The following is a 57,671-nucleotide window of genomic DNA, read 5'->3' on the forward strand; positions in this document are numbered from 1 at the left end:
GTCAGTTATCCGCAGCAGCCCATAATGTGAAGGAATGCGACCAGATTGGCTGAAGGCCAGGGTTTCTGACCACATTCCTCCGCATTATTTCAGAGCGTGTCGAGCCAGGCGAGAACGCTCGCATCGCGCTTCCACGAGGGCTGATGGCCGGGTGTTTCGGGAGCGCTGACCTGCTCCAATGCCTTGCGCTTCGTTTCAAGGTTGGCTCTGGCATAGTGGTTCGTGGTATCGAGGCTCACATGACCGAGCCAGCTACGGATAACCGTGACGTCGATGCCCGCCGATATGAGGTGCACAGCGGTTGCGTGCCGGAAGGCGTGAGGTGTCACATGCTTGTCGCGTAGTGTTGGCGTGGTCTCGGCCGCCGCCCTCACATAGGCGGCAAGTTTGAACCGGACCCCCGACGCGCTGAGCGGTTCGCCATAGCGGTTGACGAACAGTTGCTGGTCTGGCGCCCGCGGTTGACGTTCGAGCAGCTTCTTCAACAACATTACGGTTTCCGGCCAGAGTGGGCAGATACGTTCTTTTCGACCCTTACCGGTCAGCCGCACGCAGCTTGGACTTTCGAACCGGATCGCATCGGGGCACAGGTCGAGCGCTTCCTGTATTCGCGCGCCGCTGTTGTAGAGCAACGAGAGCAAAGCGTGATCGCGCATCCCTTCGAGTGTCGAACGATCAGGCTGAGCCAGGATCGCCGTCACTTCGATGGGGTCCAGATAACAGGGTTCCGACACCGGTCCGCGCTTTATTGGGATGTTGAGGATTTCGACGCACTGCGCGATCAATCCGGGATCCCTGGTCGCAACGAAGTTGAAGAAGCTGCGTATCGCTGCAAGCCGGCAGTTGCGCGTGCCGATCGTGCCGCCGCGTTCGTGTTCGGCGTGACCGAGGAACGCGATGACCTCTCCAGCGGTCAGATCGATCAGCGTGATCATCGCCACCTTCTTGCCTGAGCGCTGTGCAACGAACCGGAGGAAGAGCCGCCAGGCATCGCGATACGAACGCACCGTATGGATGGAGGCGTTGCGCTGTTCGGCCAGCCATTCGTAGAAGAACGCGCGCAGCAGGTGTGGGAACCGATTGTTCTTGGTCATGCCCGTACCTCCGGCCCGATATTGAGGCATGGCGCGCCAAGCACGCGGAACCGCTCATTGGCTTGATGCAGAAGGTCCTGCGTAACGGTGATGTAGACTAGGGTCGAGTTGATGTCCCGGTGGCCAAGATAGGTAGCGAGGAACGGGAGACGATCCTGAGGGTTGATCCCCGCCTTGTACCATTCGAGGATCCGGTTCACGACCATCGAGTGCCTCAGGTCGTGCAGGCGAGGCCCTGTTCGTCCCTGAGGCGGTTTCAACCCGGCCCGGCGTATGACGTCGACGAGCAACCAGGCGACTGTTTCTTTAGTGTAGCGGTCACCACGCTGCTCGTGCCAGAACAGGCCGGAGCGCGGATCATGAGATCCATCGGCGCGGCGTCGCGCGTCGATATATGCTCGAAGCTCCGCCATCACGCTGTCGGGAAGTGGCAGTATCCTGGTCTTGTAGAACTTGGTCTGGCGGATCGTGATCGTGCCGCTCTGGAAGTCAACGTCACCAAGATCGAGGCGGGCCAGTTCGCTTCGCCGCAGCCCCGCGCAATAGGCGACCAGCAGCATCGTGTAGATGCTCAATGGCCGAAGCGGCGCCCGTGGCGAGGGGTAAGAACGGGCGATATCGAGCATACGCCTCACGTCGGCCGGGGTGTAAATATGCGGTTTGCGCCATTGCTTGGCCACTTCCTTTTCCGGGCGTGGGTCGGGTCGGCGGGGTGGGATTGATGGATCCTGGTGGCGGAGGATTCTCGCAAGGACCCGCTTCAGCATTTCGCACTCGTTCGGATGATTGCGCGTTGTTTTTGCCGCAGACCAGTACTGGAGCATCACCGCGATTGGCTGCCCCTGAAGCGCAGGGTTCAACTGCAGGAACCGGTCGAACCGCGAGAGCCACACCGTTTGAGAGGTGTATTTGTAACCGCGGTTGCGCATCAGCGTGACGTGATCGGCCATCATTTCGCCGAGCACACTGCCGAATGACCTGGGCTGGTATAGTTCGGCAAGCGCGCTATCCGGATCGCGGGAGGCCAGCGCCCGCCACACCGGCATGCACTGCTTGATATTGCAAGCTTCACGCAGCACGGCGACGGGATTGCGTTCGATCGCTCCGGTTTCCTCAAGGTGATCGAGGAACCGATCGATAATCCGGGTGCGGTGCAGCCGTGTCGTCGAGGCCCACCGGCCCGACGATACCTGCAACCATGCCACCAGCATGTCTTTGTCGAGTTTGGCGTGAAGTTCGGCGACATCCTGGAAGATGTTGAGCGCCTGCCTGTAGTAAATGCGGCTATTCGTGGTGCGCAGGTTGAGGCTTGCAATGTAGCGCGCGATCAACTGGCGCTTAGGGTCGGGCCACATCGTCATGAACGCACCTCCTGTCCCGGCACGTCGAGCGCGATGGCCCGGAGATCCTCGGTGGCAAGCTTCAGATAGGGAGCCGTGGATTCGGCAGAGCGATGCCCGAGCAGGTCGCCGATCACTTTCTGGGGCACAGCGGCGCGCAGCATTTCGACTGCACGTGCGTGGCGGAAGATATGGGAACCGCTCTTGCCAGCCGGCTTAATTCCGGCATCCTCAAGTCGCCGCCGCACCATGCTGGCCAGCAAGCCGAGCTTGCGATAGGGCGCACGTGTGCGGACGAAGATTTCTCGGGCATCGGTCACAGGCCGCCCCGCCTGCAGATAAGCGAGCACCGCTTCACCTACCGGCGCCATCAAGGGAAGGAATGAGTATGCCCGGGTCTTGGTGTGCCTGATGCGGATGGCTTCCGTACGCCAGTCGATGTCCTCGATCCGTAAATTGCAGATTTCGCCCGATCTCAGGCCATAGGTCGCAAGCAGTTGCAGGATGGCAAGATCGCGCAGCCCCACCGGCGTCTTGTCCTCCCCCGAGACCTGCAGAACCGCAGCGACCTGATCCGGCGTAAGGATCGAAGGCACTCCCTCATAGGCATAGAGCAAGGGGGCGACGACGTGCGGCGACAAGTCGATCGCAGTGCGCCCCGTCCGATGGAGATAGCGCAGCATCGAACGAAGTCGCTCCGCCACATCCTTCACCGACTTGCGCGTCTGGTGACGGCTGCGCGTGTCCATGTAGCAGTCGATGTCGCCCACGGTCATTGTCATCAGACTGTCGGGGCCGTGTCGATCGAGCTGCCAGGCCAGAAAGTTCCGGCCCTCCCACATCAACGCGTCGATGCTGGCCGCAGCAAGACCTCGTTCCTCGCGCAGCCAGGTCTCGTATTCCTCACAGATCGCAAAGCGCAGTGCGTCGGCAGCGCAGGTCGCTTTCGGCGCGGATGGCCACTGCCCCTGTGCGAGTCGCAGCAATGCATGGATTCCAGAACGCGGAATCGAGTGCCAGTTCTTCCCCGGTGAACAGCCACGGCGTTCGCGGAACATCGCAATCGCATATTGCAGGTACTGAGCCACCAGATCTTCCGACACATCCATGATTGGAAGGTCACGCTGGGCAAGATAGTCGAGAAACCCACGTGCGTACGCGCAGTAGTTCCCGATCACTACAGGGCTGTATCGTTGCTCGGTCAGCAAAATCCTGAGCTTGGAGATAGGTTCGTAATCGGCATTCAACATTATTTTTTCCTTTGCTGGTCAAAATGACAGCAAAGGTTCGACCGAAAATAATGCTGAGCAAATCCCGTCTACGAAAGCTGGATCCCGCGGATTTCAAGCGTTGTAGCCGCGTTCCTTCACATTATGGGCTGCTGCGGATAACTGACGGTGCTCAGCGGCGACAAGCGCGCGATCTTCACAGCCGCTTCACAGGCGCAGCGTGCCGTCGATTACCTGCACCATTTGCAACCACGGTTCGCAGACGAGGGGGCGGCGTGAGCCGCCCTTTCACGCCTGAGGATGCCGAATGGAAAGCAGGACTCCGCCCAATCCGAGCGGGGTCCTTCCCATTTGTCAGGCGAAGTGAGAAATTGACCCCCTAACGAAATGAAGAACTGCCCCCTCGTTTCACAACGAGGAGAGATGGATGACGAGCTTGATTTCAGCGCATCCTGCATTGTCGCGGACAATGCAGGGCGAAGATATGCTTCAGGCAGATGAGGTGGTGGCCATGTTGCGGCTGCACGAGCTTGGCTGGGGTGCCAAGCGTTTATCGAAAGAGTTTGGCTGCGCTCGCAACACTGTCCGCCGATATCTGCGAGAGGGTGGAGCCACGCCATTCAAAAAGCCGGTTCGCCGCACTGCTTTCGATGGCTTGGATGATTGGCTCCGCGAACGCTTCTTCCGGCATGACGGCAATGCCGATGTGATCCGGCAGGAGTTGGCCAGCGAGCATGGAATTATCATCGGGTTGCGCTCTGTAGAGCTTCGGGTCCGGGAATGGCGGCGCGAACTCAAAGCGCAGAAGCGGGCAACAGTCCGGTTCGAGACACCGCCAGGCCGCCAATTACAGATTGATTTTGGGCAGACGCGTGTCTGGATTGGCGACGAACGAATCCGGGTAAACGTCTTTGTCGCCACGCTGAGCTATTCCCGACGCATCCATATACGTGCCTCACCGCGAGAAGGACAGACCGATTGGTTCGAGGGCATGGAAGGCGCGTTTCTTCGGTTTGGCGGCGTTCCCAATGAGGTTCTACTGGATAATGCGAAGGCGCTTGTCGAGCATCACGACGCGGTCAGTCGGGAGGTTCGCTTCAATGCACGGCTATGGGCATTTGCGCGCTACTGGGGCTTCGTGCCACGCGCTTGCGCTCCATACCGGGCCCGGACAAAGGGAAAGGACGAGCGCGGGGTCGGCTACGTCAAGAAGAACGCCATCGCAGGTCGCCGGTTTGAGAGCTGGGCGTCCTTCGAGGCACATTTGGATCGTTGGATACGTGAAGTCGCCGATCAGCGCGACCACGGCACGACTGGTGAGCCTCCAATTGAGCGCTTCGCCGGCGAGGTCGATGCCCTGCGGCCGTTGTCAGGCCGTGCACCATTTGGACAGCTGCGCGATCTCGTGCGCAAGGTGCAGGCGGACTGCGCCATCGATCTCGACACGAACAGTTATTCCGTACCCTGGCGTCTCATCGGCGAAAGCGTCCAGGTCGTTGTGCTGGCGGGTCGTGTCATCGTCCGCCACGCCGGCCATGTCGTAGCTGATCATGCTCTCTGCCAGGGACGGCGACAACGGATCGTGGACCGGGTCCACTTTGTCGGCGTTGCGGGTACCGAAGGGTTGGTCCGTTCCGCTCCAGTCGAGACGGCTCCAGCAGCCCTGCTGCGACCGCTTGCGGAATACGAGGCTGTGGTTGGAGGTGGCTGGTGATGACAACCGTGGATAATGATTTACTCATCGCGACGCTCGATCGCCTGAAGCTGACAGCAATCCGTGATCAACTCGACAGCCTGCTGGATGAGGCCGCCCGCTCGAAAATGACACTGCGCGAGGCACTGGCGTTCCTGGTGTCGCGCGAGATTGCCCGGCGCGACGAGCGGCGTATCTCCATGTCGAGCAAACTGGCGCAGTTCCCCTTCGTACGTGAACTCGACGGCTTTGACTTCGAGGCACAGCCATCGGTGGATCGCGGACAGATCAGAGAATTGGCGACCTGCCGCTGGATCGCTCACGGCGACACTGTCCTATTCCTGGGGCCACCTGGAACAGGGAAAACTCATCTTGCCGTCAGTCTCGGCCGCGAAGCGATCCGCCAAAATTACAATGTCCAGTTCGTGACGGCAGCAACCCTTGTCGCCATGTTGGCCAAGGCTCACAACGACGGAACCTTAGACAAGCAGTTGACGATCCTGTCACGGCCGAAATTGCTCATCATCGATGAACTCGGATATCTGCCCTTCGAAGCGAACGCGGCCCACCTGTTCTTCCAACTGGTCTCTCGCCGCTACGAGAAGGGATCGATCCTGATTACCTCAAATCGATCGGTCGGAGAGTGGGGAAGCGTCTTTGGAGACCCAGTCGTCGCCACCGCGATATTGGATCGCCTGCTGCACCATTCGACAGTGATCACCATCCGAGGTGATAGCTACAGGCTTCGCGAAAAGCGCCGTTCCGGCCTTCTGCAGAAGGCCGGAACGGCGCTCGAGACAAACGAAACAGCAAATCAATGAAGGGGTCAGTTCTTCGTTTCGCCTACGGGGTCAAATCTTCACTTCGCTTGACACCATTTACTTGTTCAGTGCGTTCTTTGGTCAGCGCAAGATTTCCAGGACTTCTGATTAAATTCGCGGGCGATGACCGCTGCTCGCGGCTTGGCCAAGATACTGACGTCTCGGACTTGGAGTGTAATGAAGAAAACGGCACGCCGGAGAGCGCCACCTCATCTCAGCTTTGCTGCTTTTCGAACAGTCCCGCAAATTCAGGGTCCGCGTAGTATCTGAGCTTTCCGGCAGCGATCGGCCGTTGTCCGGCGATGAACAGGATCTCGACACTGGCGGGCAGGTTGCGGACCTCATCGGGTGTCAGAAGCGGGCGGGCGACATGCTGCTCGGCAAATGAGAGACCGGTCTTTTCGGAATCGAGTGCGCGCGCAAGTGTATTGAACACGACAGTCTCCTCACCGAGCAGATCGGAGACCAGCCGGGCACTGTCATGATCATTGACCCCGAAGACCTGCAACACGCCGGCATTCGATAAGAACGTGCCGGCGCGCTGGCCATAGGTGGCGCGTAGCTGATGAATGTCCTGGACGATTGGCCAGAGCTGCACGCCGTACCCCGCCACCAGCCCCATGGCCCGTTCGATCGGTGCCAGATGGCCAAGGGCTGCAAACTCATCGAGAAGATATAGGACGGGTCGTGCCGACGAACGTGGCGCCGATGAAACTGACGCCGATGAACGTGACGAAGGTGGCGTGCGCGCCATCTCGATCAGGCTCTGGGAGATCAACAGGCGCAGCCAGCGCGAATAGGCCGCAAGCCTGTCCGGCGGCAACACCAGAAAGACGGTCGCCTTTTCTGCCTTCAGATCGCCAAACCGGAAGTCCGAGCGCGATAGCACGTTGGTCATGCGCGGGCTGTCGAGGAAATGCGTGTGCCGCTGGGCGGCCGAAAGCACGCCGCTTGCCTCACGATCGGACTTGCCTAGATGCCGATTTGCCGCACGCGCGATCAGTCCATTGACCGCATCACTGTCCTGCATCTCGTCGAGCAGGATGCGGAACGCTTCTGGCGCCAGCGTCAGCATGTGCCTCAGCATCGTCAGCGTGCGCCTGTCGTCGGGCTGGGTTGCAACGACATGGAGGAGCAGTCCCGCAATCAGGGCCTTGGCTTCCTCGTTCCAGTGAGCATCGCCCGCAAGGCCTGGCTCGTCGAATACGAGCGCATCGGCAAGCGTGGCCGCGTCCTCGGCGACATCGATACCGTCGGGGTCAAAGCCGCTGAGAGGATTGAAGGCAGCCGATGGCTTGCCGGTAATGCCGAACGGATCGAGGATATGAACCGGTCCGAAGCGGAGCCGTGCATCGCCCGCTACCCTTGCATTCTCGCCTTTCGGATCGACGCAGATGATCGAACGATCTGCCGTCAACAGGTTCGGGATGATCGTCCCGACACCTTTGCCGCTGCGGGTCGGTGCCATCGTGATGAGATGCGCCGGTCCGTCATAGCGAAGAAGCCGGCCCGAGCCAGGCGCGCGGCCGATCAGCAGGCCGTCAGGTGATTGCGTCAGCGGTTTGATTTCCGTTTTGCTGGCCAGGCGCGCCGAGCCATGCGTGTCGACAATTGCCATTCCAAAATGCGTGATCAGGGGAGCCGACAGCATCCGCATGAGCAACGCCAGAGCAAACAGGAAAAACACGCAGTTGCCGACAAGGACGAGGATGCCTCCTTCGCTGCTGCCGGGAAGGCGCCAGGTCAGATAGTCGATCCCGATTGAAACGATCAGGATGATCGATACATAGCTCATCGCATGCATGGCGAACGACTTCGCGTACCGGAACGGAAACGTGATCATTGCAACGATCGCCCATAACGGGTCGCGCGCCGCCATGCGCATCATGTTTGCCACAGCGCGTTTGACGAGAGCAAACTGGGTCATTGGCCTACCTCACTGTCAACGGTCTGGGTGCCCGAGGTCGGCGTCTGCACCGTTAGCAGGTCGTCAAACAGTTGCCGGTCGGCGTCCCGGACCAGGAACTTCGGCAGTTCGGATCTGAGCCACGTGGCGAGCCCTTCCGATATCTGCACATCACGGTTGGTCAGCCGATGCAGGATGAGGGCGCCGATCAGCACCTTGCGCCGGGTGTCTATGCTGCGCTCCTGTTTGCTGAGGCGGATCTGCAGTGTCTTTCGCCGCGCTTCCAGCTGCGCCAGCCGTTCGCCGATCGATTTGCGTGCCACGTTGCTGTCTCCCCTTTGAACTGTTGCTGAAGCGCATGTCCGGCCAGGTGTCGTCCGCGATGAATGCGCGGCCATGAGGCTCATCGAACCGGTGGGCTCGGGCAACTCGCAAATCTGCGGGTAGATGCATGCAGCAGGCTACCGTGACACTGGTCGCGGGCATCGCCTGCATGCTCCCACCAGGGCCGGAGGAGGCAAGCCGACGAGGGCACAAGGGCGCACTTACGAGTTGCGGGGCAACTCAGTGCGCGGGCCGGCAGACCCCGCGGGAAAAGGAGGACTATGGCGATCTACCATCTCAGCATGAAGGCTATCGCTCGCAGTGGCGGGCGCAGTGCTGTCGCCTCCGCCGCCTATCGTGCTGCGGCGCGGCTCACCAATGAGCGCGACGGGATGACCCATGACTTCACCAACAAAAAGGGTGTGGAGCATGCCGAGATCGTATTGCCCGCTGAAGTGTCGGCTGATTGGGCAATGAAGCGATCGGTCTTGTGGAACGCAGCCGAGCGTGCGGAGAAGCGAAACGACGCGCGTATCGCCCGGGAATTCGAGATCGCGCTGCCGCACGAGCTCAATCCAGATCAGCGCTTGGCTTTGACCCGTGCGCTCGCCCAGCATCTCGCCAATCGCTATGGCGCGGCCGTCGATTTCGCAATCCATCAGCCCGACGTCAAAAGCGATCTGCGCAACTGCCACGCGCATCTGATGATGACGACCCGAGAGGTGAAAGAGTGTGGCCTTGGCGATAAGACGCTGCTTGAGCGAGAGAACCGATGGCTTCTCGCCAACCATATGCTCCCGTCGCAGTTGCAGCTGCAGGAGCTCCGGCAAGCCTGGGAGCACCTCGCCAATCGGCATCTTGCGAAAGCAAGCGTCGATGTTCGCATTGACCACCGCTCGCACCTGGAGGCTGGGCTGACGATCGAGCCGACCGAACATGTCGGTGTTCACGCGACCCAGATAGATCGCCAAGGTGGGCAAGTCTCGCGTGCCCGCATCGCTCCGCAATCGGCCGATCGAAATGCAGAAACCATTCGCCGGCGTCCCGAAGAGATTCTGAAGCTTATCACCAACGAGAAGAGTGTCTTCAACCGTTACGACATTGCCAGGGCCCTGCACCGCTACATCAATGATGATCCGCAGACATTCCAGAATGCCTTTGCATCAGTCATGTCGTCCAAGGCACTGGTCGAACTGAAACCTGAAACAGCGGATCGCGGCGGCAGCGGAGAGGCACGCTATTCGACGATGGAGATGGTTGCGGTCGAGGGTGCGATGGCAACCTCGGTGGTGGCCATGAAAGGACGTCAAAAGCACTGGGTCTCGAAGCGGCACGTTGAAAAAGCGATTTTCGATCAGGACCGGCTGATCAAGGCGAGCGGTGCATCATCGGGGCAGGGCCTGTCGGGCGAACAGCGTCGTGCGATCGAACATGTCACCGCGCCTGGTCAGATCGCAGTGGTGCTCGGCATGGCCGGTGCTGGCAAGAGCACGATGCTGGCAGCCGCTCGGCAGGCCTGGGAGGCTCAGGGCTATCGTGTTCACGGGGCAGCGCTTGCCGGCAAGGCGGCGGAAGGATTGGAGGAATCGTCAGGCATAGTGAGCCGTACTCTTGCGTCCTGGGAATACAGTTGGCAGGCCGGTCGCAGTCGCCCCAAATCGAGGGATGTGTTCGTCATCGACGAAGCCGGAATGATTGGAAGCCGGCAGCTTGCGCGCTTCGTCGAGGAGATCAGAGAGGCTGGAGCAAAACTCGTCCTTGTCGGAGACCATGAACAGCTCCAGGCGATTGGAGCAGGAGCGCCGTTTCGAGCAATCGCAAAAGTGGTTGGACATGCGCAGCTTTCTGAAGTTCGCAGGCAAAGATCGGATTGGCAAAAGCGGGCCTCAATCGACTTTGCCTCTCACCGGACCGCTGCTGGGCTGTCAGCCTACAACGCACACGGAAATCTTCATCTCAAGGCAAGCCGCGAGGATGCTTTGAAGGCGATCATTGCGGATTATGTTGCTGACCGATCGGCAAACCCTGATGCTACACGCATTGCGATGGCGCACAGTCGCAAGGACGTGGCTTCGATCAATGCTGGAATACGGGCAGCATTACAGGAGCGTGGTGGCCTTGCGAAAGGCGCTAAAGGATCGGACGTTCAGGGTCATGAACTCACTTACCGGACGAACAACGGGATACGCGCCTTCGCCCGGTGCGATCGGATCGTTTTTCTGGAAAATGATCGCGACCTCGGCGTCAAGAACGGCATGTTGGGTGAAGTGATATCTGTCGCGCCGGACGCAATACAAGTCCGGCTTGATGGAAGCGCACAGGCGGCAAATGGCCAACGCTGCGTGACCATGCTGGTGAATAGTTATCAGGCGTTTGATCACGGCTACGCGACAACAATCCACAAGACCCAAGGGTCGACGGTGGATTGCAGTTTCGTTCTGGCATCGAGGACCATGGACCGACATCTGGCCTACGTCGCAATGACCCGTCATCGTGAGAAAGCGCAGCTTTATGCGGGGTTGGACGAGTTCAAGACGGTGCGGTCCTTGAGTGAGACACTCAGCAGGTCAGGGGCCAAGGAGACCACGCTCGACTATGCCCCATCGGTTGCCGGCCGACGCGGCATAGGTGATCACCATGGCAAGGGCGGTGAGGCCGAGAAGGAGGAGCGGTCCGTTCCGGCTGGGCACACTGTCGCGCCCACGCACGAAACGCCGTCGCTGAGTGGTCATAAAGTGTGTGAAGGCGGCGTCCGCCCTGAGAGGCTTGACCACGGTCATGATCGTCCGGTGCTAATCCCGGCAATCGCGAAGTATGAGAACAGCGTGGATGACGTCGCACGCTTGAAAGCGATGCCGGTATTTGAACGCGATTGGGAATCCGCGAAGTTGCTTGCCCGACGGATATACTCCAACGCACATGCCGTCATTGACGGGTTGCGGGGCCGCATTGTCGAAGGAAACGTAGACCCTGCTGAACTCGGGAAACAGCTTCGCTCCACACCGGAGACAGTCGGCACTCTCGTCGGAAGGACAGGAACATTCGGAGAGAACGCCGAGCGCCGACAGGCACTTGCCCTAGTCAACGCGCTTGCGTTTCGTGTCGAACAATCCGGAAAGACTTGGCAACGCCGTTTTGAGGCGGAATGCAGTTCCGAGCAATGGAGGCGAGAAAAGCAGGATGTGATCGACGTGCCTGGTCTCAGCAACCATGCCGAGGCGCTGCTTCGGAAGCTCGATGATTTGCCTTACGCGGAAAAGGGGGCGTTCGTTGCACAGCTAAAGGTAACGATCGAGGGCTCCAAGGCGCTCGACGAGGCAAGTGAGACGGCGAGTGCGATCGAAAAACGCTTCGGTCGCGCCAATCCGTCGGATCTTGCGGAGCAGCTGAGGCGGGCTGGGCTCAATCAGACTGGCGATATCGAGCGCATCCGCGACGTCGTGCGCCTCGCCGATCGTAGCCATCGGGCCGAACTCACTCAGCAGAGTGAGATGAAGCGCTCGCTTTCACGGAGGAAGGGGTTGCGATTGGGGATGTAGCGTCGACAATGCCGAACGCGCTGGCTGTCACCAGATGTTCATGGCGGAAGGCAAAAACTCGACTTGTGCGCCGTTCAGCAATGTGCAGACTTCATGTGGGTGGGGGACGGGAACGCGTGTCGGAGAAGGTGTTCGTAAGTGCGCAAGAAGTCGCTGATAGAGCGGGGGTTTCACGATCCGCTGTGTCGCGGACGTTTACGCCAGGTGCCAGCGTCTCACCCGAGACCCGGCGACGGGTGCTCGAGGCAGCCGAAACGCTCGGCTATCACGTAAATGCTCTTGCCCGCGGTCTCATGCGCAATGAAAGCGGCATTGTTTGCCTCATCGTGTCCGACGTGGCGACACCCAATCGTTCTGCTTTGCTACGCGAACTGACAATGTTGTTGCAGAATGCCGGCAAGGTGGCGATGTTGATCAACACGGACCGCTCGGACGGCAGCGTGGACCAAGCCCTTCGCCAAGCGATCCGCTATCGAGCAGATGCTTCGATCATCCTGTCCGGAATGCCGGACAAATCCATCGCACAACTCTGTCTGCGAAGCGGACAGCGGCTTGTCCTCATCAATCGCGATGACGAACAGCCCGGTCCATTGCGGATCAATCTTGATGATCGCGAGGCGGCCGGTCAGGTGGTGACGGCCTTCGTCAGAGCTGGATGCCGGAAGCTGGCTTTTGCCAACTCGGAAGCCGGAACACCAAGCTTGATGGCTCGTGAGCGGGGATTCGTCGCGGCGGCGAGTGCGCTCGGAATGGAGGTTTCTGTCGAGCGTCATGGGTGGACGGGTTACGATGCGGGAAAACTCCTCGCACAGCGAATGTTGACGCGCCCGGAGCGCCCGGATGCCGTCTTCTGCGCGACCGACCTCCTCGCATGCGGGTTCATGGACGCCGCCCGCCACCAGTTTTCGATATCGGTGCCAGACCAGCTGTGCATTGCAGGCTTTGACAACATCGAGCAGGCCTCATGGTCCTCGTATGACCTGACGACCTTCGCCCAGCCGGTTTCAGCGATAGCTTCCAAGGCGATCGACTGGCTCTCGCATTCGCAGCCGGACAATGATGGCGCCGTCCACGAGCAGTCGATCAGACTTCATGCCGAACTGGTTTGGCGCGGCTCGATTCGAGGCGGCTAAGTCGATCTGCCCGGCCGCGTTATTTCCATTCCCAGAACAGAGCAGATGCAAAAGGTCTGCGCAGCACCAAACTGTCCGTTCGAGCCGTCTGCTCGTAGGATGTGGCTTCCGCCTCCCCATTTAATCCGACAAAGTGCATCCGGGTGGACGCTGTCTTTGGTTGTCCCTTCCGACGGTAGTCAAAATGCACCGCACAGGTCGGGTACTGCCAATTATCGGTTAGAAGCTCGGCGAACTGTTTGGCATTCTGCTCGCGCCCCTGTCCGGTGAAGGCCAGAAACTGGCCGAGATTGAAGAACCCGCTGAACAGCGCATAGGCGCTTTCCTGCTGCATCCGGACAGCTTGCCCCGTCGTAAAGTCGCGTCGATAGGAGAGGCCTTCCGTTTGCCCCTTCGCTTTTTTTGCGGAGTAGCTGACAAGGTTCTTTTGGGCCAGCAGTTCCATCGTCAACGCGTAGCTCTGATAGCTCTCCGCGTTGGTGTGCAGGTCATCGATCCTGGCTTTCAGGTCAACGATGTAGTCTCGATACAATGCGGCGGCCATCTCAACTGCTCCGGTGACGGTGGAGCGCGCTTGCTATCAGATTGTGCGGCGTGGCCAAACCGATATCGCGCCTCCCAAGCCGTTCCTGCGGAAAAATCGTATCAGATGTGCAGCGCGTGCCCCAACGCCTTCAGTGCTGCTTCCTGCACGGCCTCGCTCCGTGTCGGATGCGCGTGGATTGTGCCCGCGAGGTCCTCCAGCCGTGCGCCCATCTCGATTGCCAGCGCAAAGCTCGCCGACAGTTCTGAGACACCCGCACCGACGGCCTGCAGACCAAGAAGGAGACCGGTATCCGCACGCGCCACGACCCGCACGAAGCCTTCCTCAGACACCATCGTCATTGCGCGGCCGTTTGCGCTGAACGGGAATTGACCGACCCGGATCGCGTAGCCTTGGGCGCGCGCCTCCTCCGGCGAAAGTCCTGCCGTTACGATTTCCGGATCGGTAAAGCAGATCGCCGGGATGCAACGCTTGTCCCAGGCACGCTGCTTGCCGGCAACGATCTCCGCAACCATTTCTCCCTGCGCCATGGCGCGATGGGCCAGCATTGGCTCGCCGGTAATATCACCGATCGCATAGACGCCCCGCATCGAGGTGCGGCAGCGATCGTCGATACGCAGATATGGTCCTGTACGATCGAGATCGAGCTCTTCGATACCCGATCCCGATACTTTGGGGCGGCGACCCACGGCCACCAGCACGCGGTCGGCGGGAAGCAGTTGTTGCTGGCCGTCCGACGTCTCGACGGCCAGCGCATTGCCGTCGTCCGAAAGGCCCTTCGCTTTTGCGCCTGTCAGGACCCGAAGGCCAAGTTCGCCAAGCCGTCGTGCAACCGGCCGCACGAGATCGGCATCATATTGCGGCAGTATCTGCTCCATCGCCTCGACGACCGTTACCTCCGACCCCAGCTTCGCAAATGCCGTACCGAGTTCGAGGCCGATATAGCCACCACCCACGACGACAAGTTTCTTCGGCAATTCGGCCAGCGAGAGCGCCTCCGTGGACGAGATGACCCGACCCCTGAACGGCAGGGCTGCGAGTTCCACAGGTTCGGAACCCGTAGCAATCACCACCGTCTCGGCACGAACGACCTGCGTGCCGACCTCGGTTTCGACCTCCACGGTTTTGCCGTCGCGGAAGGCCGCGCGGCCGTGAACGATTTTGACCCTGGCCTTCTGCAGCAGGGCGGAGACGCCTCCATTCAGTCTACCGACGATCCCATCCTTCCAGGCGATGGTTCTTGCAAGGTCGATCGAAGCAGCCTCGACACGAATGCCCATTGCGTTCTTGCCAGCAAGCATCTGTCTTGTGGCTCCGAACTCCTCGGCCGCATGGATGAGCGCCTTTGACGGAATACATCCGACATTCAGGCAGGTGCCGCCGGGCTTGCCCGCCTCGACGATGACGGTATCGAGGCCGAGTTGTCCGGCCCTGATGGCGCAGACATAGCCGCCCGGCCCGGCGCCGATGACGAGAAGCTTGCAGACGATCTCTTTCATGGATGTTAGCCTTCGATGAAGATAAGGGCGGGCGTCTCGAGAAGGACCCGAACACGTTGGACGAAGGTGGCGGCATCCCATCCGTCGATGATGCGGTGGTCGAAACTCGAGGAGAGATTCATCATCTTGCGCGGCACGAATTGGGTGCCGTCCCAGGCCGGGCGCACAGCGATCTTGTTCACGCCAACGATCGCGACTTCCGGGTGGTTGATGACAGGCGTCGAGACGATGCCGCCAAGCGCCCCAAGCGAGCTGATGGTGATGGTCGAACCGCTTAATTCATCGCGGGTCGCGGTGCCCGCGCGCGCAGCATCCGCCAGGCGGCCCATTTCGGTCGCGCAATCCCAGATGCCACGCGCCTCCGCGTTCTTGACAACAGGGACGACAAGCCCGGCGGGCGTCTGCGCGGCAATGCCGATATGGACACCGCCATGCCGGGTGAGGATGCCCTTGTCGTCGTCGAAGGTCGCGTTCACGTTCGGTTGTTCGGCGACAGCCCTCACGATTGCCCGCATCAGGAACGGCAGGACAGTGAGCTTCGGCTGTTCCGGCTTGCGGTCGCGGTTCATGGTGGCCCGCAATTCCTCCAGCGCCGTCATGTCGACTTCCTCGACATAGGTGATGTGGGGAATGCGAGAGGTCGATAACGACATCTTTTCGGCGATGCGGCGCCTGAGGCCGGTGAGCTTGATCTCCTCGGTCGACGTCCGTTTGGCGATCGTTACCGGTTGGGACGGCACTTCGCCGCGCGCGATAAATAGCTCGACATCCTCGCGAAGAATGCGGCCGGCGGGTCCCGATCCCTTGAGTTGGCGCAGGTCAACGCCGCTTTCCCTTGCAAAGAGCCGCACGGATGGTGATGCCAGCGGCTTTTCTGTCGGCGCCGGAGCCTCGGGGCGAAGCACAATCGCGGCCTTGGTGACCGGCCGGGTGTCCGGATCGACGGCAGGGGGTGGACTGTCGGCAGCTTTCGCCGGTGCCTCGGCAGGAGGTGCCTTCACGTCGCCCGTCGTCTCGCCATCGCCAGTCTCGATCCTGACAAGCGGGGCCTTGACGGCGATCTTGTCGCCAACTTCAGCGCCCAACCAGACGACGGTCCCCGTAACGGGCGAAGGGATCTCGACCGTCGCCTTGTCGGTCATGACGGCGGCGATGACCATATCCTCCTTGACCGGGTCGCCCGCCTTGACGTGCCATTCAACAAGCTCGGCTTCCGCCACACCTTCGCCGACATCGGGCATCTTGATCGTGAATTCGCCCATGTGTCAGGCCTCCATGACTTCGGCAAGCGCCCGTCCAACCCGTCCGGGGCCGGGGAAGTAGTCCCATTCCTGCGCATGCGGATAGGGCGTATCCCAGCCGGCAACGCGCATGACCGGCGCTTCGAGATGGTAGAAGCAGTGCTCCTGCACGAGAGATGCGATCTCTGCGCCAAACCCTGACGTCAGGGTCGCCTCATGGACGACGACGCAGCGCCCGGTCTTGTTGACGGACTGCACGATGCTATCGAGGTCGAGCGGCAAGAGGCTGCGCAGATCGATCACCTCGGCATCGATGCCCGTGTCTTCGGCGGCGGCAAGCGCCACGTGCACCATCGTGCCGTAGGCGATGACCGTCACGGCTGAGCCCGAGCGCCGGATGTCGGCCTTGCCGATCGGGATCGAGTAATGGCCCTCGGGCACCTCTCCGAGGTCGTGCTTCGACCATGGCGTGACCGGACGCTCGTGGTGGCCATCAAATGGCCCGTTGTAGAGCCGCTTCGGTTCCAGGAACATCACCGGATCCGGATCCTCGATCGAGGAAATGAGCAGCCCCTTCGCGTCATAGGGATTGGAGGGTACGACGACCTTCAAGCCGCAGACATGTGTGAACAATGCTTCCGGGCTCTGGCTGTGAGTCTGGCCGCCGAAAATGCCGCCGCCAGTGGGCATTCGCAACACGATCGGACATGTGAAATCGCCGTTTGAGCGATAGCGGATGCGAGCGGCCTCCTGGGTGATCTGATCGTAGGCCGGATACATGTAGTCCGCGAACTGGATCTCGACACAGGGCTTGAGACCATAGGCCGCCATGCCGATCGCGGTGCCGACAATGCCGGACTCGCTGATCGGCGTGTCGAAGCATCTTGTCTTGCCGTACTTCGCCTGCAGTCCTTGGGTACAACGAAACACGCCGCCGAAATATCCGACGTCCTCGCCGAACACCACCACGTTGTCGTCGCGGGCCATCGAAACGTCCATGGCGCTGCGCACCGCTTCAATCATCGTCATCCTGGCCATGTCAGAAACCTGCCTTCTGCCGCTGGCGACGAATGTGTGGCGGCATTTCCGCGTAGACGCCTTCGAAGATGTCTCGCACCGAGGGCTTGCCCCCTGCATGCAGCGTGCCGTGGTGCTCGGCCTGCTTCTGGGCTTCAATCACCTCATCCATGATTTCCGCTTCGGCCTGGACATGCCGCTCTTCCGACCATGCGCCCCTGATGATCAGGTGCTTTTTCAAGCGCAGCACCGGATCGCCCAGTGGCCAGGCTTCGGACTCCGTCTTTGGCCGATAGGCGCTCGGATCATCAGAAGTCGAATGGGCGCCAACGCGGTAGGTGACATATTCGATCAGGGTAGGTCCGAGGTTTCGCCGTGCCCGCTCGGTTGCCCAACGTGCGACGGCGTAGACCGCGAGATAGTCGTTGCCATCGACGCGCAGGGCCGGAATGCCGAAACCAAGTCCGCGCGCTGCAAACGTGCCGGAGCCGCCGCGGGCGATCCCCTGGAATGTCGAAATCGCCCACTGATTGTTGACGATATTGAGGATGACCGGGGCTTTGTAGGTAGAGGCAAACACGAGAGCGGAATGAAAATCAGACTCCGCCGTCGAGCCGTCACCGATCCAGGCAGCCGCGATCCTGCTGTCGTTCTTGATGGCCGACGCCATGGCCCAGCCGACCGCCTGGACATATTGGGTGGCGAGGTTGCCCGAGATGGTGAAAAAGCCGTGTTCCTTCGACGAATACATGATCGGCAGCTGGCGCCCTCGCAACGGATCGCTTTCGTTCGAGAAGATCTGGTTCATCATCTCGACCATCGGATAATCGTCGGCGATCAGGAGACCTGCCTGGCGGTAGGTCGGGAAGTTCATGTCGCCCTTGCGAAGCGCCTTACGGAAGGCGCAACTGACGGCTTCCTCGCCGAGATGCTGCATGTAGAAGGACGTCTTGCCCTGTCGCTGTGCCATGAGCATGCGAGCATCGAAAGCGCGAAGCTTCATCATGTTGCGCAGGCCGATCAGCAACTCTTCGTCGGAGAGCATGCCCGACCATGGGCCGACAGCCTCTCCCTCGCGGTTGAGGACACGAATGATCGAGTAGGCGAGGTCGCGGATCTCTTCCGGCGCAACGTCGACCTCGGGGCGCGGCACCACGCCTGCCTTGGCTATCTTCACGTTGGAGAAGTCGGGTAGGCCGCCCGGCCGGACGGCAGGTTCCGGCACATGAAGGCTCAGTTGAGCTGTGTCCGTCATATCGTAATTTCCCTCCCAACTGCGGTGCTCGCTTCTCTCCTCAAAGAGGAACGCCGCAGTTCTTGTTCTTATAGATTGCGCGCGATCACCATTCTCTGCACGTCGCTTGTGCCTTCATAAATCTGGCAGATGCGCACATCCCGATAGATGCGCTCGACCGGATAGTCCGCCATATAACCGTAGCCCCCATGGATTTGGATCGCATCCGAACAGACCCGTTCTGCCATCTCGGACGCGAAGAGCTTGGCCATCGATGCTTCGGAGAGGCACGGCAGGCCATTGTCGCGCAGTGCCGCAGCGTGAAAGACGAGTTGGCGCGCTGCTTCGATCTGGGTCGCCATATCGGCGAGGCGAAAGGCGACCGCCTGGTGCTCTATGATCGCCTTGCCGAAAGCCGTGCGTTCGCGTGCATAGTCGCGCGCTGCCTCAAAAGCGGCGCGTGCCATGCCGACAGCCTGAGCGCCGATGCCGATGCGACCGCCTTCGAGATTTGCCAGCGCGATCCGGTAGCCTTCGCCCTCCGCACCCAACCGCAATTCGGCCGGGATGCGCATGCTGCTGAAGGCGATCTGACAGGTGTCGGTCGAATGCAGGCCAAGCTTTTCCTCGACGCGGACGACTTCGTAGCCCGGCGTGTCGGTCGGTACGATGAAGGCGGTAATCCCCTTCTTGCCGGCATCCGGATCGGTCACCGCAAAAACGATGATCATCTGACCGTTCTTGCCCGACGTGATGAATTGCTTGGCGCCGTCGAGCACGTAGTGATCGCCATCGAGGCGCGCGCGGCTGCGCAGGTTGGACGCTTCCGAACCTGCTTGCGGCTCCGTCAGCGCAAAGCCGCCAATCCATTCGCCGCTGGCAAGCTTCGGCAGGAAACGCTGCTTTTGCTCCTCGGTGCCGAACTTCAGGATCGGCACGCATGCGACCGAACTGTGGACGCTCATGATGGTCGAGCATGGCCCGTCGCCTGCAGCGATCTCCTCGAGAGCTGCTGCATAAGCGAGCGTTCCGGTATTGGAGCCGCCATATTCCTCGGGAACCAGCATGCCAAGCAGACCGAGTTCGCCCATCTCGCTCAGCTCTTCGCGCGGAAACCTGTGTTCCCGGTCACGTGCTGCCGCACCAGGGGCAAGTTGCTCGCGGGCAAAATCGCGTGCCAGATCGCGAATTTGCTGCTGGAGATCGGAAAGAACCATGCTTGCCTCCTTGCTGTCCGCTCTAGTGCCGCTCGATGGCCACGGCGGTCGCTTCGCCGCCGCCAATGCACAGAGCTGCCATCCCGCGCTTCAGGTCGTAGCGTTTGAGGGCGGCAAGCAACGTGACCAGGATACGCGCGCCGGATGCGCCGATCGGGTGGCCAAGAGCGCAGGCTCCGCCGTGCACGTTAACCTTTTCCTCTGGTAGCCTGAGGTCGCGCATCGCAGCCATGGCGACAACCGCAAAGGCCTCGTTAATCTCGAAGAGATCGACGGTCTCGAGCGGCCAGCCGGTGCGATCGGAGAGCTTCTGCAAGGCGCCGATCGGAGCCGTAGCAAAGAGATTGGGCGCCTGCGAGTGTGTGGCGTGTCCAGTAATGGTCGCGAGCGGTGCCAGTCCTTTGCGCTCGGCCTCGGAACGACGCATCAGCACGAGGGCGGCCGCACCGTCGGAAATCGAGCTGGAATTGGCAGCTGTCACGGTCCCGCCGTCACGAAAGGCAGGCTTGAGGAGCGGGATCTTGTCGATCTTCGCCTTGCCCGGCTGCTCGTCCCGGCTGACCGTTTGTTCGCTCTTTCCCGCAGCGATCGTGACTGGCGTGATCTCGGCCTCGAAGCAGCCGGTGTGGATCGCCTCTTGCGCTCGGGTCAATGATGTCACCGCATAATGGTCCTGCGCCTCGCGCGTGAACTGGTAAGCTTCGGCGCAATCCTCGGCGAAGGTGCCCATCAAACGTCCCTTGTCATAAGCATCCTCCAGCCCGTCGAGGAACATATGATCGATGACGCGTCCGTGGCCGAGCCTGTAACCGCCACGGGCACGATCGAGAAGATAGGGCGCGTTGGTCATGCTTTCCATGCCGCCGGCGACGCCGATCGTGGCGCTGCCCGCTGCCAGGAGATCATGTGTCAACATGACGGCTTTCATGCCGGAGCCACACATCTTGTTGACGGTGGTTGCACCGGTCGAGAAAGGCAGGCCCGCGCCGATCGCCGCCTGCCGGGCAGGCGCCTGGCCGAGGCCGGCCGGGAGCACGCAGCCGAAGACGACCTCGTCGACGGCATCCAGCTCCACACGGCTTCGTAGAAGTGCCGCGCGGATCGCGGTGGCACCGAGGTCGGGCGCCGTTGCCCCTTTGAGTTCGCCTTGGAAGCCGCCGATCGGCGTGCGCGCCGTTCCGACAATGACGACAGGGTCCTGCAAAGCCATGTTCAAGTCTCCGGGTCAAAACGCGCTAGCGCGCGCTCATGCGCAATGCGCCGTCGAGGCGAATGACCTCGCCGTTCAGCATGCTGTTTTCACATATATGGCGCACCAGCGCCGCAAATTCCGCAGGCCTTCCGAGGCGCGGCGGGAAGGGCACGCTCTTGCCGAGCGCTTCCTGCACCTCATGTGGCATGCCGGCCATCATCGGCGTCTCGAAGATGCCCGGGGCGATCGACACGACCCGAATTCCATGGCGGGCAAGCTCGCGTGCAATCGGAAGCGTCATCGAGGCAATGCCACCCTTGGACGCAGCGTATGCGGCCTGTCCAACCTGTCCATCGAAGGCCGCGATCGATGCGGTGTTGACGATGACGCCGCGCTCCCCCTCAGCGTCCGGGTCCTGCTGCTGCATGGCAGATGCCGCCAATCGGATCATATTGAACGTGCCAACGAGGTTGATGGTGATCGTGCGCACGAAGCTGTCGAGGTCGTGGGGGCCGTTGCGACCGATGATCTTCTCGCCCGGCGCCACGCCGGCGCAGTTCACCAGCCCGCTCAGGCCGCCAAAGGCCTCCATCGCGGCGGCTACGACAGCTGCACCATCCCCGGCGCTTGTCACATCGGCCCTGATGTATCTTGCGTTCACCCCGAGTTCCGCGGCGATCGCTTCGCCGGCAGTCTCGTTGAGGTCGGCGATGATGACGCGCGCGCCGTTCTCAGCCAGCATGCGCGCCGTGGCAGCGCCCAGGCCAGAACCTCCACCGGTAACGATAAAGCTTCCTTCACGGATCAGCATCGGTTTGCTCCCATCACCTTGCGATCGTCTGCCCGGACTGTGACACCTCCCCGGCCCAGCCCAAGCTGACGGATTCTATTCCGTCGCCATATTGCAAGCGATGACAAAAATGCTGCATTGTTTCGGACAGTTTTGCCATAGGTGGAGGAGCTGGTGGCTGACATTGAGAGACGCATGATCGCGCGTGGCTTCGTCGAGGAGGCGCTTGACAGCTTGCGCCGAACAGGGCGGCCGACAGCGCCAATTCTATTGTCGCTGGGGCTGCCCGAGGTTATCGATGAGCCCGTATCCGCCGAGAGCTATGGCGCTCTCTGGCTTGCGATTGCCAAGGAGCTCGATGACGAGTTTTTCGGGATGGGCGGGCGTCCGATGCGCAGCGGCAGCTTTACGCTGCTTTGCCATTGTGTCCTGCACGCGCCGACGCTCGGCCATGCGCTGCGACGGGCACTGCGTTTCCTCGACGTGGTGCTGGACGATCCGCGTGGCAAGCTTGTTGTCAGAGACGGGCTTGCCCAGATCGAACTAACGGATGCCTGTGAAGCACGGTCGGCCTTCGCCTATCGCACCTACTGGATCCTTATCCATGGGATAACCTGCTGGCTGGTCGGCAGACGCATTCCGATTCGGCTTGTCGATTTCCGTTGCGCCGAGCCGACGCAGGGGGCTGACTATCGGCTCTTCTTCGGAGCGCCCGTCAGGTTTGGACAACCAACCAGTCGCCTCGGTTTCGACAGCGCAATGCTGGATTTGCCGGTCACCCGCACGGAACAGGCGCTGAAGCAGTTTCTGCGGGGCGCACCGGCCAATATCCTCGTGCGCTATCGCTACGATGCGGGGCTCGCCTCCAGCGTCAGGCGGCGCTTGGACAAGGTGCCTCCGGCCGCATGGAAGACATTCTCGGATCTCGCTGTTGAAATGCGGATACCGCCCTCAACCTTGCGTCACCGCTTGCGTGACGAAGGCCAGAGTTACGCCGGCATCAAGGATGACATACGCCGCGATCTTGCCGTCGATCTGCTGCTCAACACGTCGAAGACAACAGGTGATATCGCCGCCCAGCTTGGCTATTCGGAGCCCAGCGCCTTCTTCCGAGCCTTCCGCAAATGGATGTCGAAAAGCCCCGACGCGTTCCGGCGCGAGGGCAGTGGCGCGGCCGGGCAGGACGGGCAGCTCGCGGATGATGCGTCACGTCTCCCGGATCGAGCCCTGAACTTTTCAAAGTCCGTCACTCGGCGCATGAAAATAACCGGCTGACGATGGTATTTAAACGGCGCACCATTGCCGTGCCGAGTACGAGGGGGCGTCGTCAGGGGAGGGCAGCCAGGGATATGGCGGCAGCGAGCATTGCGGACTATCATGTTCCTCCGTGCATCGGTGCTTCGGATGCCGGAACGTGTGCCATCGAGCGCATGCGTGTTCTTGAAAGGAAAGGTTGATCGGTATGCCTGCCGCTCGCGAGGATTTGCGGGACTTTTTGCGCGGAGAACCGGATTGCATACTCGTCGAAGTGACGGGAGCGGTAGGCTCGACGCCGCGCGATACCGATGCCTGGATGCTGGTGTCCAAGAGCCGTTCCTTTTCAACGATCGGCGGCGGCCAACTGGAATATATGGCGATCGACCAGGCACGACGGGCACTCCGCCAGTCCCAGTCGGTAGCGACGATGAGCATTCCTCTCGGGCCTGAGATCGGTCAATGCTGCGGTGGTCGCGTTGGCCTTTCCTTCACCGCGGTCACAAGCGAACTGGCCGATGAGTTGATTGCTCGGGCCGATGACGAGATTGCCCAACGGCCCCATGTCTATGTCTTTGGAGCCGGTCACGTTGGCGACGCATTGGCCCTTGCGCTGTCACTGGCGCCATTGCGCACAATACTGGTCGATACCCGTGAAGACGAGCTTGCCGCCTCGCGTGCTTCGGGGGTCGAAACGTGCCTGACCGCAATGCCCGAGGCGATCGTGCGCAATGCACCGGCAGGAAGCGCGTTTGTCATCCTCACCCACGATCACGCGCTCGACTTTTTGATTGCCATGGAAGCACTGCGTCGGGACGATGCCGCCTATGTCGGGATGATCGGCTCGAAGACGAAGCGTGCGACCTTCAGGAATTGGTTATCACGCGAAGTGGGCAGGCCAGAGCTTCTTGATCGCCTCGTCTGCCCGATCGGCGGCACCGCCATAAAAGATAAGCGCCCCGCTGTCATCGCAATGCTGGCGGCTGCCGAGATTATGGTGGCGGTGCTATCTTTCGGCGCGGGGGCCATTAGCGGAAAGCACAAGCTCAAGGCTGACGAATGACCTTTCGACTCCCGCTCCCTCGAGGGAGCCGTCGGGTTCCTGACCGACCGTGATTTGTTACGATGTCACGATCGGTGGCTATCCGATGCCAAAGGGAGCTCTTGACAGAGGCGTATGAATTTCGCGCCTTCGATGCAATGTTGTTCTGCCTCGCGCGGCAAGCAGCCTATCCATTTCATGCCGGGAGCTGCCGAAACTGGTCAGCAGCCGCCGCGCTTCTCCCTTGTCGAGGCAATACTGTCTCTGCAACATGGCCGGTGAATACGATATCTCGCGTAACTCTTCTCTCATGACGTCTCCTTTCAACTAGGAAACAATCGCGGGCGCTCGGTCGTTCCTTCACTGCTTGAGACCGCGTGTAAGATTGGGCGAGGTCGAGGGCTACGGCCTGACGGCTAAGCCGACTTCGGTCGATGGGTCGGACGGACCGTGTGGCGTTCGATCCGCCCCGCGACTGAAAAGATCAGCACCTCGACGTCCATGTCGATCCTGTCGCCATCCATGAGCCTGACCACGTCGTCGATACCCGTGGTCGGGTGGCCATCGATCGCAAGCAGATAGTCACCTTCCCGAAGCCCGGCTCGCGCTGCGGGACTGTCAATTTCGACCCGGCGCAGTCGCACTGCCGTTGTCTGGACAAGCCCGGCTTCCAGGGCCACGCGGCGTTGCAGTTCCACGGTATCCGCCGCGATGCCGATGTAGGCGCGCCTCACATGGCCGAACCTCAAGAGTTCCGACACAACATGCTTGGCGGTGTTGGACGCGACGGAGAAGGCGATGCTTTGCGCACCTTGGATCACGGCCGTGTTGACGCCAATGACCTCGCCTGCCGAGGACACCAGCGGGCCTCCGGAATTTCCCGGATTGAGCGCCGCATCGGTCTGGATGATATCATCCATCAAGCGTCCGCTGGCGGCGCGCATCGATCGGCCGAGCGCGGATACGATGCCAGCCGTCACCGTCCACTCGAAACCGAGAGGATTGCCAATTGCGATTGCGATGTGGCCGCGCTTCAAGCTCTTAGAGTCCCCAAGCTTGGCCCAGGCGCCCGGCCAGTCGTTCGCTCGAATGAGAGCGAGGTCGCTGTCCGGATCCCGGCCCAGCACCTTGCCCTCGATCACAGCGCCATCTGGCGTTTTGATGCGAACGGTCTTTGCATCGTCGACGACATGGTTGTTCGTCACGACAAGACCATCGGGAGAGATCGCGAAGCCGGAACCGTGCCCGGTGCGGCCGCCCACCCTTTCAATGCGACTGACGGCGGGGCCGACGAGGTCGACCGCGTTCGATACAGAATGAGAATAGGCATCCAACAGGCTAGCGTCCTGAGACGGTTGGATGTCACGATCCAGGAATCCCATGAAAACTCCTCCGACGCGCAAGCGTCGCTTTGAGGAACGGCAGCGGCTGCAAAGGCGAGGGGCTGTCGGTTCGACAGGTTGAAATAGTGTCTATTCAGATGAGATTGCGCGCAACTTAAATCAAGGGGCGCCCAAGCTACTGTAGCGAGCACGTTCAGAGACGCCGGCATTGCGCCGACCCATCACTGAAATTTGACCCAGCGGATGCAAGGCAACGTCGCCTGCATATCAAGCTGTGCTACATTTTTGACTGCTTGGATAAAGGGATTGGAGTGCCATGTTTGCGACGCTCGCGATGCTGATCAGCCTCTCCGGTGCAACCCCCGTTGTGGCGGAACCCGGGGGAGGCGAGGTTGACGTGAAACTCGTCCTTGCTGTCGATACCTCTCGATCCATGGATCAGGAAGAGGCTCGCATCCAGCGCGAAGGCTATGTCGAGGCGCTCAAGCACAGAGAATTCATCGACGCGGTGACCGGGGGCCTCACAGGCCGCATTGCGATCAGTTACTTCGAATGGGCGGGCTATGTGGTGCCGGATTCCGTCATCGATTGGCATGTGATCGCGACGGAGCAGGACGCGATCGCCTTTGCCAACAAGCTCGAGCAGCGGCCGATCGCTACGCAGCGCCGCACGTCGATCTCCACCGCGATTGCGCAAGGGGCTGCGATGATCGTCTCCAGCCCCTACACCGGTATGCGACAGGTGATCGACGTCTCGGGAGACGGTACGAACAATTCCGGCAGTCCGGTTGCGCCAACGCGCGACAAGGCAGTGGAGACGGGCATGGTCATCAATGGACTTGCGCTCATGCTGCGCCCGTCCGGGGCTCCAGCCGGTCTCGACAGGTATTATGCGGATTGCGTGATCGGCGGCCCCGGTTCTTTCGTCTTGCCGGTCTACAAGATCGAGGATTTCGCCGTCGCGGTGCGGCGGAAACTTGTTCTTGAGGTCAGTGGTCTTCCTCCACCGCCGGCGACACAGCGGATCGCCGGCCAACCCGCGACCGACTGCATGATCGGCGAGCGGCAATGGCAGGACATGTTCGAGCGCTGATCGCGAGCCGGCTGCCGCCCGCTCAGCCCCTCAAAGTGTCGCGCAGCACATCGAAGACGCGGGCATCCAACGTCTGGGAAACATTGAAGCGCATAAAGTTCTGGGCTGACTGTGAAAGGCTGAACGCGTTTCCTGGGGCGAAGACAATTTTCCGTTCCAGGGCAGCGCGTGCAACATCGGCAGCGTTGACGTCTCCGGGCAACCGGCACCAAAGAAACATGCCTGCCGAGGGTTCCAGCCAGGGAACGATGCCGAGGTTCTTCAGCTTCGCCGAGACGTTAAACATCGCCTCCGAGAGCCGGCTGCGCAGAGCCTCGACATGCTTGCGGTAGCTGCCATCGCTGAGGACCTTATAAACAAGTTCGGACGAAAGCCGCCCGCCGCCGAATGTGGTGGCGATCTTGAGGTCGATCAGTGCGTCGACCCATTCCGGCTTTGCGGCGATGAAACCGCAGCGGGCCGAGGCCGACAGGGTTTTGGAGAAGCTTCCGATATGGATGACCCTGTCCAGGCCATCAAACGCCGCAAGACGGGGCGCCGGCGTGTGCTCGAAATCGGCGAAAATATCGTCCTCGACGATGGTGAGCTCGAATTGATCAGCGATCTTCAAGACCTTGTGGGCCGCAACAGGAGAAAGCGTCGCGCCTGTCGGGTTGTGGATTGCCGAGTTGGTGATGTAGAGGCGTGGTCGATGTTCAGCAACAACCTGGCTGAACAGTTCGATGTTCGGACCTGAGGGTGTATAGGGAACGCTGACGATCCTGGCACGATGGGCCCGCAGCAGCGCCTGGAAATTGAAGTAGCAGGGATCATCCACCAGCACGACGTCATCAGGCTCGAGAAGGAAACGGCAGAGGAGATCGATCGCCTGTGTGCCCGATTCCGTCAGCATGATCTGATCCGGGGAGGCCTCCACGCCTCGCTCCGCCATGCGTCGCGCAATGTGCTGGCGTAACGGCGGTAATCCGAGGGGCGAGCCGTAGTCGGCGAACGCCGTGTTGTCGGCACGCGACAGTGTTCGCAAGGCCCGTCGAATGCCGTTTTCCGGAAGCCAGGACGGTGGGAGCCAGCCGCAGCCTGGCTTCAGATCCCCGTCATCGGCTTCAAGCGACTGCCGGGAAACCCAGAACGGATCGACGGCTCGGTCCAGCTTGGGGCCGATGTCGGAGAGGGAAAATGGAGCGGCCTGGTTTGCGACGTAGAAACCGGAACCCGGTCGAGACAGGATCACGCCTTCGGCAACCAGGCGCTCATAGGCGTCGACGACGGTCGACGTGGACACGCCGGATGTTTTGGCCATTGCCCGAACGGATGGCAATTTCGCGCCTGGCGTCAGGTTGCGGCCGGCGATCCGTTGCCGGATCGTGGCCATGACCGTCGCCACCCGGCTGGTGTTGAGTTCCGTATTTAAATCCATCTGTACTGCTACCTCAGGCATAACAGTTTTCCTGAACTGTACCAGATTGTCGCTGGCGCTGCCATGGCTTTGGGCCGATAAGAACGGCATGTGAGAAAGGCAGTGTACATGGACCGCACCGCATCTGGGTGGCTTAACGGCCTTATTGGCGTAGTGATTTTCAGCGGCTCGCTACCCGCCACGCGTGTGGCGGTCATGCAGTTTGATCCGGTGTTTCTGACAGTGGCGCGAGCGGGAATTGCAGGAGCACTGGCGCTTTTGCTTTTGCTGCTGTTCAAGGAGAAGCGTCCGGCAAGAGACGATCTGATATCGCTGGTGGTGGTTGCCGCAGGCGTGGTGGTCGGCTTTCCATTGTTGACTGCGCTTGCCCTGCAGCATGTTACCTCGGCACATTCGGTGGTCTTTATCGGGCTCCTGCCACTTGCCACCGCCATCTTTGGCGTGATCCGCGGCGGGGAACGTCCGAAGTTGGCATTCTGGCTCTTTGCAGTGATGGGAAGTGCGCTGGTCTGCAGTTTCGCCGTGGCGCAGGGACTGAGTGCTGCGCCCCTCGGAGACGCCTTGATGATGGCGGCGATCGTCGTCTGCGGGCTTGGTTACGCCGAAGGGGCGAAGCTCTCGCGGAAACTCGGGGGATGGCAGGTCATTTCCTGGGCGCTCGTTCTGTCGCTGCCGCTGATGATCCTTGCGTCGATCTGGTTCATGCCAACAAGCTTCTCGGGCATCAATGCCCCTGCGTTGGCGGGCCTCGTCTATGTCTCTTTATTCAGCATGCTGATCGGCTTTGTTTTCTGGTATCGGGGCCTGGCACAAGGCGGAATCGCGAGCGTAGGTCAACTGCAATTGCTTCAGCCCTTCCTCGGCCTGACGCTTGCCGCAACGCTGCTGCATGAAACGGTGACCTGGACGATGTTTGCGGTAACCGCAGCGGTAATTGCCTGCGTGGCGGCTGCCCGCAAATTTGCCCGATAGCGCGGCGCCTCGTTGTCGGCAGCGTCTTTCAAGCGCCGTCGAACCTGAGTGCTCCTTCCGCTTCCAGACGAACGCGGCCCCTTCCGACCCTGACAATCCGGATTGGGGCCTGCTTCTCTTCGAGCCGCCGGCGCAGCAGCAACAGCCGGGTCTCGAGATTGTCCTTGATCTCCGGCATCCGGCCGCCAACGGCCAGCCGCATCTCCCTGTTGGTGAACTCGTTGCGGCCGTCGCTCAGGTGCCATTCGAGCATCAGACGAAGCAGCGTACCGGCAATGCCCTTCACGATATAGGTACCGTCGACGAACACGCTGTCGTCCACGCGATGATGGACAACGCGGATATCCCGGCCGCTGGCCGCAGGTTCGGACGCGAGCGCGGGTGCACCCTGCGTCGGCTCGGCCGACGCCGCCTCCCGTTCGCTCGCCCTCAAGGCGCTGGCGGCCTGTCCTGCCAGAATTTCAAGCGCGGCCTCATCTTCCTCGCGGAAGGCCAGCCGTTCCGTGCTTTCGACGAAAAGTACTCCGGTCACGGTGCCTCGAGCTGACATGGGTACGGCGATCTGGCTCATTACCATGGGCAATTGCGGAAAGGCGACGATACGCGTGGCGTTTTCCGATGCCTCTGCCTCCATACCGATCGCTTCCCCGAGCCGGCGCACGCGGCTCATGTCGCTGACCTTGATCGTTTGTCCGCTCGTTGCCGCCGCGCCGATCATCCCCTCGCTCCCGGCGATTTCGGATCCCAGTCCCGAACGGTCGTAGCCGAGGCTGCCGGTCGTGACCAGGCAGCCGCGATGGCTATCTTGGATGAGCACGACCGCATTTCGATATCCAAGAACGCGCTGAATGCCGGCGAGGAGGCTATCGATGATCTCGTCCGTTTCTCCCTGCCGTTCGATGGCCCGTATTGCGTCCGATAGAGCGGGAAGGCTGACGGGATCACGGCCTGTCGGGCTACGCGCGGTTTCCACCGGGGAGGGGACCTTCTCGATGCGGCGCACACGGAAGATATCCGCGCTCCGCAGCCGCATTACCTCCGACATGCCGACCTGCGCGCTGCTCGCCTTGAGCTGGAGCGCTATCTTGTCGAACAGCTGGCCGGCATCGACGGAGCGCACGAATCCGATGTCGAGCAGGAACTGGTCGCCCGTGAAGCCATCGACAAGGATCAGCGCGACCTGAGGGTTGGCGCGCACATTCGCCGCCGTCTTGGCAAAGAACTGATTGGAGAGGGCAACGTGGTCTTCATCGACCCGCACCACATGAGAAAGATAGGAGATGTTTGGCGTTCCGTCGGCCGCGGCAGTGGCGATGATGGAGGGAATGACGCCTTCGAAGCAGGCTGACAGGTCGCTGAGACGCAAGCTCATCTGGGCCTCGCGAAAGCCAGCATGCCGGCAAGCGGGCCGGGCGTCTGGATATATATTTCACTCACGGAAAGCCGAACGACCTTGGCCTCGCGAGCAGTAAGCCACGGCGTAATGATGCGCCCGGGCACTCCAAGGGCTTCAAGCTCGCCCGTGGCTGCCGCGATGAAGCGGTCGGCACAATCGATATCATGTGCCTCCGTGTCCCGCATCGAGGCGGCCCCCTTGAGCTGAAAGCTTACATAGTCAGATGGACTGACGAAGGTGGCGGCAATCCGGCCCGTCTGCCGGACGGAGGTTTCGAGCCGAGGCCATTGCCAGGACGAGAAGATGACGTCGATCGTCTCCCGGTCGTCGAAAATGTGGAAGCCGACTCCGCGTCCAGCCGATGGGTGCCCCGTTTCGTCGGCGGCGGCTATGATGCACATAAGTGGTCGCTTGAAGAAATCGAGAAGCTTGTCGTCGACCTGCACCGCCGCCCCCACTGCGTGTCCTAACCCTCTTTAGCATCCTTTTAGGATATTCGGCACGGTTTGCACATTCTTTTAGGAACGCGCGGTTTTCCGGCGCGCTATAGAAACGCCGCACGGATTGGACCGTCTGGATAACCATCTGCCCCGTCGTTTGCGGATCTATGCCACCGAAGCTGCAAACGCCGAGATCATGCCGCCATATCGAACCGGCACGGCATCCGAACCCGTCCGTGCACGAAATCGTCGCAACCGAAACGGCTGAAGCCTGGAGTGAATGATGGAGAAGTTTACGCATGCGGCGGTATCGCCGCCGAACCATGGAACGCCCGCAATGGCGTTCGGCAAGCATGTCATACGCATGATGGCGGCCAACACCGGCGGTTCGTTCGGTATGTTTGAGGCCACCGTGCCGCCCGGGGAAGGTCCGCCGCTTCATATGCACGAGCGCGAGGATGAGTTCTTCCGTGTCCTGTCTGGCCGCTTCGGTTTCTGGTGTGCCGGTGACTATGTCGAACTAACGGAAGGCGGCTGCATCGCGCTGCCACGCGGCGTTCCGCACCGCTTCCGGAATGTCGGCGAAAGCGAAGGCCATATCATGGTCGTTGTGACGCCCGGCGGGTTCGAGAATTTCTTTCCGATCATCGAGCTTTGCAAGCCCGAAACGCCCGAGCAAATCGCCTCTGTCGCGATGGATTTCGGCCTGACCTTCCTGCCCGTCGAAGGCCGCAAGGTCGCCTGATCCGGCGACAAGCCACCCTGAAATACAGCATCGAGAATTCAATAACGGTCCATCGAAAGGAGACCGAAGGATGACACGCGCGCCTTCAAACGAAAACGAAATGACGCTGACAGCCGATCAGCTGGATGCCTATCTTGCTAAGATCGGGGTCTCCCGGCCTATTTCTCTCGACCTTCAGGGCCTATCGAGACTGCATCGCGCCCACCTCATGACATTCACATGGGAAGCGCTGGATGCCTTCATGGAGTGGCCGTCCTCGATCACACCAAGATCGGCTTTCGCCAAGATGGTGGAAGGAAGGCGCGGTGGTTGGTGCTACGAGATGAATGGCCTCTTCGGTGCGGCTCTCGATGCACTCGGCTTTCGAGTGACCCGCCTTTGCGGCGGCGTCGACCGTGAAAAGCTGGGGGACATCGCGATCGGCAATCACCTGACGCTACGGGTCGATCTTCATCGACCTTATCTCGCCGAAGTGGGCGTGGCCGACGCCATCATCGATCCCGTCCCGCTTGCCGTCGGACCCATCAGCCAGCGCGGTTTCGATTTTTCGATCATGCCGACAGATGACGGTTGGTTGCGCTTCAACAATCACATGCGGGGTATAGCGTCCAGCTTCGATTTCCGGGCGGACCACAGCGACGAGGCGGCCATGGCAGCCACGCATGCCTGGTTGATGCAGGACCCGGGGTCGCCGTTCACAAATGCGCTTGCCGTTCTGCGTCATACCACGGACGGCTATGTCGCCCTGCAGAACGATCGCTTGCGCAGCGTCACGCCGAACAGCGTTCGCGAGCTGCGCATCACAAGCGCGGACCATCTCGCGGACACGTTCGAAACCTTCTTCGACCTCGACGTTCCCCAATTCGGACGGGTCTGGGAAAAGATCCAGGCGATCGGTCATAACAAGGCGGCCTGAAAAGGCCGCCCATCAACACTCTGGAACTCAAGGAAACATCGATGCTTCAGATAACTGCATTCTATGACCGTCTCGCCCTGAACACGGCACTCGCCATCGGCGGGGTTGAGGCATCGGCATAAGGTTCCGTGTATGGGGGCGCCCAAAAAGCCGTGAAACCTGAGAACTCCGTACTACGACATGGCCAAGGCGGCGGCCGTGCCATGAGAGGGATGCCAAAAGACCGAACCTCTTACGTCGCTGCAAGCAAGAGAATGTAAGCGACGACGGTCACCATCAGCCCCCGGAATGCGCAGACGACGCACCGGTATTTCCCACGCGCGATGGTCGAAAGAATGTCGGCGTTTTCGAGGTATTGTTCAAACAGATAGCCGGCGTCGCGCTTGCCCGCGGCTTCACAAAAGTGTCCTCGGTGCTTGTGCCAGGTGCCCCAGAACAGGGATGTTGACGAATTCAAGTGCCGGGGCAGGACGACGAGAATCGCAGAAAGAATCGAGAAGATTGAAGCCAGAGCAAGCGCGCCGGAGAAAAGAATGCCTACCGGCGTCCCGTGAGTGTAGCGGCTCCAGGCAAAAACCTCACGTCCCTCGCTCGATGTAACAAGAAACGCGAGCATGAATGTAAAAATATACGCAGCTTTTTGGTCTGAAATCTTGATTTGATCGTAGAATATATCGTTTATCTTCTTGATATGATCGAAGTACTCGGAGCTAATATCTGCATTTGTTGGAGGACTACTCAAAAAGTCCGTGGTGTTCTCGACGTCACTCACATTGCATCCCCATGCTGAAGTGTTTCTCTAATATTACACTCCTGGAACAAAGCAAATCCCTGTGGTTCTCCCGCTTGACTTTTCAACTATAGGCAGACAAATCCTTCCAATATGTGGGGTAGATTTACGAGATACGCGTGCGGGGGCACAGCGATCGCGGTGATTGCGTTATATTTGACGCATCCCGCCGCGGCGGAGCCTATCCAGCGAACCGCGCGAGCTGCTGGCTCGGTGATTGACCGCAAGACGGGAGAAGAGGTTCGTTTCGTCGATCTCTCCGATTGGCAGAACGTCGCTCTTCATCAAGACTTGCTCGGCGGCGACGTGCTGCGCACCAATGCCAATGGTCAATTGGCGATCCTGTTTGCCGATCACACGCAGGTGCGCCTGGGCCGCAATTCTGCGCTACAGGTCAAGCAGATGGCTGCCGACGGTGACACGATTCTCAATTTGCAATCTGGTACGATCTGGGCACGCGCTCAGCGCGGTGGCCAGGGCCTGACGGTCGAGACGCCGGCCGCAGCCGCTGCCATTCGTGGCACCGACTGGACAATGACGGTCAAGGGCGACCAGACCTCACTGATCGTGCTCGAGGGCCGGGTAGAGCTTAAAAACGAGCACGGTAGCGTCGAAGTCGCACAGGGCGAAGCGGCAGTTGCGACGATCGGACAGGCACCGCGCAAGCTGGTCATTGTGACACCAGACGATCGCGAGCAGATGCTGTTCTATCTAACGCTGCGCGGTGGTTTTACCTTCATGCCTGCCTCGCCCCTGCCGATGCAGAAAATGAGGTCCGAGCGCAGCCGCATCGAAGCCAGGGCACCGGAAGCAAGAACCGCGGAAGACTGGTTGACGCTCGCCGAAGTACAGTTGTCATTTGATGGTCGCCGGGAGGCACTCGGGTCGTTGGCGAGAGCTCGGGCGCTCAAGTTGTCGGTTACCCAAAGCGCCCGTGCAGATTTGATCGAAGCCCTGATCGCCGGCGCCGAAAAACGCTACGACGATGCAGCACGACTGTTCTCACGGGCCGAGCCTGCACTCGATCCACAGCGCCGGAGCATTGCCGCCTACGGTGGCTACTATTCCCGCTCCCTACGCGACCCCGATCATGTGGAGACGCCCCCCGCATCGATCACAGGTCCCTATGCTGCGGTTATGAAGGCCTATACGGCCGGCTTCCTCGAAGATATTCCCGCGGCCATCAGGACGATGAAGGAAGCAGAAGCGCGTTATCCGACGGATTCGCGGCTGCCGGCACTGCGCGCACAGCTTGCCCTTCTGATCAATGACCGCGCCCAGATGCGGGAGGCGATCGAACGGTCACTTTCGATCGACCCCATGGATCCTGATGGCTTGCAAGCCCGCGCTCGTATGCGCGCCGACTTCGAGGGAAATCTCGATGCAGCGCTTGCAGACCTGAACAAAGCGATCGAGATTGCGCCAGGCTCCGCGATGGCATGGAATGATCTCGGCCTGCTGCAGGATGCTCGCGGTGCCAGCCGTGAGGCGGAGGTGGCCTTTAAAAAGGCGATCGAACTCGATCCCGACGATCCGATCAGCCACGCCAATCTTGCGATCCTTTATCTCGACCAATCGCGCATGAAGGAAGCCAAGCGAGAGATCGACCTGGCACTGGCCGCCGATCCAGCCTTCGACGTCGCACTGCTTGCGCGTGGACGCTACTATCTCCAGACGGGTGAACGAGAAAAGGCGATCGAAGACCTGCTCGCGGCATCCACCGCCAATCCGAGCTACTCGCAAGCGCAGCTCATGCTGGCCGCAGGCCACTATGAGCGTGGCGACAGGGATCCTTCAAATCAGGCGCTCGAGAATGCCGACCGACTGGACAAGAATGATCCCGTTATTGCAGCATTTCGAACCGCCGTTGCTATTGACGACTACGATGCCGACGGCGCGATAGCAAACGCTCAGGAGTTTCTGAGGCGCGCGCGTGCCCGCGGCGGGGATTTCAGCGCGCTTGGAGCCAACCAGGACGCCGGATCCACGCTCAACAACGCGTTTCGCTTGCAGGGCCTCGACGCCTGGGGCCGATATTACGGCGACGCGGTCTTTGATCCGTTTGAAGGTAGCGGTTTTACTGACCAGGCCCTCAAGGGAAGTATCAACCCGTTCAAGAACGCCATTACCTTTGGCGACAGCGTGATTGAAAACACCGCCAACGCAACGAGCTTTTCCTCCCTGTTCCAGGGACTGCTGCTCGATCCGCACATGTTGTCAGGTCGGTCGAGATCGGCCACGCTCCTTCGCACGCCATTTATCGAAGGTTCTATCGGTGGCGGCATAAACAACGTTGGCGGCCACACCGGGCGTGTCGGTGAAGCCGAGATTCAGGGCTTTGCCAACGAGACGATCCCGATCAGCTTTTTCGGCAATTTCGAGTGGGAGGAAATTCCAGCCGAAGGAGATTATGCCAACTTCGGAAACTTCTCTACCGAGAACAAGCTGCTGAGCGCCAACGGCTATATCACGGCCACTCTAACCCCTGAGGATCGGCTGGTTGCCTTCATCAATCAAAGCCGAAGCGACTTCGACCTGAATTCGCTGACGCTTGATCCATCGCCTTCGGCCCGGTTCAATGACGAACTCTTCTTTCCTCTTCTCGGATTTGACCTCGCTCCGCCCGAACTGCCCTTCTATCGCAACGAACGCAACAGTCTCGATAATCTCAACAGTGGCGTAGGCTGGAGCCACACATTCGGCTACCGAAATATCGTTAATGCGGCACTGCTTTATTCTGAAGTTAAGTCGCAGAGTACGAATGACTTCGTGTTCGATCAGTCTGCTGTGCCTTTCCTCGGAGGGCCGCCGCCGGACCTCGTTCCCTTCGGGCACACAAATGAAAGCCTATCGTCCAAAAGCTATGTCGCAGCCATCAGTCACAGCCTTGGCACTGACAACGGCTTGACCTGGCGCTACGGACTTGAGGGAGGATGGATCGACACGCGTGCCAGCGGCTTTGCCGAGTTCTTCGAGCTGTTCCCCCTCTTTGTCCCGGATGTGACGATCGACCCTGAAGAAGCATCCAATCGAACAAACCTGACGCGCGCCTACGTAGACTTGCTGCACGAGATCACCCCGGACCTGAAGGCTGAGTATGCGCTCCATGCGACGTGGCTGGATGGAGACGGTACGGATGTCAGCCGGCTGGAGCCGCGATTGGGCGTGGCCTGGGCGCCGGTCGAAGATCAATGGTTGCGCGCCGCATTCATGCGTCAGAGCGTTGAGATAGGCGTTCCGACACTTGCCCCGATCGGTATTGTCGGGCTGCAGCCCAATCAGATTGCAGTTGGAGTCGATGGCTATGTCGACACTGCTCAACTACAATGGGATTCCCAGTGGACGGACAGATTCTTCACGTCCATGGGCTATCAGCACCAGGAACTGCACGACATGACGATCGGGCTGCCGCTGACGGCGCTCCCCGCCTTGGATAGTTTGAATTTGGAACGAGCAAGCCTCGACCGCGCAAGCGTCACGGCAAATTTTGCGTTGGGGAACGGGTTTGGCCTTTCCGCGACCTATGCTCGTATGGACTCGGAGAACAAGGATGAAGCAAGCGTCAACTTTGGCGGTGCGCTTCCGTTCGTTCCACGCAACTCGGGTCAGGTCGCTCTAACCTGGGTTAACGAAGCGAAGGTGAAAGCGACGATCGCTGCGAATTATATCGGCAAACGGGACGGAGACGACATCGGGACAGAGCTTGATGACTTCTGGACGCTTGATGCCAATTTGATATGGGAGCCGTTCGACAAGCGCTTTGCTCTTGAAGTGGCTGCGTTCAACCTCCTCGATGAGACATTTGAAATAACGCCGGGTGTTCCTGGTTGGGGACGTGCCGTGAAGGGCACATTCAAAGTTCGTTTCTGATGAACAAGACACCGACCCTTGGTCCGGCTTCAGGATCTGCTGGTTGGCTGTTCAGCAACCGCAGCCTCCGGCTGCTCGTCCTTATTCTCCTGACATTGATCGGGATCTCGCTACTCTCGCGCCTGCCGGCTTGGCCGCTACTGGAGCTCAAATCCTTCGACTATCTGTCGACGATCGATGGCCTGGCGCCGCCGGGGGAGGGGCCGGTGATCGTTGCCATCGACGAGCCTTCACTTGCGGCAATAAACGCACAATGGCCGTGGCCGCGCAGCTTGCATGCTCAGTTGATCCGGCAATTGCGAGAAGCCGGCGCAAAGGCAGTCGGCCTCGATATCATCATGGCAGAGCCCTCGACACCGGAGAACGATACTGCAATTGCCGCCGCGGTCGGCCCTGACATCGTGCTTGCAGGCGACGAAACCTTGATCGAAACGCCGCAAGCCGACCAACTCGTGCGGGCTACACCTTTGCCTCAACTCACCGCGGCCGGTGCTCGCACGGGCATTGCCTCAATCGAACTTGGTGGGGACGGTGTCTTCCGGACCATCCCGATCTACGAAGACGGCTTTGCCGCCACGCTTTTGCGAGCCGCTGGCCACGATGGCGTGCCGGTCCCGCAGGACGCGATGATCCAGTCCTTTGGCCCAGCACGGAGCTATCAGACGGTCTCATATTATCAGGCCCTCGACCCGAAGACGTTTCTGCCCGAAGGAACGTTCAATAACCGCGTTGTCCTGGTGGGTCTTAGTCTCCAGAACGCCCCGGAGATCGACAAGGGAGGTGCTGACGCCTTTGCCACCCCATATACGATGCATACGGGGAAGCTCACGGCCGGCGTAGAGATCCAGGCAACGATCTATGACAATCTTCGGCAACGGCTGTCGATCAATCGCACGAGCATGGTGCCTTTTATTGGATTTGTTCTGCTCGCAGCCGCATTCGCTGCTGCAGCCGTCTGGAAATCGACTGGCTGGCTCACCCTCCTGGCAACTGTTGTCGCCATCTGCTTATTCGCACTGCTGTCCTACACGGGCCTGCGTTTCGGCCATTTCTTCGTATCACCGCTTGGGCCGACCGTTGCATTTGCCTCGGTCGCCTTCGGCCAGGCCGCTTTCGACTTTGCGGAAGAGCGCCGAAACAAGCAACGCATTACCCGCGCATTTTCTCAATACATTTCACCCGATCTTGTCAAAAGGCTATCGGATGACCCTTCGCAGCTGAAACTCGGCGGCGAGAGACGAACGTTGTCGGTGCTATTTTCCGACGTCCGTGGCTTTACGACAATCGCCGAGACGATGAAGGATGATCCGGAAAAGCTAACCGGCCTGATCAACCGCCTGCTGACGCCGCTCTCCGATATCGTCATGGATCACGGAGGGACAATCGATAAGTACATGGGCGACTGCATCATGGCATTCTGGAACGCTCCCCTCGATGACCCCGAGCACGCGCTCCACGCTGTTCAGGCATCGATTGCAATGCAGACGGCCATCGGGAAGCTCAACAAGGAACTCGAGATAGAAGCGCGTGCAAGCGGTTCACCACAGCATGTTCTCAAGATGGGCGTTGGGATCAATACAGGCGAATGTGTCGTCGGCAACATGGGCTCGAGCCGGCGCTTCGACTATTCCTGCCTTGGGGATTCAGTCAATCTTGCTTCGCGCCTGGAAGGGGCGTCAAAAAACTACGGCGTAGCTATCTTGCTTGGGGAGGAAACTGCACGTCTCGTAGGCGGGTTTTATAACGTCATGGAGCTCGACCAAATCGTCGTGAAGGGACGAACGACGCCGTCGCCTGTGTATACGATTGTTGAGGACGCAAGCGCGGAGCAGGTGGAGCTGCATAAAACTTTCCTGGCCGCTAAGTACAATCGAACGTTGCTTCCCCTCGATGAGAGGTTTGAGACGCTCACCGCGGCCTTTCCATCGCTTCGTCTCTATTACTCAATTGTCCAAAGCGAGTGTGCGCGGCGGGTCGACGACTAGTCGGACAATGTCGATCTCGGCCCGTGCAACCTTCGTCAGGCATGGGCAAGCGCCCCCTGACAGCCGGAGATTTGCGCCGCAACCGATCTACGTTGCAGACAGGCGGAGCCAATGGCTATCCACCTGCATAAAGGTTGGAATGTTACGCCCGGTTCCGGTGAATTTACCGTTGCGTACTTCAGTCGCGAGGAATTGAAGGCAAACTCGATACGGGCGGTGATGGGCTGAGGTTAGCTCCCTTGCCGCCGGATATCGGAGGAAGTCTGAATGACGGCGCGTGACGATATTTTCGAGCTTGGCAAACGGGTCAGCCAATCCATCATTGGTCAAAACACAATGGTCGAGCGGCTGATCATTGGTCTCCTTGCAAACGGGCACCTGCTTGTCGAAGGTCTTCCGGGACTTGCCAAGACGCGAGCAATCAAGAGCCTGGCGAAGAACCTCGATTCAGAGCTGTCACGTGTGCAGTTCACGCCGGATCTGCTTCCCGCCGACATTACTGGTTCGGAGGTGTATTTTTCCGAAGGTGGAAAGGGCGAGTTCAAGTTTCAGCAGGGACCGATCTTCGCAAACCTTATCCTCGCCGACGAGATAAACCGCGCGCCAGCCAAGGTCCAATCCGCGCTTTTGGAAGCGATGGAGGAGCGGCAGGTAACCGTCGGCGGCACAAGCTATCCGCTGCCCGACCTTTTCATGGTGATGGCGACGCAGAACCCTATCGAGCAGGAAGGCACCTATCCCTTGCCGGAAGCTCAGCTTGACCGCTTCCTGATGCATGTCGAAGTCGGCTACCCCGACGAGACGTCCGAGGTCGCAATCATGCGCCTCAATCGCGACGAGGAGAATGCAGGGCAGAACAAAGACAAGCACGCCGATGCCCCGAGACTCAATCCCCAGGCGATATTCGACGCGCGGAAGGAAATCGGTGCCACTGCGGTGTCAGAGCCGGTGGAGAAATACATCGTCGCTCTGGTGATAGCCACGAGGTACCCGGATCGCTACGACAAGGATCTCGCCAAACTATTGCATGTCGGGGCGAGCCCGCGCGGCGTCATCAGCCTCGACAAGGTTTCACGATCGCATGCCTGGCTCAAGGGGCGCGACTATGTGACGCCCGACGACGTCAAGGCGGTCGTCAACGACGTCCTGCGCCATCGCCTTATTCTGTCCTATGAGGCGCATGCCTCTAATACGAGCGCGGATGAGGTGATCAACCGCATCACTGAATTGGTGGCAGTTTCATGAAGGATTTCATGAAGGCCCCGGCACCGAGCATCGGGAACGGCATACATGTCACGACCCAGGAACTTGTTGCCCTGGAGGGACGCGCGCGCGACCTGGCTTTCATGCAGCGTGCGCGTAGCCATCAGCAGCTTGCGGGGCGCATGCAGTCCTCGGTGCGTGGCCGGGGTTTGATTTTCGAAGAGCTGCGAGAGTACCTCCCCGGTGACGACGTCCGCGCGATCGATTGGCGCGTCACCGCCCGAACGAGGAAGCCCGTCGTCAGGGTCTACGGCGAGGAAAAGGAGCGTCCTGCAATTGTTGTCGTGGACCAGCGCATCAACATGTTCTTTGGCAGCCGCTTCGCGATGAAATCGGTAGCAGCCGCGCAAGCGGCGATGCTCGCGGCCTGGCGCATACTGGGGTCCGGTGACCGCGTCGGCGGCTTCGTGTTTAATGATGAAGACATCAGCGAGATCAAGCCGCACCGCAGCCGGAATGCCGTGATTGCGCTGGCGGACAGGATCGCCGAAAAGAACGGGATGTTGAAGTCCACCTATGCGGGCGCACCATCACCCGAGGCATTGGACAACGTTCTCCGGCAGGTCGCGGGCGTCGCACATCACGATTTTCTCCTCGTCGTGGTGAGTGACTATGATGGCCATGGGGACACAACGCGGCAGCTCCTTCTCGAGCTTTCCAGCCGCAACGATGTCATCTGCCTGCTGATCTACGATCCGTTCATGCTGGAATTGCCGACAACCGGGGATATCGTGGTGAGCGGCGGTGCGCTGCAGGCCGAACTCTCGTTCAGGCAAGCCGGCGTGCGCCAGTCCATAGATACCTTTGCCCGTGATCGCGGTCGCGAACTGCGGGAATGGCAACGGCAACTTGGCCTTCCAATGCTTCCGATTTCCACCGCAGAAGAGGTCGCTCCACAGCTCAGAAGCCTGCTTGAGCAATCCGCCTGGCGCCAGCGGAGGCGCTGATGGACTCCGAACCCAAACTCGACCCCATCACCGAAATGGCGCTTCGTTCGCTGAAGGACATCGCGGTTCCCGCGCCGGTTTCCTGGATGCCTCAAACCTGGGGCTGGCTGATTGTCGCGCTGCTCCTGCTCTCTGCGATCTTATTGTGGTGCGCGCTCGCCTATCGTCGGTGGCGGAAAAACGCCTACCGCCGAGAAGCCTTGAAGCACCTTGAGGCAATAGAGGTCGCGGTTCGTGACGCCGATAAACGCGCGCGGGCACTCCGCGACCTTGGTGAATTGCTCAAGCGTACAGCTCTGGCGGCTTGGCCGCGGAAGGATGTTGCCGCGACCTCCGGGCTGGCTTGGGCAGCGTTTCTTGTCGAGCATGGCAATATGAAGAATGGGGAAGCATTTCAGCGGTTCTTTGACGATCTTGAATACCAGGCGGCTGCCCTGGTTTCCACAGAGGCTGCAGACGGACTTGTTCGCGACGCTCGACGATGGATCGAGGGGCACCATGTACCAGCTTGATTTCCCCTGGCTGCTCCTGATCTTGCCGGCTCCCCTGATCGTGTGGTGGTTGTTGCCCCCGCATCGTGAAACGTCCGCTTCGATCCGCCTCCCATTTTTCAACGAGGTCGCACGCGCCGCCGGCGTGGAGCCCACCGAGGGCTCCGTCGTGCCGAAGAGGTCCTGGATCCAGGTCGCGGTCGATCTGATCGCCTGGTGCCTCATCGTTCTCGCTCTGGCCCGGCCGCAATATGTCGAGCCACCGGTCGTGAAGACCGAACCGCAGCGAGACATCCTGCTCGCGCTCGATCTCTCGCAATCGATGGATACGCGCGATTTCGCCGCGCCCGACGGTACCTCAAAGGCGCGCGTTGAGGCAGTTCGAACCGTTGTTTCCGATTTCGTATCCAGACGACCCGGGGATCGCCTGGGGTTGATCGCCTTCGGAGACGCGCCGTATCCCCTTGCTCCCTTCACGATGGACCACGCCCTTGTCAAAAACCTGGTGGAAAGCCTTTTGCCCGGCATTGCCGGTCCGCGCACGGCAATGGGGGATTCGCTTGGGCTCGCTATCCGAATGTTTGAGAAGACAACGGTGCCGCAAAAGGTCCTGATACTACTGACCGACGGGAACGATACAGCCAGCAAGATGCCGCCTCTGAAAGCTGCCGGCATCGCCAAAAGCAAGCAGATTGTCATCCACACGGTCGGTATTGGCGACCCTGCGGCGACGGGGGAGGACAAACTCGACACCGCGTCGCTCGAGAAGATCGCCACTGATACTGGAGGCCGCTACTTCTTTGGGGGTGATCAAAGCCAGCTTCAAGAGATTTACGACGAGCTTGATCGGATCACGCCTGAGGATCAAAAGCAGCTGTCCTGGCGTCCCCGAACCGAGCTGTTCTTCTGGCCGCTGGGCGGAGCGATCGCCACGATGCTCGCCTGGTACGGTCTAACCGGATTGTATAGCCTTGTTCGCAGGAGATTGCCGGCATGATCTCCGATTTTCATTTCCTTCGCCCTCTGTGGCTGCTCGCTCTTCTGGCGCCGCCGGCAATCGTCTGGATGGCATCCCGTTCAGGCGATATTCGCAATCGCTGGAAGGGCATGATCGCGCCGCACCTGCTCGACAGCCTCGTGATCGAGCCCGACGGGCGACGTCGGTATATGTCAGCCTGGATGTTGGCCGCCGTGATTTCGATAGCGGTGCTCGGCGCTGCCGGACCGACCTGGAAACGCGAAGCCCCTCCCTTCGTTGCCGACACGGCTTCCCTGGTCATCGCCATTGATCTTTCGCCGACGATGGACGCCATCGACGTCTCCCCCAGCAGGCTTGAACGGGTCAAGCTGAAGATCCACGATATTCTGGCTGGCCGGAATGGCGCACGAACTGCTGTCGTCGCCTACGCGGGTACAGCGCACCTGGTGGTCCCTCTGACCGATGACACCGACCTCATCGAGACCTATACCGATGCGCTCGCCACAGACATTATGCCAAAGCCCGGTAGGAATACCCCTGCGGCCCTGAAACTCGCGGATGGGCTGCTTCAGCGGGATGGAGCTCCCGGAACGATCCTCCTTATAACCGATGGCGTCGAGGCGGGAGCGACAGTCGCGACCGACGGGCTGCATAGCGCAATTGTCGTTCTCGGTGTCGGCACCCCGGAGGGTGGCGTCGTCAAGCGCTCCAACGGTAGCTTCGTCAATGACGCGGGTGGCGCTCGGATCAATGCCAAGCTGGATGTGGAAGCTCTGAAGAAGTTCGCGAATGACGCTGTAGCGGAAGTCGCGACGATGACGGACGATGACACCGACATCAGGTGGGTCGGGCAGCGCGTACGGACGAATTTCGCTCGACAAACGACGTCGCAGGGAGATCGCTGGCACGACGTCGGATGGTGGTTCATCGCACCGGCGGCGGCGCTATCAGCGCTTTCGTTTCGGCGAGGCTGGCTGGTCAAGTTCGCAGCGATCGGGCTCTGCTTTCATCTGCTCCAGCCTTCGTCCGCGGGAGCAGCCGGGTTCGTGGACCTTTGGTTGACGCCCGATCAGCAGGGCCGTCTCGCCTTTGAGCGAGGAGACTATGCATCGGCCTCCGCGCACTTCCGCGATCCCATGTGGAAGGGGACGGCGCTCTATCGTGCCGGTCACTATCAGGATGCCATCGATGCGTTTGCGTCGATCGACAGCGCGGACAGCTGGTACAATCAGGGAAACGCGTTCTTTCATCTGGGAGATCTGGAGGAAGCGGTTTCGGCCTACCAAAAGGCCTTGGAAAAACGGAAGGACTGGTCCGACGCGCAAGGAAACCTGACAATCGCGCAGAGACTGCTGAAGATACAGAAAGACAAGGAGCAGGAGCAGCAGCAGGATCCGAACGAGAAGCCCGACAGCGTTCAATTTGACAATAAAGCCGAGAAGGGCAAGGCAGGCGAGGTCCAGGTCGTCGAACAGACGTCGGAGATGTGGATGAAGAACATTCAGGTGAGCCCCGCCGATCTCATGGCGCGAAAATTTGCCATCGAGGCGGGTGAGACCAAGCCATGATGAAGTTTCTGCCGGGTGTCTTCCTTTTACTTTTACCGGCCCTGGCCTGGGGAGCGGAACCCTTCGCGCGCGCCACGGTAGAAGACAACGGCAACATTGTGCCCGGGCAGCAGGTGCGAGTTGATGTCGATGTGTTCGCGCCTGATTTCTTTACCTCGCCTCCGCAGTTTCCTCTTTTTGATGTTCCAGACGCTCTTGTCACTCTTCCAGAAGAGCGGACGCAGAACATCAGTGAAACCATCGACGGCGTTCAATATTCCGGAATCCGGAAATCCTATGCCGTCGTGCCGCAGGCGCCCGGAAAGTTTGTTCTGCCTGAAATCGACATCGGGTTGGGGTATTCGGTCGATGGAAAGCCGACAAAGGCAAGGGTGAGAATGCCTTCGGTTTCGTTCAACGCCGGAGAGGCATCCGGGGCCGGTGGGCAAAGGGTTGTCTTCGCAGCCACCGATCTCACGATCGAACAGGCTTTCGACCCGAGCGCCCCGTCGCTCAAGGTCGGCGATGCTCTCGTCAGAACAATCACGGTGACGGTGGAAAACACGCAAGCCATGATGATACCCCCGGTTGGGGTCGGGACCGTTTCGGGGCTGCATCAATACGAGAAGCAACCGAAGATCGAAGACGGCATCCCCGTCGGGCGCGAGACGGCAAGCCGCCGTACCGAAACATATGTGTATACCGCGGACAGGGAAGGGTCGTTTACAATCCCTGCGGTTTCCTATGATTGGTTCGATGTCGCGCGCAATGAGCAGACATCCGCTTCGCTGCCGTCGATAACGGTTGCCGTCTCTCCCGCCGTCGCCACTACCCCGATCAAGCCTGTACTGGATGACGTACGACGCCAGGCGCCCCACGTCGTCAGACAGAAAGTCGCGCTTGCTATCTTGGGGCTGTTGGCGGCGATGGGAGTGTTGTGGGTTGGCTTACGCTTTTGGCCGGCGATCAACAGTCTGCGGCAGAACGCACGCCTGAAATACCAGGCATCGCACGGCTGCCGCTTGAAGCGGCTCCGCCAACTCATCGGCTCGGGGAGCGAGCAAGAGATCTATAATGGTCTCCAAACCTGGAGCCGAAGTCTGGGGAATGGCACGCTGGAGGAATGGGTTCGTTTCGGCCCCGCCGACCTAGAGCGCCAGGTCGACATTCTTTCTCAAAAGCTGTTCCGATCCGGGCGTGCTGAAATCGACAGGGAGCGACTGGCCGCGGTCGTTGACTACCGCCAACCAGCGCGCCTGGACGTGTCCCCCGTGCTTCCGCCGCTCAATCCCTGATCGGAAGCCATAGATGGTTCGCCTTTGGTGGAGACCGTCCACTGGCGACGACATCGGGGAATGCGAGCTCCTGGTGACCTGCTGGCCGCGGTGGTGGGCATGCGTCAACACCTAAGGGCAAGCCGTTTCAAGCTCGTAGAGCTGGTCCATGCTCAAAGTCGCGATCTTGGCAAAGGAGGTCTGGTTCTTTACGCGGCCATCTTGAAGTATGACGACTTCGTCGCAGAACGAGATGGTGCTGCGATGATGGCTGATGACGATTGTCGTGCGCCGACCGGCTCTTGATTTCAAGGTTTCGACAATCGCCGCCTCGGACAGTCCGTCCATGGCATTCGTGGCCTCGTCCAGAATGAGGATTTCCGGATCGCGCACCAGGGCCCTTGCCAGAGCGATGCGCTGTCGCTGTCCCGCCGAAACGGTGGCTCCCCGGTAGCCGACGACGGTCTCATATCCATCTGGCAGCTTCTCGATGAATTCGTGCGCTTCAGCAAGTCTGGCTGCGTTCCTGACCTCTTCAAGCGAAGCGCTGTGGCCATAGGTGATATTTTCGAGAATGGTGCCGTCAATCAGCTCGAGATCCTGGCTGGCGAGTGCAATTTGTCTGCGCCACTGCATCGGATCGATTTGATTGAGTGGGGTGCCGTCGACCAGAATGTTTCCTCCGTCAGGCTCGACAAATCGACATAGGAGATTGACGATCGTCGTCTTTCCGGCGCCGGACCGTCCAATTATGGCGGTTGAACGACCTTTGGGAAGATCGAAGGTCGCAGCGCGCAGCACGACGGGTCGCGAGCCGGAGCCCGGGTACTTGAACGTCACGCCATCGAATTTGATGTGCTGGCGTATGGCCTGAACCGGAGCATCGCCTGCCGGTGGGTTCGGCTTGTCGGACGGATCCAGTAACCATCTGACCTCTTCCAGGGACCCGCTCCAGCCTTGCACGGCGCTCCATGCCATTTGCAGCGCACGGACATGCGGCTGCAGCCGATAAAGCAAGACAACGAAGGCCACGATAACAGGAAAGCTTATACCCCAAAGCCAGGCGCTGACGACGACAGTCAAAAAGAGAGCCGAATGCAGCACCTCTGTCAGTGGCGGCAATACCGCCTGGCGGGATTGGAGATCGAAACCAGCCTCTCTGACCGCATCCGACGAGGTATCGAAGACTGCTTTCTCCCGCTGTTCCTGTCCGAAGGCGCGGATAAGCCGTCCGGCGTGAACGAGATGAAGCATCTTGGCGGCAAGTTCACCGTTGAACGTCGTGACTTTGCGGCTCGGGGCTCTGAGGCTGGCTGAGAGAAGCGCGTGCAGGACCTGGATCACCACCAGCCCAAGTGCAACGCCAAGCGTCATCTGCCATGAAAGAAGCAGGAGAAAGGAGAGGAGAATGACCACAGCCGATACGTTTACGATCGCTGCAAGTGTGGTCTGGATTGCGTCCGAAGCGCGCCAGGACTCGTTTGATATGATGTTGAGCAGTCGCCCCGGACTTTGCTGGAGGAAGAATGAGTATCCAACTGTCAAGAGCTGGCGGGCAAGAGAGCTTCGCATGGCATGGCCGGCCCTGCCGTAGATCAAATTGGTGAGCACGGCGTTGGCGAAGGCGAGCACATTCTTCAGGGTGATCAATCCGAGGATTGCGGCGGCAATCACAATCAGCCTTGCCCGGTCATCCAACCCGGCACCGACTTGCTGAAAGACCGCTGAGAGCCCGGCCATTCCCGACGGTTCCGCCCCGCCGGCGATAATGCTGAGCATTGGGATGATGAGACCGATGCCCGTACCTTCGAGAACGGCGGTACTTAGTCCCAAAATGACGACGACCGCCAGCAGACCAACCTGCCGGCCGAGTGACTGACGCAATAGCCGAAAGCTCAACTCGGCGAACTCTAGCATGGCTGTGACCCCGGGGTGTGATGAACGCGTGCGCGCGAGAATTCGCGATACTTTCCGGCCATCATGCTAGCCCCTGAAGCGGCTGTACGGACTTGGCGGGCACCGATTGATAGTACCGCGTCATGAGATCCATGCGCCGGGTTGCACCGTCCGAGAAACGGCACAGCCACGGTGCATAAGCGGCGGAAAGAAGGCCGTATCGCTCTCGACGCCGGATGAGCCGCCACTTTCCCGTCTGCGTAAGAAAGGCGTGTGTCAGCTCCGGGCGCTGCTCATCGATAATGAGCTGATAGAGGAAATAGAAGAAGCACAAGGTTCCATGCGCATAGCTCGAGGACGCGCGGCCTGCCTGCTCGGCGATTTTTCTTTCAATCGTAAGTATGCAATCCGCAGCGCGGCGCACGGTGTCATGGGTGACGGCAGCACCAATATCGTGAAGGGCGCCGGGATCGTCGCAGAGAGACTGTCGTTCAAGGTTCTCGGCCACGATCTTCAGGTGGGTTCGCCGCATTTGCCGCTTGTGCCTGCTTGAGACGCTGTCGCTATGAATACGATAGGCGACCAGGCTCTCATCGATCATCGCTGCTGGAAATCGCCGTGCAATGCGTCCGAAGAGATCGAAATCCTCGGCATGGACATAGCCTGCATCGTACACCAGCATGTCTTCGGGAATGACATTGCGGTTGTACATCACTGTCGAATGCAAGAAGATGGTAAAAAACATCGACAAGATGTGCCAATCGCCAGTCTGATAGATTGGATTTGGCCTGCCGCGGACCACCCGGTTGCCGAGAAGCTGATCGATGCCGGTGCCGCTGATGGCGAGCTGAGGCTGTCGGGCAAAGAGCGCGACCTGACGCGAGAAGCGCGACGGGTAGGAAATATCGTCCGCGTCCATTCTGGCGACGAGATCGCCTTTCGCCAAGGCGATTCCCTCGTTCAGCGTCGCAATCAGCCCACGATTTTCCCGCGAGACGATCCGGATGCGATTGTCGGCGTTTTGATATCGTTGGAGGACCTCCAGCGAGCCATCGGTCGATCCGTCGTCAAGAGCGATGACCTCGAAGCGGGTGTAGTCCTGGCGCAGAATGCTTTCGAGTGCGGCGGCAACATGGGGTTCACCGTTATAGACCGGCAGCACGACGGAGATCAGTGGATCAGACATCCTTCAGCTCCCGCGTTCATCAGGGTTGGCGTAGCTCGGGCGATAGGCCGAAGCCTCATACCCCCGCTCGCCGGCAATGCTCGGCCGGGACGACGGCGTGCTAGGCCTCGCGGAGCTGACGTAGGGGAAATAGCGCTTGAGCTGGTTGAGCGGCCTCTCGAATGCCAGCCAGGAAATCGAAGCCAGCATCAATGTCGCTGCGGTCGCAACCACAAAACGACCGGGCCCCTGCTCTGAGACATTGACCGGGATCCAGGACTGAGCCTTGACGACCAGCGACAGCACAACTGGATGAAATAGGTAAACCCCGTAACTCATACGTCCGATCGCGGTACTCGTCGGTCGTTCCAGCATCCGGCCGAATGCACCCTGCATGCCCGATGAGCAGCATCCGACCAGCATGACGAGGGGTATGAGGGGGAACACCTCCCCGCCGATCCATGTCACCCATTCCAGGGGCGGTGTCATGGACACCGACTTCAACCATAGGAACGTGATCGAGGCTATGGTTAAAGGCACGACACTTAGCCCAATCCATCGGGGCCAAGCCTCGGTTTTCCTGCGGTAGACGGCAAGGAGAGCGCCGGCCACCAGCGCATCGACGGACGCCGGAGGAAGGAGGTCTCGCGCCAGAGATGGTGTGCCCGTAAATGGCCAATAGAGGCGATAGGCCAGCGAGAATGCTATGACGGCGACGCAAACAGGCGCAATCAGCCGGCGCGGAGCCAGCAGGATCACCAGAGGCCAGGCGATATAGAACTGTTCCTCGATGCTCAAGCTCCAGGCGTGACACAACACCCAGGGCGTCCATTCGTTTCGAAGCGCATACCAGAAGTTCGACAGATACAGCGCGTGCCATTTGAGGCTGCCCCGGGCGCCCTCAAGATTGACAAACCATATGAAGCCCAACATCGCGAAGTAAGGGGGAAATATGCGCAGTGCGCGGCGAATGTAGAATGCCTTCAGCGCCGCACTCGGCTGGTAGTCGGCAAAGGAACGTGCGTCCAGCAGGAGCCGGGTTATCAGAAAGCCACTGAGGACGAAGAACAGACGTACGCCGAGATGGCCCAGGACTGATCCATTGGCCGCAAAGAAGTGGTGATAGAGGACCATTGTGACTGCGAGAGTCCTAAGTCCGTCCAGTTGCCGGTCGCGAGACATGAATCTCCTTGGCCGATCGGGACTCGCTCCTTGTGAGAGCCTTCCTCGATGGCATTCTTGCAGCTCGCATTGCTGCTGATTGTGCCGTCCCGGACGAGACGAACTGAAGTATCGACGCAGGCGCGAAAATTCTGGCGGAATCAGGCCAAACTGTGACCCTGGCGTGTGATCAGACTTTGGTCCGATGCCTGCGCGACAAGGTTTGCGTCGATCTCGGGGCTTCGCGTGTCGGCACTGATCCTCCAATTCTGCAGCCCAGATCGGGTTCCAAAAACCGCTCGCGGGCACCCGGAACATAACGGCTTGTCGATTGCCAGCTGACATCAGACGAGCCGCTGGCCCAGATGCACGAAAGCTATTCGGTGCTCGCTGCGAGCGCGTGAATTGCGCTCTCATTGCGGGGAGGGGAGAGGTCGTCGGGCCCTCATCGAGGCGCGATGTTGCAAACCAAAGTCGAGGCTATTTCTGCATGACCCTTTGCCGAAATTGAATTGGTCAGCCGGCGCAAGTTCGCGTCAATGTGCCGGCCCGGGCCAAACAGTCGAAATGAGGGTTGCATGAGCAGGATCGTCTTTGTTCACGGGTCTTTCGTCCCCGAGGAGGAGGCGCGAATCAGTCTTTTCGATCGCGGCTTCCTGTTCGGCGACGCGGTCTACGAGGTCACGGCCGTGATCGATGGCCGGATGATTGACAACGATCTGCATCTGGCTCGGTTCGCTCGTTCTCTGAAGGAGATGAACATTCCTCTGGCCTTGTCTCTGGGTCGCATCGTCTCGATCCAGTTGGAGCTGATCGAACGCAATGCCCTGCAGCACGGCACCGTCTATCTTCAGGTTTCGCGCGGCGAGGCCGATCGTGACTTTCTGTACAGCGACAAGATGGAGCCGAAGCTGATCGGCTTCACCCAGGCGAAGCGGCTGACCGGAACCGCGGCGCAGCGCGACGGAATCTCCGTCGACCTGGCTCCGGATCAGCGCTGGCAGAGGCGGGACATCAAGACGGCAATGCTGCTCGCACAGGTCATGGCCAAACAGGCTGCACGCGCGGGAGGCTACGACGATGTCTGGTTGGTCGAGGACGGGCTGGTGACGGAAGGCGCGTCTTCAACTGCGCATATCATCACCGCGGATCGACGAATCCTCACCCGGCCGGCTTCCCGTGCCACGCTGCCGGGCTGTACGCAGCGCGCCGTTGCACGTTTATGTGCCGAACAGGGATTGCTCTTCGAAGAGCGTGCCTTTACGCCCGAGGAAGCGCAGGGCGCCGCCGAGGCGTTCCAGACCTCAGCCTCGAGTCTGGTCATGCCGGTCGTGCGCATTGCCGACAAGTCGATCGGCGACGGCAAGCCTGGCCCGATGACGCGTCACCTCCAGACGCTCTATCTGAAGGCGGCTGGCGTTCAGGCATAGACAAGAGAACAGAGATGAAAACAGCGCGGGAACTCGGACTGATAGTAGAGGGAGCGATGGTTCCCGGACCGGGAAACGCCATTACCGATGTGCCTGGCGTGGCGGTTGGGCACCGCTCGCTCAGCGCCGAAGGCATCCATACGGGCGTAACCGCCATTGTTCCCCATCCAGGAGACATCTTTCGCAGGAAACCGCGTGCGGCGGTCGAGGTGATAAACGGCTTCGGCAAGTCGGCGGGACTGATGCAGGTCGCGGAACTCGGCACGATCGAGACACCGATTCTCCTGACCAATACGTTTGGTGTGGCCGCCTGCACCGAAGCGCTGATTCGCCGTGCGATCGCGGCAAATCCGGCCATCGGGCGCAAGACCTCAACGGTCAATGGCCTCGTCTTCGAATGCAATGACGGTAGCATCAGTGACATCCAGGCCATGGCGGTAACGCCCGCCGACGCCTGCGCGGCGCTTGACGACGCAAGGACAGGTGAGGTGGTGCAGGGTGCGGTCGGAGCCGGATCCGGCATGACGGCGTTCGGCTTCAAGGCTGGCATTGGTACCGCGTCGCGGCGACTGCGGATTGCGAAGCGTGATTTCACCTTGGGAGCACTGGTTCTTGCCAATTTCGGCGCTGCCGGCGATCTCATTCTGCCCGATGGTCGCCGTCCGGATCCTCGCCGTCCACCCAGCCCGGAGCGGGGCTCCGTCATCGTCGTCATGGCGACGGATTTGCCGCTCGGCGATCGCCAGCTGCAGCGCGTCGCCAAACGCGGCGGTGCGGGGCTGGCGCGACTCGGTGCTTTCTGGGGCAATGGTAGCGGCGATATCTGCCTGTGCTTCACCACCGCCGATCCGGTCGATCATGAACCGGCGTCACCCATTACGGCCCAGGACCGGCTTTCCGACGCGTTCATCGACACCGCCTTCCGCGCTGCCGCTGAAACCACACAGGAGGCGGTACTGAACGCGCTCTGCATGGCGCCTGCAACACCCGGCCGCAACGGCCGCCTTTATCCCGCCCTTGCCGATTGGCTACAGGAGAACCCGCTGCAATGAAAGTTTTCATCTCTGCCGATATTGAAGGTACCGCAGGTATCGTTCATTGGGACGAGGCCGAGCGCACGCATGCCGACTGGAACGAGTTCCGCGCACTGATGACTGCCGAGGTCGTTGCTGCCTGCGACGGGGCTCGCGCTGCGGGAGCGACCGAGGTCGTGATCAAGGATGCCCACGACAGCGGGCGCAACCTGATCCTCGATCGGTTGCCCGACTATGTCCGGATCGTGCGTGGCTGGTCGGGGCATCCCGATGCGATGATGTTCGGTCTCGATGCCGGTTTTGCGGCGGCGATCTACACCGGCTACCATTCCAAGGCAGGCAGCGAGGCCAATCCGCTCGCTCACACGTCCAACCTGCGCATATCGCGCCTGCTTCTGAACGGTGAGGTTGCTTCCGAATTCACCGTGAACGCGCTCTGCGCGGCGGGATATGGGGTGCCTTCCGTCTTCCTGTCCGGCGACGCGGCCATGTGCGCGGAAGCGGGCGCGATGGTGCCCGGTATGTCCACGGTGGAGACACTTGAGGGTAAAGGCCGTGCCTCCACGTCGATCTCGCCCGCTTGGTCGCGCCGGCTTATCCGCGAGGGTGTGGCGTCCGCGCTGTCGGCGGATTTCAGCCAGACGCTCCCCGACCGGGCCGAGCGCTACGAAGTGGTGATCGAGTTCAACAATCCGACCGACGCCTATCGTGCTGGCTGGTACCCGGGCGCACGAGCCCATGGTCCGCGCGCCGTTGCTTTCGCCAATGCGGATTTTGCCGAAATCCTGCGTGCACTCGTTTTCATGAAGGTCTGAGCCTGTCGTTTCGTGTGCCGGTCGTCAGGCCGGCTCGCGCTCCAGCAATTGACCAGACATGCGCCAGAGTTCGTCGACCTTGCGATTGCGGCTCGCCGCGTGGCGGTAAAGGCGGATTTCGAGATCGAGATTCCACCCCTCGTCCTTCGAGGCGGGCACGAGGCGCCCTGACTCCATCTCGTCGCGTGCGAGGCTTTCAGGCAGCCAGCAGACGCCCGCTCCCGCAAGCGCCATGTTCATCAAACCGGCACTGATCGTATTCTCATGTGTCGTCCGGCGGCGAAATGGCGGGCGGCGAAGCAGAAGACGCGAGAGAGCTACGCCGAAGAAGGAATTGAAGCCGTAGCTGAGATAGGGGATTGCCAGCCGCTGCTGCTCGACGGCCCGATCCAGCAAATTTCTTCCGGCTTGCGATTGACCGGCTACGACGACGTTCGGCGCCACCAGAGGGATCAGCCGGTCGTGGGCGACGGTCAGCCACGCGAATTTGCCGCGGTCGAGATGGAATGGCACCTCCGGATGGGCGTAGGTCAGGAAGAAATCGGCCTCGTCGCCAACGAGCGCATCCAGGTTTGCCTCGATGCCACCTCGGTCCGGTATCAGCGAGGTGTTGAACGCTCCCCCTGCTTTCTCCAACGCCCTTAACCATTGCGGAAAGAATGTAACCGTCAGCGTGTGCAGTGCCGCGAAGCGTATGAGGCCGGGTTCATGTGACGGACGCAGGGCCTCTCGCGCCGCATAGCATGACCGGATCGTTTCCTGTGCGACGGGCAGGAAATTCCGGCCGGCCGGCGTCAGCTCGGCAGGCATCGCCGCGCGGCTGATCAAGGTCGCGCCCAGCCATCCCTCGAGCTGCTTGATTCGGCGGCTGAAGGCCGGTTGTGTCACGTTGCGCAGTTCAGCCGCTCTCGAGAAACTAGAGGTGTCCGCAAGGGTCACGAAGTCCTCCAGCCATTTGATTTCCATTCCATTCTCCTCCCCAATGCTCCTCGCCCAATTCAGCATAAGTCATTCATCTTGAATAGATATGCCAAATTCGCATGAGGTTGTGCCAAAACCGAATTGGCCAAGCCTGCCACAAGCTTTCACCTTGTCACACGACAGAAATTCATGGACGGCGCGAGCGCTTCGCATCGCCTGTCCTTAATGCCGGGTTCGTCCGGGTCGTGACAACGGAGCAGTTAATGGCAGTCAGAATTGAAGCCGATCTCATCCTTTACAACGGCCGCATATGGTGCGGCCGCGAGGAAGGATCCTGCGAGGCGGTGGCCGTCTGGCAGGGAAAGGTTCTCGCAACCGGCAGCGATGCAGAAATTATGAGCCTTAAGGGATCGCGCACCGAGGTCATCGATCTGGACGGCCGTTTTGCCAGCCCCGGGCTGATCGACAACCATCTGCACCTGATTTCGACCGGCATCGTCATGGGCTGGGTGGACGCGACGCCTGCCGCGGCCCCCACCCACGCCGCGCTGATGCGCCAGATCGCCGAACGCGCAGCGGTGACGCCGAAGGGCGAGTGGGTTCGCGCACGTGGCTATGATCAGGTCAAGCTCGATACGGGCCGGCATCCGACACGCGCGGACCTTGATCTCGCTGCGCCGGATCATCCGGTTCTGGTGACGCGGGCGTGTGGCCATGTGGCGATCGCCAATTCGAAAGCTTTGATGCTGGCAGGCGTGACCGAGGCGACACCTGTGCCGGATGGCGGCGTAATCGGCCTGACGGACGGCAAACTGAACGGCCTTCTGGCGGAGAACGCCATGAACCTCGTCAAGGCCGTGATCCCGTCGGCCACGACCGCCGAACTGATCGATGGGATCGAGCGCGCCGGGCAATATCTCCTGTCCCTCGGCATCACGAGCTGCATGGACGCCGCCGTCGGACAGCTTTCCGGCTTTGCGGAAATTCAGGCCTATGAAATGGCCAAGATCGCGGGTCGCTTGCCCGTGCGCGTCTGGCTGACCCTTCTTGGTGATCCCGGCGTGTCGATCGTCGAGGATTGCTGGCGCGCGGGCCTCATCTCCGGCGCCGGCGACGACATGCTGCGCGTTGGCGCGGTGAAAATATTCCTTGATGGATCGGCCGGTGGACGCACGGCGTGGATGACGAAGCCTTACAAGGACGAGCCGGAAAACCTCGGCGTGCAAATGCTGCCCGACGCGGTCGTCGAGGAGATTGTGCAGTCCTGCCATGACCGGGGCTACCAAATGGCTTGCCATGCAATCGGCGACGGCGCCATCGAGCAGTTGATCACGGCTTACGAGAAGGCGCTTGCCGCCAATCCTGATCCGGATCGCCGCCACCGTGTGGAGCATTGCGGCTATCCGTCTCCGGAGCAAAACGCACGCATGAAGGCGGCGGGCATTCTGCCGGCGCCGCAGATGGCCTTCATTCACGATTTCGGCGACAGCTATATCTCCGTCCTCGGCGAGGAGCGCGGCGTCAAGTCCTACCCGATCGGCACGTGGGCGCGCATGGGGCTCAAACCCTCCACCGGCTCCGACGCACCGGTCTGCTCGCCCAATCCTTTCCCCGACCTCTACGCGATGATCACCCGCCAGACCGGCAAGGGCACCGTCATGGATGCCTCCGAGAAGCTTAGTCGCGAGGAGGCGCTCCAGGCCTACACGGAATACGGTGCCCATTCGCAGAAGGCTGAAAACGTGAAGGGGCGGCTGGTCGCTGGTCAGTGGGCTGACATCGCGGTCTTCGACAATGATCTTCTCACCGCATCGCCCGAGGCGATCCTGTCGGATACGCGCTGCCTGCTGACGTTGCTGGCGGGCCGCGTTGTGCACGACGCGAGAGGCTGAGCCACTCAAAAAAATGACTGACACGATGCCGAAAAGGGAACCCGGCACAAAGAGGGAGAACGAAATGCTGAAGAGACTTTCAATCGCTGCGATGCTCAGCCTGGGCGTCGCGACCATGGCGTTTGCGGATGGCGAGCGTCATGGCGGTACACTTGTATTCACCGCGCCTTATGGCTCCAGCTTCGCGACGCTGGATGTTCAGTCGAGCCCCAACACGCAGGAAGAATTCATCACCCAGGCCATTCACCGGGCGCTGTACAGCTGGGACTCGATCAACAACAAGCCGGTTCTGGAATTGGCGACCTCGGCTGATGTCTCCGAGGACGGGACGACCTACACCTATCATCTGCGCGACAACGCCGTCTTTCACAATGGCAAGCCGCTGACGGCCGATGACATCATCTACAGCTACAAGCGCATCGGCAATCCGAAGAACGCGTTCCCCGGTGCCAGCTATATCGCCATCATCAAGGGCGCCGACGACTATATCGCCGGCAAGGCGCAAGACATCAGCGGCCTGAAGAAGATCGATGATCACACGCTTCAGGTGACCTATACCGGGCCAATCAATCCCGGCTTTTCGTTGATGCAGAACACGACGGTGATCTATCCCTCGAACGTCGCGGACGAGTCGACTTTCGGCAAGAACCCGATCGGTCTCGGCGCCTTCGCCTTCAAGGAATACACGCCTGGCTCGCAGGTCGTCGTGGAGAAGTTCGACAAGTATTACGAGAAGGGCAAGCCCTATCTCGACCGCGTGAAGATCGTGCTGATGGGTGAGGATTCCGCCCGCGACGTGGCATTCCGCAACAAGGAAATCGACGTGTCGATCCTTGGGCCCACCCAGTATCAAGCTTACCAGGGAGAGGATGCCCTGAAGGACCACCTGCTGGAGGTCGCCGAGGTCTACACCCGCAATATCGGCTTCAATCCGACCTTCGAGCCGTTCAAGGACAAGCGGGTGCGTCAGGCCATCAACTACGCAATCAACACGCCGCTGATCGTCGAACGCCTGGTCAAGAACAAGGCCTATCCCGCTTCCGGCTGGCTGCCGCTCTCCTCGCCGGCGTTCGACAAGGATAAGCCTGCCTATGCATACGACCCGGAAAAAGCCAAGGCGCTTCTCGCCGAAGCCGGTTATGCCAAAGGCTTCTCCTTCGAAGTGACCGCCAGCCCGAACGAAAGCTGGGGCGTGCCGATCGTCGAAGCCGTCCTGCCGATGCTGCAGAAGGTCGGCATCACGGTGAAGCCGAAGCCGGTTGAAAGCTCGGCACTCGGCGACGCAGTGACGTCGAACAACTTCCAGGCCTTCATCTGGTCGAACCTCTCCGGCCCGGATCCGCTGCAGGCGCTTCGCTGCTACTACTCCAAGACGCCGCAGTCGGCCTGCAACTACGAGAGCTTCTCGAACGCCGATTTCGACAAACTCTACGAGGCAGCGCAGCAGGAACGCGACCCGGCCAAGCAGAACGAACTGCTACGCCAGGCGAACAACCTGATCCAGGACGAAGCGCCCGTCTGGTTCTTCAACTACAACAAGGCAGTGATGGCATACCAGCCGTGGATCCACGGGCTTGTTCCGAATGCGACGGAACTGGCCATCCAGCCTTACGATGAAATCTGGATCGACGACACGGCGCCGGACTCGCGCAGTTAATCCGGGAGTTCATGCCGGTGGCCGCGGGATTCCCGCGGCCAGTCGAATTCGCATTGCCGCGCGCCTCCCTAAAGGGCGACCAAAACGGGTTTGTTCATGCTTCGCTTCACTCTGCGCCGCGTC

At 60.3% G+C, this 57,671-nt stretch carries 46 protein-coding genes and 1 pseudogene (1 of these 47 running past the window's edge); 25 read left to right on the top strand and 22 right to left on the bottom strand.

All coding sequences use genetic code 11. The annotated features are described in order from the left end of the window. Nucleotides 1–89 precede the first annotated feature (89 nt). The 3 genes from C934_RS0117685 to C934_RS0117695 are packed head-to-tail and all read right to left on the bottom strand — an operon-like array spanning nt 90 to nt 3,684. Nucleotides 90–1,094 carry a site-specific integrase gene (locus C934_RS0117685; RefSeq protein WP_018857985.1) on the bottom strand — a complete coding sequence of 335 codons (1,005 nt, stop codon included), beginning with the start codon at nt 1,092–1,094 and terminating at the stop codon, nt 90–92. Continuing rightward, on the bottom strand, nt 1,091–2,455 hold the full coding sequence (locus C934_RS0117690) for a tyrosine-type recombinase/integrase (RefSeq protein WP_018857986.1): 1,365 nt from the start codon (nt 2,453–2,455) through the stop codon (nt 1,091–1,093). The genes C934_RS0117685 and C934_RS0117690 overlap by 4 nt, the downstream gene beginning before the upstream one ends. After that, nucleotides 2,452–3,684 carry a site-specific integrase gene (locus C934_RS0117695; RefSeq protein WP_018857987.1) on the bottom strand — a complete coding sequence of 411 codons (1,233 nt, stop codon included), beginning with the start codon at nt 3,682–3,684 and terminating at the stop codon, nt 2,452–2,454. Before C934_RS0117695 ends, C934_RS0117690 begins: the two co-directional genes overlap by 4 nt. A gap of 141 nt (nt 3,685–3,825) precedes the next feature. On the opposite strand from C934_RS0117695, the pseudogene C934_RS35690 reads away from it, so the two are divergent. From C934_RS35690 to istB, 3 genes and pseudogenes are all read left to right on the top strand, one after another. Then, nucleotides 3,826–3,942: pseudogene (locus C934_RS35690) on the top strand (antirestriction protein ArdC); the annotation flags it as partial. 148 nt (nt 3,943–4,090) lie between these two features. Beyond that, nucleotides 4,091–5,377, top strand: a complete 1,287-nt coding sequence (gene istA / locus C934_RS0117705; RefSeq protein WP_018857988.1) for an IS21 family transposase — start codon at nt 4,091–4,093, stop codon at nt 5,375–5,377. Next, nucleotides 5,377–6,177 (top strand): IS21-like element ISSme2 family helper ATPase IstB, encoded by an 801-nt coding sequence (gene istB / locus C934_RS0117710; protein WP_018857989.1) that lies wholly within the window; start codon nt 5,377–5,379, stop codon nt 6,175–6,177. The genes istA and istB overlap by 1 nt, the downstream gene beginning before the upstream one ends. Before the next feature lie 214 nt (nt 6,178–6,391). Here istB and C934_RS0117715 read toward each other — a convergent pair whose 3' ends face one another. Both C934_RS0117715 and C934_RS0117720 read right to left on the bottom strand, forming a co-directional pair. Further along, the gene (locus C934_RS0117715) at nt 6,392–8,104 is read right to left on the bottom strand and encodes a type IV secretory system conjugative DNA transfer family protein (RefSeq protein ID WP_018857990.1); all 1,713 of its coding nucleotides are present in this window, start codon (nt 8,102–8,104) and stop codon (nt 6,392–6,394) included. Next, nucleotides 8,101–8,406: a hypothetical protein gene (locus C934_RS0117720; protein ID WP_018857991.1), complete on the bottom strand. Its 306-nt coding sequence runs from the start codon at nt 8,404–8,406 to the stop codon at nt 8,101–8,103. Before C934_RS0117720 ends, C934_RS0117715 begins: the two co-directional genes overlap by 4 nt. Nucleotides 8,407–8,688: 282 nt before the next feature. Between C934_RS0117720 and traA the strand changes: the two genes are divergently transcribed. After that, on the top strand, nt 8,689–11,946 hold the full coding sequence (traA, locus tag C934_RS0117725) for a Ti-type conjugative transfer relaxase TraA (protein ID WP_018857992.1): 3,258 nt from the start codon (nt 8,689–8,691) through the stop codon (nt 11,944–11,946). An 80-nt stretch (nt 11,947–12,026) separates the two neighbouring features. After that, nucleotides 12,027–13,079, top strand: coding sequence for a LacI family DNA-binding transcriptional regulator (locus tag C934_RS0117730; protein ID WP_442965926.1), 1,053 nt, complete (start codon nt 12,027–12,029; stop codon nt 13,077–13,079). 19 nt (nt 13,080–13,098) lie between these two features. On the opposite strand, the gene C934_RS0117735 is transcribed toward C934_RS0117730, so the two are convergent. The 8 genes from C934_RS0117735 to C934_RS0117770 all read right to left on the bottom strand — a co-directional run bounded on the left by C934_RS0117735 (nt 13,099) and on the right by C934_RS0117770 (nt 21,834). Next, the gene (locus C934_RS0117735; RefSeq protein ID WP_018857994.1) at nt 13,099–13,623 is read right to left on the bottom strand and encodes a hypothetical protein; all 525 of its coding nucleotides are present in this window, start codon (nt 13,621–13,623) and stop codon (nt 13,099–13,101) included. Nucleotides 13,624–13,724: 101 nt separating this feature from the next. Further along, the gene (lpdA, locus tag C934_RS0117740; protein ID WP_018857995.1) at nt 13,725–15,122 is read right to left on the bottom strand and encodes a dihydrolipoyl dehydrogenase; all 1,398 of its coding nucleotides are present in this window, start codon (nt 15,120–15,122) and stop codon (nt 13,725–13,727) included. Between the two features lie 5 nt (nt 15,123–15,127). Continuing rightward, nucleotides 15,128–16,384 carry a dihydrolipoamide acetyltransferase family protein gene (locus tag C934_RS0117745; protein WP_018857996.1) on the bottom strand — a complete coding sequence of 419 codons (1,257 nt, stop codon included), beginning with the start codon at nt 16,382–16,384 and terminating at the stop codon, nt 15,128–15,130. Nucleotides 16,385–16,387: 3 nt separating this feature from the next. Further along, a complete protein-coding gene (locus C934_RS0117750; RefSeq protein WP_018857997.1) occupies nt 16,388–17,401 on the bottom strand; it encodes an alpha-ketoacid dehydrogenase subunit beta in 1,014 nt (337 codons plus the stop codon). 1 nt (nt 17,402) lies between these two features. Beyond that, the gene (locus C934_RS0117755; RefSeq protein ID WP_018857998.1) at nt 17,403–18,635 is read right to left on the bottom strand and encodes a thiamine pyrophosphate-dependent enzyme; all 1,233 of its coding nucleotides are present in this window, start codon (nt 18,633–18,635) and stop codon (nt 17,403–17,405) included. Between the two features lie 68 nt (nt 18,636–18,703). Continuing rightward, a complete protein-coding gene (locus C934_RS0117760) occupies nt 18,704–19,831 on the bottom strand; it encodes an acyl-CoA dehydrogenase family protein (protein ID WP_018857999.1) in 1,128 nt (375 codons plus the stop codon). A 22-nt stretch (nt 19,832–19,853) separates the two neighbouring features. Continuing rightward, nucleotides 19,854–21,041, bottom strand: coding sequence for an acetyl-CoA C-acyltransferase (locus C934_RS0117765; protein ID WP_018858000.1), 1,188 nt, complete (start codon nt 21,039–21,041; stop codon nt 19,854–19,856). 25 nt (nt 21,042–21,066) lie between these two features. Then, nucleotides 21,067–21,834, bottom strand: coding sequence for a 3-hydroxyacyl-CoA dehydrogenase (locus C934_RS0117770; protein WP_018858001.1), 768 nt, complete (start codon nt 21,832–21,834; stop codon nt 21,067–21,069). A 153-nt stretch (nt 21,835–21,987) separates the two neighbouring features. On the opposite strand from C934_RS0117770, the gene C934_RS32090 reads away from it, so the two are divergent. Both C934_RS32090 and xdhC read left to right on the top strand, forming a co-directional pair. Next, a complete protein-coding gene (locus tag C934_RS32090; protein WP_083929871.1) occupies nt 21,988–23,088 on the top strand; it encodes an AraC family transcriptional regulator in 1,101 nt (366 codons plus the stop codon). 187 nt (nt 23,089–23,275) lie between these two features. After that, nucleotides 23,276–24,130 carry a xanthine dehydrogenase accessory protein XdhC gene (xdhC, locus tag C934_RS0117785; protein WP_018858003.1) on the top strand — a complete coding sequence of 285 codons (855 nt, stop codon included), beginning with the start codon at nt 23,276–23,278 and terminating at the stop codon, nt 24,128–24,130. Nucleotides 24,131–24,525: 395 nt separating this feature from the next. Here xdhC and C934_RS0117790 read toward each other — a convergent pair whose 3' ends face one another. Further along, nucleotides 24,526–25,491, bottom strand: a complete 966-nt coding sequence (locus C934_RS0117790; RefSeq protein WP_018858004.1) for a S1C family serine protease — start codon at nt 25,489–25,491, stop codon at nt 24,526–24,528. Nucleotides 25,492–25,768: 277 nt separating this feature from the next. Between C934_RS0117790 and C934_RS0117795 the strand changes: the two genes are divergently transcribed. After that, on the top strand, nt 25,769–26,545 hold the full coding sequence (locus tag C934_RS0117795; protein WP_018858005.1) for a DUF1194 domain-containing protein: 777 nt from the start codon (nt 25,769–25,771) through the stop codon (nt 26,543–26,545). A 22-nt stretch (nt 26,546–26,567) separates the two neighbouring features. Here the strand turns inward: C934_RS0117795 and C934_RS0117800 are convergent, their stop codons facing one another. Next, a complete protein-coding gene (locus tag C934_RS0117800; protein ID WP_051085598.1) occupies nt 26,568–27,983 on the bottom strand; it encodes an aminotransferase-like domain-containing protein in 1,416 nt (471 codons plus the stop codon). A gap of 87 nt (nt 27,984–28,070) precedes the next feature. Between C934_RS0117800 and C934_RS0117805 the strand changes: the two genes are divergently transcribed. After that, on the top strand, nt 28,071–28,934 hold the full coding sequence (locus C934_RS0117805) for a DMT family transporter (protein WP_018858007.1): 864 nt from the start codon (nt 28,071–28,073) through the stop codon (nt 28,932–28,934). Between the two features lie 28 nt (nt 28,935–28,962). Here C934_RS0117805 and C934_RS0117810 read toward each other — a convergent pair whose 3' ends face one another. Next, nucleotides 28,963–30,306, bottom strand: a complete 1,344-nt coding sequence (locus C934_RS0117810) for a GAF domain-containing protein (RefSeq protein WP_018858008.1) — start codon at nt 30,304–30,306, stop codon at nt 28,963–28,965. Continuing rightward, a complete protein-coding gene (locus C934_RS0117815) occupies nt 30,303–30,776 on the bottom strand; it encodes a pyridoxamine 5'-phosphate oxidase family protein (protein WP_156828764.1) in 474 nt (157 codons plus the stop codon). The genes C934_RS0117810 and C934_RS0117815 overlap by 4 nt, the downstream gene beginning before the upstream one ends. A 277-nt stretch (nt 30,777–31,053) precedes the next feature. On the opposite strand from C934_RS0117815, the gene C934_RS0117825 reads away from it, so the two are divergent. Beyond that, entirely contained in the window at nt 31,054–31,515 is a 462-nt protein-coding gene (locus C934_RS0117825; protein ID WP_018858010.1) for a cupin domain-containing protein, read from the top strand. Nucleotides 31,516–31,585: 70 nt separating this feature from the next. Continuing rightward, on the top strand, nt 31,586–32,431 hold the full coding sequence (locus C934_RS0117830) for an arylamine N-acetyltransferase family protein (protein ID WP_018858011.1): 846 nt from the start codon (nt 31,586–31,588) through the stop codon (nt 32,429–32,431). Between the two features lie 232 nt (nt 32,432–32,663). Here the strand turns inward: C934_RS0117830 and C934_RS0117840 are convergent, their stop codons facing one another. Then, nucleotides 32,664–33,203: a Pycsar system effector family protein gene (locus tag C934_RS0117840; RefSeq protein ID WP_018858012.1), complete on the bottom strand. Its 540-nt coding sequence runs from the start codon at nt 33,201–33,203 to the stop codon at nt 32,664–32,666. Nucleotides 33,204–33,314: 111 nt separating this feature from the next. Between C934_RS0117840 and C934_RS0117845 the strand changes: the two genes are divergently transcribed. The 8 genes from C934_RS0117845 (at nt 33,315) to C934_RS0117880 (ending at nt 45,598) form a co-directional block, all read left to right on the top strand. Then, complete coding sequence (locus C934_RS0117845; protein ID WP_026371882.1) at nt 33,315–37,091, top strand: FecR domain-containing protein; 3,777 nt, start codon at nt 33,315–33,317, stop codon at nt 37,089–37,091. Next, on the top strand, nt 37,091–39,076 hold the full coding sequence (locus C934_RS0117850) for a CHASE2 domain-containing protein (protein ID WP_018858014.1): 1,986 nt from the start codon (nt 37,091–37,093) through the stop codon (nt 39,074–39,076). Before C934_RS0117845 ends, C934_RS0117850 begins: the two co-directional genes overlap by 1 nt. Nucleotides 39,077–39,343: 267 nt before the next feature. Next, complete coding sequence (locus C934_RS0117855) at nt 39,344–40,321, top strand: AAA family ATPase (RefSeq protein ID WP_018858015.1); 978 nt, start codon at nt 39,344–39,346, stop codon at nt 40,319–40,321. Next, nucleotides 40,318–41,286 (top strand): DUF58 domain-containing protein, encoded by a 969-nt coding sequence (locus C934_RS0117860; RefSeq protein ID WP_018858016.1) that lies wholly within the window; start codon nt 40,318–40,320, stop codon nt 41,284–41,286. Before C934_RS0117855 ends, C934_RS0117860 begins: the two co-directional genes overlap by 4 nt. Continuing rightward, the gene (locus C934_RS0117865; protein ID WP_018858017.1) at nt 41,286–41,798 is read left to right on the top strand and encodes a DUF4381 domain-containing protein; all 513 of its coding nucleotides are present in this window, start codon (nt 41,286–41,288) and stop codon (nt 41,796–41,798) included. The genes C934_RS0117860 and C934_RS0117865 overlap by 1 nt, the downstream gene beginning before the upstream one ends. Further along, nucleotides 41,785–42,774, top strand: a complete 990-nt coding sequence (locus tag C934_RS0117870; RefSeq protein WP_018858018.1) for a vWA domain-containing protein — start codon at nt 41,785–41,787, stop codon at nt 42,772–42,774. The genes C934_RS0117865 and C934_RS0117870 overlap by 14 nt, the downstream gene beginning before the upstream one ends. Next, nucleotides 42,771–44,324 carry a vWA domain-containing protein gene (locus C934_RS0117875; protein WP_018858019.1) on the top strand — a complete coding sequence of 518 codons (1,554 nt, stop codon included), beginning with the start codon at nt 42,771–42,773 and terminating at the stop codon, nt 44,322–44,324. The genes C934_RS0117870 and C934_RS0117875 overlap by 4 nt, the downstream gene beginning before the upstream one ends. Beyond that, the gene (locus C934_RS0117880) at nt 44,321–45,598 is read left to right on the top strand and encodes a BatD family protein (RefSeq protein ID WP_018858020.1); all 1,278 of its coding nucleotides are present in this window, start codon (nt 44,321–44,323) and stop codon (nt 45,596–45,598) included. The genes C934_RS0117875 and C934_RS0117880 overlap by 4 nt, the downstream gene beginning before the upstream one ends. A gap of 111 nt (nt 45,599–45,709) precedes the next feature. Here C934_RS0117880 and C934_RS0117885 read toward each other — a convergent pair whose 3' ends face one another. From C934_RS0117885 to C934_RS0117895, 3 genes are all read right to left on the bottom strand, one after another. Further along, a complete protein-coding gene (locus C934_RS0117885; protein ID WP_026371885.1) occupies nt 45,710–47,494 on the bottom strand; it encodes an ABC transporter ATP-binding protein in 1,785 nt (594 codons plus the stop codon). A gap of 61 nt (nt 47,495–47,555) precedes the next feature. After that, nucleotides 47,556–48,659, bottom strand: coding sequence for a glycosyltransferase family 2 protein (locus tag C934_RS0117890; RefSeq protein ID WP_018858022.1), 1,104 nt, complete (start codon nt 48,657–48,659; stop codon nt 47,556–47,558). 3 nt (nt 48,660–48,662) lie between these two features. Then, a complete protein-coding gene (locus C934_RS0117895) occupies nt 48,663–49,820 on the bottom strand; it encodes an acyltransferase family protein (RefSeq protein WP_026371886.1) in 1,158 nt (385 codons plus the stop codon). A 557-nt stretch (nt 49,821–50,377) separates the two neighbouring features. Between C934_RS0117895 and C934_RS0117900 the strand changes: the two genes are divergently transcribed. Genes C934_RS0117900 through C934_RS0117910 form a run of 3 tightly spaced genes read left to right on the top strand, consistent with a single transcriptional unit; the run spans nt 50,378 to nt 53,078 of the window. Continuing rightward, nucleotides 50,378–51,229 (top strand): D-amino-acid transaminase, encoded by an 852-nt coding sequence (locus C934_RS0117900; RefSeq protein WP_018858024.1) that lies wholly within the window; start codon nt 50,378–50,380, stop codon nt 51,227–51,229. Between the two features lie 14 nt (nt 51,230–51,243). Beyond that, a complete protein-coding gene (locus C934_RS0117905; protein WP_026371887.1) occupies nt 51,244–52,281 on the top strand; it encodes a DmpA family aminopeptidase in 1,038 nt (345 codons plus the stop codon). Beyond that, complete coding sequence (locus C934_RS0117910) at nt 52,278–53,078, top strand: M55 family metallopeptidase (protein ID WP_018858026.1); 801 nt, start codon at nt 52,278–52,280, stop codon at nt 53,076–53,078. The genes C934_RS0117905 and C934_RS0117910 overlap by 4 nt, the downstream gene beginning before the upstream one ends. A gap of 24 nt (nt 53,079–53,102) precedes the next feature. On the opposite strand, the gene C934_RS0117915 is transcribed toward C934_RS0117910, so the two are convergent. Further along, nucleotides 53,103–54,044: a LysR family transcriptional regulator gene (locus C934_RS0117915; protein WP_018858027.1), complete on the bottom strand. Its 942-nt coding sequence runs from the start codon at nt 54,042–54,044 to the stop codon at nt 53,103–53,105. A gap of 218 nt (nt 54,045–54,262) precedes the next feature. Here C934_RS0117915 and C934_RS0117920 point away from each other — a divergent pair, with 218 nt between their 5' ends. From C934_RS0117920 to C934_RS0117930, 3 genes are all read left to right on the top strand, one after another. Then, nucleotides 54,263–55,891, top strand: a complete 1,629-nt coding sequence (locus C934_RS0117920; protein WP_018858028.1) for an amidohydrolase — start codon at nt 54,263–54,265, stop codon at nt 55,889–55,891. A gap of 64 nt (nt 55,892–55,955) precedes the next feature. Then, nucleotides 55,956–57,548, top strand: coding sequence for an ABC transporter substrate-binding protein (locus tag C934_RS0117925; RefSeq protein ID WP_018858029.1), 1,593 nt, complete (start codon nt 55,956–55,958; stop codon nt 57,546–57,548). A 96-nt stretch (nt 57,549–57,644) separates the two neighbouring features. Next, a protein-coding gene (locus C934_RS0117930) for an ABC transporter permease (protein ID WP_018858030.1) crosses the window boundary here: on the top strand, nt 57,645–57,671 show its beginning. 909 nt of this gene lie beyond the right edge of the window; 27 of the gene's 936 nt are visible here — the first part of the coding sequence; the start codon lies at nt 57,645–57,647; its stop codon lies off the right edge, out of view.

The organism is Rhizobium sp. 42MFCr.1, assembly GCF_000377185.1.
Taxonomy (GTDB): Bacteria; Pseudomonadota; Alphaproteobacteria; order Rhizobiales; family Rhizobiaceae; genus Rhizobium; species Rhizobium altiplani.

Excerpts from the sequence above, each read along its gene's own strand:
- C934_RS0117685 (WP_018857985.1), bottom strand. The coding sequence starts at position 1,094 with ATGACCAAGAACAATCGGTTCCCACACCTGCTGCGCGCGTTCTTCTAC.
- C934_RS0117690 (WP_018857986.1), bottom strand. The coding sequence starts at position 2,455 with ATGACGATGTGGCCCGACCCTAAGCGCCAGTTGATCGCGCGCTACATT.
- C934_RS0117695 (WP_018857987.1), bottom strand. The coding sequence starts at position 3,684 with ATGTTGAATGCCGATTACGAACCTATCTCCAAGCTCAGGATTTTGCTG.
- istA (WP_018857988.1), top strand. The coding sequence starts at position 4,091 with ATGACGAGCTTGATTTCAGCGCATCCTGCATTGTCGCGGACAATGCAG.
- istB (WP_018857989.1), top strand. The coding sequence starts at position 5,377 with ATGACAACCGTGGATAATGATTTACTCATCGCGACGCTCGATCGCCTG.
- C934_RS0117715 (WP_018857990.1), bottom strand. The coding sequence starts at position 8,104 with ATGACCCAGTTTGCTCTCGTCAAACGCGCTGTGGCAAACATGATGCGC.
- traA (WP_018857992.1), top strand. The coding sequence starts at position 8,689 with ATGGCGATCTACCATCTCAGCATGAAGGCTATCGCTCGCAGTGGCGGG.
- C934_RS0117730 (WP_442965926.1), top strand. The coding sequence starts at position 12,027 with ATGTGCAGACTTCATGTGGGTGGGGGACGGGAACGCGTGTCGGAGAAG.
- C934_RS0117735 (WP_018857994.1), bottom strand. The coding sequence starts at position 13,623 with ATGGCCGCCGCATTGTATCGAGACTACATCGTTGACCTGAAAGCCAGG.
- lpdA (WP_018857995.1), bottom strand. The coding sequence starts at position 15,122 with ATGAAAGAGATCGTCTGCAAGCTTCTCGTCATCGGCGCCGGGCCGGGC.
- C934_RS0117745 (WP_018857996.1), bottom strand. The coding sequence starts at position 16,384 with ATGGGCGAATTCACGATCAAGATGCCCGATGTCGGCGAAGGTGTGGCG.
- C934_RS0117750 (WP_018857997.1), bottom strand. The coding sequence starts at position 17,401 with ATGGCCAGGATGACGATGATTGAAGCGGTGCGCAGCGCCATGGACGTT.
- C934_RS0117755 (WP_018857998.1), bottom strand. The coding sequence starts at position 18,635 with ATGACGGACACAGCTCAACTGAGCCTTCATGTGCCGGAACCTGCCGTC.
- C934_RS0117760 (WP_018857999.1), bottom strand. The coding sequence starts at position 19,831 with ATGGTTCTTTCCGATCTCCAGCAGCAAATTCGCGATCTGGCACGCGAT.
- C934_RS0117765 (WP_018858000.1), bottom strand. The coding sequence starts at position 21,041 with ATGGCTTTGCAGGACCCTGTCGTCATTGTCGGAACGGCGCGCACGCCG.
- C934_RS0117770 (WP_018858001.1), bottom strand. The coding sequence starts at position 21,834 with ATGCTGATCCGTGAAGGAAGCTTTATCGTTACCGGTGGAGGTTCTGGC.
- xdhC (WP_018858003.1), top strand. The coding sequence starts at position 23,276 with ATGCCTGCCGCTCGCGAGGATTTGCGGGACTTTTTGCGCGGAGAACCG.
- C934_RS0117790 (WP_018858004.1), bottom strand. The coding sequence starts at position 25,491 with ATGGGATTCCTGGATCGTGACATCCAACCGTCTCAGGACGCTAGCCTG.
- C934_RS0117795 (WP_018858005.1), top strand. The coding sequence starts at position 25,769 with ATGTTTGCGACGCTCGCGATGCTGATCAGCCTCTCCGGTGCAACCCCC.
- C934_RS0117800 (WP_051085598.1), bottom strand. The coding sequence starts at position 27,983 with ATGCCTGAGGTAGCAGTACAGATGGATTTAAATACGGAACTCAACACC.
- C934_RS0117805 (WP_018858007.1), top strand. The coding sequence starts at position 28,071 with ATGGACCGCACCGCATCTGGGTGGCTTAACGGCCTTATTGGCGTAGTG.
- C934_RS0117810 (WP_018858008.1), bottom strand. The coding sequence starts at position 30,306 with ATGAGCTTGCGTCTCAGCGACCTGTCAGCCTGCTTCGAAGGCGTCATT.
- C934_RS0117825 (WP_018858010.1), top strand. The coding sequence starts at position 31,054 with ATGGAGAAGTTTACGCATGCGGCGGTATCGCCGCCGAACCATGGAACG.
- C934_RS0117830 (WP_018858011.1), top strand. The coding sequence starts at position 31,586 with ATGACACGCGCGCCTTCAAACGAAAACGAAATGACGCTGACAGCCGAT.
- C934_RS0117845 (WP_026371882.1), top strand. The coding sequence starts at position 33,315 with ATGTGGGGTAGATTTACGAGATACGCGTGCGGGGGCACAGCGATCGCG.
- C934_RS0117850 (WP_018858014.1), top strand. The coding sequence starts at position 37,091 with ATGAACAAGACACCGACCCTTGGTCCGGCTTCAGGATCTGCTGGTTGG.
- C934_RS0117855 (WP_018858015.1), top strand. The coding sequence starts at position 39,344 with ATGACGGCGCGTGACGATATTTTCGAGCTTGGCAAACGGGTCAGCCAA.
- C934_RS0117860 (WP_018858016.1), top strand. The coding sequence starts at position 40,318 with ATGAAGGATTTCATGAAGGCCCCGGCACCGAGCATCGGGAACGGCATA.
- C934_RS0117865 (WP_018858017.1), top strand. The coding sequence starts at position 41,286 with ATGGACTCCGAACCCAAACTCGACCCCATCACCGAAATGGCGCTTCGT.
- C934_RS0117870 (WP_018858018.1), top strand. The coding sequence starts at position 41,785 with ATGTACCAGCTTGATTTCCCCTGGCTGCTCCTGATCTTGCCGGCTCCC.
- C934_RS0117875 (WP_018858019.1), top strand. The coding sequence starts at position 42,771 with ATGATCTCCGATTTTCATTTCCTTCGCCCTCTGTGGCTGCTCGCTCTT.
- C934_RS0117880 (WP_018858020.1), top strand. The coding sequence starts at position 44,321 with ATGATGAAGTTTCTGCCGGGTGTCTTCCTTTTACTTTTACCGGCCCTG.
- C934_RS0117885 (WP_026371885.1), bottom strand. The coding sequence starts at position 47,494 with ATGCTAGAGTTCGCCGAGTTGAGCTTTCGGCTATTGCGTCAGTCACTC.
- C934_RS0117890 (WP_018858022.1), bottom strand. The coding sequence starts at position 48,659 with ATGTCTGATCCACTGATCTCCGTCGTGCTGCCGGTCTATAACGGTGAA.
- C934_RS0117895 (WP_026371886.1), bottom strand. The coding sequence starts at position 49,820 with ATGTCTCGCGACCGGCAACTGGACGGACTTAGGACTCTCGCAGTCACA.
- C934_RS0117900 (WP_018858024.1), top strand. The coding sequence starts at position 50,378 with ATGAGCAGGATCGTCTTTGTTCACGGGTCTTTCGTCCCCGAGGAGGAG.
- C934_RS0117905 (WP_026371887.1), top strand. The coding sequence starts at position 51,244 with ATGAAAACAGCGCGGGAACTCGGACTGATAGTAGAGGGAGCGATGGTT.
- C934_RS0117910 (WP_018858026.1), top strand. The coding sequence starts at position 52,278 with ATGAAAGTTTTCATCTCTGCCGATATTGAAGGTACCGCAGGTATCGTT.
- C934_RS0117915 (WP_018858027.1), bottom strand. The coding sequence starts at position 54,044 with ATGGAAATCAAATGGCTGGAGGACTTCGTGACCCTTGCGGACACCTCT.
- C934_RS0117920 (WP_018858028.1), top strand. The coding sequence starts at position 54,263 with ATGGCAGTCAGAATTGAAGCCGATCTCATCCTTTACAACGGCCGCATA.
- C934_RS0117925 (WP_018858029.1), top strand. The coding sequence starts at position 55,956 with ATGCTGAAGAGACTTTCAATCGCTGCGATGCTCAGCCTGGGCGTCGCG.